Source organism: Mucilaginibacter sp. P4_D1, assembly GCF_056401935.1.
The window spans coordinates 1-55,895 of the sequence record NZ_JBFUIJ010000044.1 but is presented as its reverse complement, the minus strand read 5'-3'; the positions used below and the strand labels follow the sequence as shown (position 1 = coordinate 55,895).

63 protein-coding genes are annotated in these 55,895 nt (G+C 42.4%); 22 read left to right on the top strand and 41 right to left on the bottom strand.

Annotated features, from left to right (window positions below; genetic code table 11):
- Positions 1 to 113: transposase (locus AC1DV1_RS25825; RefSeq protein WP_477365692.1), on the top strand; the 113-nt coding region annotated here is incomplete at its 5' end.
- A 663-nt stretch (positions 114 to 776) separates the two neighbouring features.
- On the opposite strand, the gene rplS is transcribed toward AC1DV1_RS25825, so the two are convergent.
- Positions 777 to 1,124: a 50S ribosomal protein L19 gene (gene rplS / locus AC1DV1_RS25820; protein ID WP_090651474.1), complete on the bottom strand. Its 348-nt coding sequence runs from the start codon at positions 1,122 to 1,124 to the stop codon at positions 777 to 779.
- Between the two features lie 252 nt (positions 1,125 to 1,376).
- Here rplS and AC1DV1_RS25815 point away from each other — a divergent pair, with 252 nt between their 5' ends.
- Complete coding sequence (locus AC1DV1_RS25815) at positions 1,377 to 2,150, top strand: MerR family transcriptional regulator (protein WP_477365689.1); 774 nt, start codon at positions 1,377 to 1,379, stop codon at positions 2,148 to 2,150.
- A 20-nt stretch (positions 2,151 to 2,170) separates the two neighbouring features.
- Here AC1DV1_RS25815 and AC1DV1_RS25810 read toward each other — a convergent pair whose 3' ends face one another.
- The 9 genes from AC1DV1_RS25810 to AC1DV1_RS25770 form a co-directional block, all read right to left on the bottom strand.
- Entirely contained in the window at positions 2,171 to 2,416 is a 246-nt protein-coding gene (locus AC1DV1_RS25810) for a hypothetical protein (RefSeq protein WP_477365686.1), read from the bottom strand.
- A 4-nt stretch (positions 2,417 to 2,420) separates the two neighbouring features.
- Positions 2,421 to 2,912: a hypothetical protein gene (locus AC1DV1_RS25805; protein WP_477365683.1), complete on the bottom strand. Its 492-nt coding sequence runs from the start codon at positions 2,910 to 2,912 to the stop codon at positions 2,421 to 2,423.
- Between the two features lie 43 nt (positions 2,913 to 2,955).
- On the bottom strand, positions 2,956 to 3,441 hold the full coding sequence (locus AC1DV1_RS25800) for an RNA polymerase sigma factor (RefSeq protein WP_477365679.1): 486 nt from the start codon (positions 3,439 to 3,441) through the stop codon (positions 2,956 to 2,958).
- A gap of 340 nt (positions 3,442 to 3,781) precedes the next feature.
- The gene (locus tag AC1DV1_RS25795) at positions 3,782 to 4,825 is read right to left on the bottom strand and encodes an NAD(P)-dependent alcohol dehydrogenase (RefSeq protein WP_477365676.1); all 1,044 of its coding nucleotides are present in this window, start codon (positions 4,823 to 4,825) and stop codon (positions 3,782 to 3,784) included.
- A 506-nt stretch (positions 4,826 to 5,331) separates the two neighbouring features.
- The gene (locus AC1DV1_RS25790) at positions 5,332 to 5,952 is read right to left on the bottom strand and encodes an ABC transporter ATP-binding protein (RefSeq protein ID WP_477365674.1); all 621 of its coding nucleotides are present in this window, start codon (positions 5,950 to 5,952) and stop codon (positions 5,332 to 5,334) included.
- A 131-nt stretch (positions 5,953 to 6,083) separates the two neighbouring features.
- Entirely contained in the window at positions 6,084 to 6,869 is a 786-nt protein-coding gene (gene lpxA, locus AC1DV1_RS25785; RefSeq protein ID WP_090638506.1) for an acyl-ACP--UDP-N-acetylglucosamine O-acyltransferase, read from the bottom strand.
- Positions 6,866 to 8,272: a bifunctional UDP-3-O-[3-hydroxymyristoyl] N-acetylglucosamine deacetylase/3-hydroxyacyl-ACP dehydratase gene (locus AC1DV1_RS25780; protein WP_147054530.1), complete on the bottom strand. Its 1,407-nt coding sequence runs from the start codon at positions 8,270 to 8,272 to the stop codon at positions 6,866 to 6,868. The genes lpxA and AC1DV1_RS25780 overlap by 4 nt, the downstream gene beginning before the upstream one ends.
- A gap of 127 nt (positions 8,273 to 8,399) precedes the next feature.
- Positions 8,400 to 9,443, bottom strand: coding sequence for a UDP-3-O-(3-hydroxymyristoyl)glucosamine N-acyltransferase (gene lpxD / locus AC1DV1_RS25775; RefSeq protein ID WP_477365671.1), 1,044 nt, complete (start codon positions 9,441 to 9,443; stop codon positions 8,400 to 8,402).
- 166 nt (positions 9,444 to 9,609) lie between these two features.
- On the bottom strand, positions 9,610 to 10,845 hold the full coding sequence (locus tag AC1DV1_RS25770; RefSeq protein WP_477365668.1) for an HD domain-containing protein: 1,236 nt from the start codon (positions 10,843 to 10,845) through the stop codon (positions 9,610 to 9,612).
- 272 nt (positions 10,846 to 11,117) lie between these two features.
- Between AC1DV1_RS25770 and porX the strand changes: the two genes are divergently transcribed.
- Positions 11,118 to 12,671, top strand: coding sequence for a T9SS response regulator signal transducer PorX (gene porX / locus AC1DV1_RS25765; RefSeq protein WP_477365664.1), 1,554 nt, complete (start codon positions 11,118 to 11,120; stop codon positions 12,669 to 12,671).
- A gap of 147 nt (positions 12,672 to 12,818) precedes the next feature.
- Here porX and AC1DV1_RS25760 read toward each other — a convergent pair whose 3' ends face one another.
- The 8 genes from AC1DV1_RS25760 to AC1DV1_RS25725 all read right to left on the bottom strand — a co-directional run bounded on the left by AC1DV1_RS25760 (position 12,819) and on the right by AC1DV1_RS25725 (position 19,969).
- A complete protein-coding gene (locus AC1DV1_RS25760; protein WP_477365661.1) occupies positions 12,819 to 13,550 on the bottom strand; it encodes a DUF4197 domain-containing protein in 732 nt (243 codons plus the stop codon).
- 42 nt (positions 13,551 to 13,592) lie between these two features.
- Positions 13,593 to 14,603, bottom strand: coding sequence for an inorganic phosphate transporter (locus AC1DV1_RS25755; protein WP_477365657.1), 1,011 nt, complete (start codon positions 14,601 to 14,603; stop codon positions 13,593 to 13,595).
- Positions 14,604 to 14,623: 20 nt separating this feature from the next.
- Positions 14,624 to 15,274: a DUF47 domain-containing protein gene (locus AC1DV1_RS25750; RefSeq protein ID WP_439695592.1), complete on the bottom strand. Its 651-nt coding sequence runs from the start codon at positions 15,272 to 15,274 to the stop codon at positions 14,624 to 14,626.
- Between the two features lie 47 nt (positions 15,275 to 15,321).
- Positions 15,322 to 16,386: a sensor histidine kinase gene (locus tag AC1DV1_RS25745; RefSeq protein ID WP_090638707.1), complete on the bottom strand. Its 1,065-nt coding sequence runs from the start codon at positions 16,384 to 16,386 to the stop codon at positions 15,322 to 15,324.
- 9 nt (positions 16,387 to 16,395) lie between these two features.
- Entirely contained in the window at positions 16,396 to 17,094 is a 699-nt protein-coding gene (locus tag AC1DV1_RS25740) for a methyltransferase domain-containing protein (protein WP_477365653.1), read from the bottom strand.
- An 18-nt stretch (positions 17,095 to 17,112) separates the two neighbouring features.
- A complete protein-coding gene (locus AC1DV1_RS25735) occupies positions 17,113 to 18,237 on the bottom strand; it encodes an NAD(P)/FAD-dependent oxidoreductase (protein WP_477365649.1) in 1,125 nt (374 codons plus the stop codon).
- Between the two features lie 5 nt (positions 18,238 to 18,242).
- Complete coding sequence (locus AC1DV1_RS25730; protein WP_477365646.1) at positions 18,243 to 19,355, bottom strand: type III polyketide synthase; 1,113 nt, start codon at positions 19,353 to 19,355, stop codon at positions 18,243 to 18,245.
- An 83-nt stretch (positions 19,356 to 19,438) separates the two neighbouring features.
- Positions 19,439 to 19,969, bottom strand: a complete 531-nt coding sequence (locus tag AC1DV1_RS25725) for a YceI family protein (protein WP_477365643.1) — start codon at positions 19,967 to 19,969, stop codon at positions 19,439 to 19,441.
- Positions 19,970 to 20,112: 143 nt separating this feature from the next.
- Here AC1DV1_RS25725 and AC1DV1_RS25720 point away from each other — a divergent pair, with 143 nt between their 5' ends.
- Entirely contained in the window at positions 20,113 to 20,997 is an 885-nt protein-coding gene (locus AC1DV1_RS25720) for a UbiA family prenyltransferase (RefSeq protein ID WP_477365641.1), read from the top strand.
- Between the two features lie 11 nt (positions 20,998 to 21,008).
- Entirely contained in the window at positions 21,009 to 21,491 is a 483-nt protein-coding gene (locus AC1DV1_RS25715) for a hypothetical protein (RefSeq protein WP_477365638.1), read from the top strand.
- A 118-nt stretch (positions 21,492 to 21,609) separates the two neighbouring features.
- Here AC1DV1_RS25715 and AC1DV1_RS25710 read toward each other — a convergent pair whose 3' ends face one another.
- Positions 21,610 to 22,140 (bottom strand): hypothetical protein, encoded by a 531-nt coding sequence (locus tag AC1DV1_RS25710; RefSeq protein ID WP_477365635.1) that lies wholly within the window; start codon positions 22,138 to 22,140, stop codon positions 21,610 to 21,612.
- A 153-nt stretch (positions 22,141 to 22,293) separates the two neighbouring features.
- Here AC1DV1_RS25710 and AC1DV1_RS25705 point away from each other — a divergent pair, with 153 nt between their 5' ends.
- Entirely contained in the window at positions 22,294 to 23,352 is a 1,059-nt protein-coding gene (locus AC1DV1_RS25705) for a hypothetical protein (protein ID WP_477365632.1), read from the top strand.
- A 112-nt stretch (positions 23,353 to 23,464) separates the two neighbouring features.
- Here AC1DV1_RS25705 and AC1DV1_RS25700 read toward each other — a convergent pair whose 3' ends face one another.
- The 3 genes from AC1DV1_RS25700 to AC1DV1_RS25690 are packed head-to-tail and all read right to left on the bottom strand — an operon-like array spanning position 23,465 to position 25,748.
- Positions 23,465 to 24,775: a carbohydrate porin gene (locus AC1DV1_RS25700; RefSeq protein WP_477365629.1), complete on the bottom strand. Its 1,311-nt coding sequence runs from the start codon at positions 24,773 to 24,775 to the stop codon at positions 23,465 to 23,467.
- A 34-nt stretch (positions 24,776 to 24,809) separates the two neighbouring features.
- Positions 24,810 to 25,457 (bottom strand): HD domain-containing protein, encoded by a 648-nt coding sequence (locus AC1DV1_RS25695; RefSeq protein WP_477365626.1) that lies wholly within the window; start codon positions 25,455 to 25,457, stop codon positions 24,810 to 24,812.
- A 51-nt stretch (positions 25,458 to 25,508) separates the two neighbouring features.
- A complete protein-coding gene (locus AC1DV1_RS25690; RefSeq protein WP_477365623.1) occupies positions 25,509 to 25,748 on the bottom strand; it encodes a helix-turn-helix domain-containing protein in 240 nt (79 codons plus the stop codon).
- 467 nt (positions 25,749 to 26,215) lie between these two features.
- On the opposite strand from AC1DV1_RS25690, the gene AC1DV1_RS25685 reads away from it, so the two are divergent.
- Positions 26,216 to 26,812: a flavodoxin family protein gene (locus tag AC1DV1_RS25685; protein ID WP_477365620.1), complete on the top strand. Its 597-nt coding sequence runs from the start codon at positions 26,216 to 26,218 to the stop codon at positions 26,810 to 26,812.
- 33 nt (positions 26,813 to 26,845) lie between these two features.
- Here the strand turns inward: AC1DV1_RS25685 and AC1DV1_RS25680 are convergent, their stop codons facing one another.
- Both AC1DV1_RS25680 and AC1DV1_RS25675 read right to left on the bottom strand, forming a co-directional pair.
- On the bottom strand, positions 26,846 to 27,274 hold the full coding sequence (locus tag AC1DV1_RS25680; RefSeq protein WP_477365617.1) for a PepSY-like domain-containing protein: 429 nt from the start codon (positions 27,272 to 27,274) through the stop codon (positions 26,846 to 26,848).
- A 98-nt stretch (positions 27,275 to 27,372) separates the two neighbouring features.
- Complete coding sequence (locus tag AC1DV1_RS25675) at positions 27,373 to 28,473, bottom strand: DUF4407 domain-containing protein (RefSeq protein ID WP_477365614.1); 1,101 nt, start codon at positions 28,471 to 28,473, stop codon at positions 27,373 to 27,375.
- A gap of 209 nt (positions 28,474 to 28,682) precedes the next feature.
- On the opposite strand from AC1DV1_RS25675, the gene AC1DV1_RS25670 reads away from it, so the two are divergent.
- The 5 genes from AC1DV1_RS25670 (at position 28,683) to AC1DV1_RS25650 (ending at position 31,080) form a co-directional block, all read left to right on the top strand.
- Positions 28,683 to 28,997 (top strand): rhodanese-like domain-containing protein, encoded by a 315-nt coding sequence (locus AC1DV1_RS25670; RefSeq protein ID WP_477365611.1) that lies wholly within the window; start codon positions 28,683 to 28,685, stop codon positions 28,995 to 28,997.
- Between the two features lie 2 nt (positions 28,998 to 28,999).
- Positions 29,000 to 29,188, top strand: coding sequence for a DUF6358 family protein (locus AC1DV1_RS25665; RefSeq protein WP_477365608.1), 189 nt, complete (start codon positions 29,000 to 29,002; stop codon positions 29,186 to 29,188).
- Positions 29,189 to 29,197: 9 nt separating this feature from the next.
- Positions 29,198 to 30,103 carry a prohibitin family protein gene (locus AC1DV1_RS25660; protein WP_477365605.1) on the top strand — a complete coding sequence of 302 codons (906 nt, stop codon included), beginning with the start codon at positions 29,198 to 29,200 and terminating at the stop codon, positions 30,101 to 30,103.
- Between the two features lie 151 nt (positions 30,104 to 30,254).
- Positions 30,255 to 30,686: a DUF3805 domain-containing protein gene (locus tag AC1DV1_RS25655; protein WP_477365602.1), complete on the top strand. Its 432-nt coding sequence runs from the start codon at positions 30,255 to 30,257 to the stop codon at positions 30,684 to 30,686.
- 82 nt (positions 30,687 to 30,768) lie between these two features.
- Positions 30,769 to 31,080 (top strand): hypothetical protein, encoded by a 312-nt coding sequence (locus tag AC1DV1_RS25650; RefSeq protein ID WP_477365599.1) that lies wholly within the window; start codon positions 30,769 to 30,771, stop codon positions 31,078 to 31,080.
- Positions 31,081 to 31,198: 118 nt separating this feature from the next.
- Here the strand turns inward: AC1DV1_RS25650 and AC1DV1_RS25645 are convergent, their stop codons facing one another.
- From AC1DV1_RS25645 to rplM, 7 genes are all read right to left on the bottom strand, one after another.
- Positions 31,199 to 31,711: a lipocalin family protein gene (locus AC1DV1_RS25645; protein WP_477365596.1), complete on the bottom strand. Its 513-nt coding sequence runs from the start codon at positions 31,709 to 31,711 to the stop codon at positions 31,199 to 31,201.
- Between the two features lie 222 nt (positions 31,712 to 31,933).
- Positions 31,934 to 32,638 carry a UMP kinase gene (gene pyrH, locus AC1DV1_RS25640; RefSeq protein ID WP_477365593.1) on the bottom strand — a complete coding sequence of 235 codons (705 nt, stop codon included), beginning with the start codon at positions 32,636 to 32,638 and terminating at the stop codon, positions 31,934 to 31,936.
- A 126-nt stretch (positions 32,639 to 32,764) separates the two neighbouring features.
- The gene (gene nagA, locus AC1DV1_RS25635; protein ID WP_477365590.1) at positions 32,765 to 33,886 is read right to left on the bottom strand and encodes an N-acetylglucosamine-6-phosphate deacetylase; all 1,122 of its coding nucleotides are present in this window, start codon (positions 33,884 to 33,886) and stop codon (positions 32,765 to 32,767) included.
- 253 nt (positions 33,887 to 34,139) lie between these two features.
- Positions 34,140 to 34,991 (bottom strand): translation elongation factor Ts, encoded by an 852-nt coding sequence (gene tsf, locus AC1DV1_RS25630; protein WP_274211241.1) that lies wholly within the window; start codon positions 34,989 to 34,991, stop codon positions 34,140 to 34,142.
- 221 nt (positions 34,992 to 35,212) lie between these two features.
- The gene (rpsB, locus tag AC1DV1_RS25625) at positions 35,213 to 36,076 is read right to left on the bottom strand and encodes a 30S ribosomal protein S2 (RefSeq protein ID WP_477365587.1); all 864 of its coding nucleotides are present in this window, start codon (positions 36,074 to 36,076) and stop codon (positions 35,213 to 35,215) included.
- 18 nt (positions 36,077 to 36,094) lie between these two features.
- The gene (gene rpsI / locus AC1DV1_RS25620) at positions 36,095 to 36,481 is read right to left on the bottom strand and encodes a 30S ribosomal protein S9 (RefSeq protein ID WP_477365584.1); all 387 of its coding nucleotides are present in this window, start codon (positions 36,479 to 36,481) and stop codon (positions 36,095 to 36,097) included.
- Between the two features lie 26 nt (positions 36,482 to 36,507).
- Entirely contained in the window at positions 36,508 to 36,945 is a 438-nt protein-coding gene (gene rplM, locus AC1DV1_RS25615) for a 50S ribosomal protein L13 (protein WP_477365581.1), read from the bottom strand.
- A gap of 404 nt (positions 36,946 to 37,349) precedes the next feature.
- Here rplM and AC1DV1_RS25610 point away from each other — a divergent pair, with 404 nt between their 5' ends.
- Positions 37,350 to 37,778: an NUDIX hydrolase gene (locus AC1DV1_RS25610; RefSeq protein ID WP_477365578.1), complete on the top strand. Its 429-nt coding sequence runs from the start codon at positions 37,350 to 37,352 to the stop codon at positions 37,776 to 37,778.
- A 428-nt stretch (positions 37,779 to 38,206) separates the two neighbouring features.
- Positions 38,207 to 38,977 (top strand): sce7726 family protein, encoded by a 771-nt coding sequence (locus tag AC1DV1_RS25605; RefSeq protein WP_477365575.1) that lies wholly within the window; start codon positions 38,207 to 38,209, stop codon positions 38,975 to 38,977.
- On the opposite strand, the gene AC1DV1_RS25600 is transcribed toward AC1DV1_RS25605, so the two are convergent.
- The 7 genes from AC1DV1_RS25600 to AC1DV1_RS25570 form a co-directional block, all read right to left on the bottom strand.
- Positions 38,974 to 40,098 (bottom strand): beta family protein, encoded by a 1,125-nt coding sequence (locus tag AC1DV1_RS25600; protein ID WP_477365572.1) that lies wholly within the window; start codon positions 40,096 to 40,098, stop codon positions 38,974 to 38,976. The genes AC1DV1_RS25605 and AC1DV1_RS25600 overlap by 4 nt on opposite strands.
- Positions 40,099 to 40,110: 12 nt before the next feature.
- Positions 40,111 to 41,208: a helix-turn-helix domain-containing protein gene (locus tag AC1DV1_RS25595; RefSeq protein ID WP_477365569.1), complete on the bottom strand. Its 1,098-nt coding sequence runs from the start codon at positions 41,206 to 41,208 to the stop codon at positions 40,111 to 40,113.
- A 19-nt stretch (positions 41,209 to 41,227) separates the two neighbouring features.
- Positions 41,228 to 41,557 carry a type II toxin-antitoxin system RelE/ParE family toxin gene (locus tag AC1DV1_RS25590; RefSeq protein WP_477365566.1) on the bottom strand — a complete coding sequence of 110 codons (330 nt, stop codon included), beginning with the start codon at positions 41,555 to 41,557 and terminating at the stop codon, positions 41,228 to 41,230.
- Positions 41,558 to 41,986: 429 nt separating this feature from the next.
- On the bottom strand, positions 41,987 to 42,781 hold the full coding sequence (locus AC1DV1_RS25585) for a DUF1295 domain-containing protein (RefSeq protein WP_477365563.1): 795 nt from the start codon (positions 42,779 to 42,781) through the stop codon (positions 41,987 to 41,989).
- On the bottom strand, positions 42,774 to 43,109 hold the full coding sequence (locus AC1DV1_RS25580; RefSeq protein ID WP_477365560.1) for a DUF1475 family protein: 336 nt from the start codon (positions 43,107 to 43,109) through the stop codon (positions 42,774 to 42,776). The genes AC1DV1_RS25585 and AC1DV1_RS25580 overlap by 8 nt, the downstream gene beginning before the upstream one ends.
- 9 nt (positions 43,110 to 43,118) lie before the next feature.
- A complete protein-coding gene (locus tag AC1DV1_RS25575) occupies positions 43,119 to 43,667 on the bottom strand; it encodes a peroxiredoxin (RefSeq protein ID WP_477365557.1) in 549 nt (182 codons plus the stop codon).
- A 105-nt stretch (positions 43,668 to 43,772) separates the two neighbouring features.
- A complete protein-coding gene (locus tag AC1DV1_RS25570; RefSeq protein ID WP_477365554.1) occupies positions 43,773 to 44,657 on the bottom strand; it encodes a sugar phosphate isomerase/epimerase family protein in 885 nt (294 codons plus the stop codon).
- A 191-nt stretch (positions 44,658 to 44,848) separates the two neighbouring features.
- On the opposite strand from AC1DV1_RS25570, the gene AC1DV1_RS25565 reads away from it, so the two are divergent.
- The 3 genes from AC1DV1_RS25565 to cysM all read left to right on the top strand — a co-directional run bounded on the left by AC1DV1_RS25565 (position 44,849) and on the right by cysM (position 47,366).
- Complete coding sequence (locus AC1DV1_RS25565) at positions 44,849 to 45,496, top strand: hypothetical protein (RefSeq protein WP_477365551.1); 648 nt, start codon at positions 44,849 to 44,851, stop codon at positions 45,494 to 45,496.
- Positions 45,497 to 45,620: 124 nt separating this feature from the next.
- On the top strand, positions 45,621 to 46,451 hold the full coding sequence (epsC, locus tag AC1DV1_RS25560) for a serine O-acetyltransferase EpsC (RefSeq protein ID WP_477365548.1): 831 nt from the start codon (positions 45,621 to 45,623) through the stop codon (positions 46,449 to 46,451).
- A gap of 42 nt (positions 46,452 to 46,493) precedes the next feature.
- On the top strand, positions 46,494 to 47,366 hold the full coding sequence (cysM, locus tag AC1DV1_RS25555) for a cysteine synthase CysM (protein ID WP_477365545.1): 873 nt from the start codon (positions 46,494 to 46,496) through the stop codon (positions 47,364 to 47,366).
- A gap of 9 nt (positions 47,367 to 47,375) precedes the next feature.
- Here cysM and AC1DV1_RS25550 read toward each other — a convergent pair whose 3' ends face one another.
- On the bottom strand, positions 47,376 to 47,873 hold the full coding sequence (locus AC1DV1_RS25550) for a hypothetical protein (protein ID WP_477365542.1): 498 nt from the start codon (positions 47,871 to 47,873) through the stop codon (positions 47,376 to 47,378).
- A 24-nt stretch (positions 47,874 to 47,897) separates the two neighbouring features.
- A complete protein-coding gene (locus AC1DV1_RS25545) occupies positions 47,898 to 49,082 on the bottom strand; it encodes a THUMP domain-containing class I SAM-dependent RNA methyltransferase (protein ID WP_477365539.1) in 1,185 nt (394 codons plus the stop codon).
- An 83-nt stretch (positions 49,083 to 49,165) separates the two neighbouring features.
- Here AC1DV1_RS25545 and AC1DV1_RS25540 point away from each other — a divergent pair, with 83 nt between their 5' ends.
- The 5 genes from AC1DV1_RS25540 to AC1DV1_RS25520 all read left to right on the top strand — a co-directional run bounded on the left by AC1DV1_RS25540 (position 49,166) and on the right by AC1DV1_RS25520 (position 55,594).
- Entirely contained in the window at positions 49,166 to 49,531 is a 366-nt protein-coding gene (locus AC1DV1_RS25540; RefSeq protein WP_477365536.1) for a DUF3127 domain-containing protein, read from the top strand.
- Positions 49,532 to 49,718: 187 nt separating this feature from the next.
- A complete protein-coding gene (locus tag AC1DV1_RS25535; protein ID WP_477365533.1) occupies positions 49,719 to 51,539 on the top strand; it encodes a sensor histidine kinase in 1,821 nt (606 codons plus the stop codon).
- A gap of 88 nt (positions 51,540 to 51,627) precedes the next feature.
- Positions 51,628 to 52,320, top strand: coding sequence for a response regulator transcription factor (locus tag AC1DV1_RS25530; protein WP_477365530.1), 693 nt, complete (start codon positions 51,628 to 51,630; stop codon positions 52,318 to 52,320).
- Positions 52,321 to 52,616: 296 nt separating this feature from the next.
- The gene (locus AC1DV1_RS25525) at positions 52,617 to 53,258 is read left to right on the top strand and encodes a tetratricopeptide repeat protein (RefSeq protein WP_477365528.1); all 642 of its coding nucleotides are present in this window, start codon (positions 52,617 to 52,619) and stop codon (positions 53,256 to 53,258) included.
- Positions 53,259 to 53,443: 185 nt separating this feature from the next.
- Positions 53,444 to 55,594: a carboxy terminal-processing peptidase gene (locus AC1DV1_RS25520; protein ID WP_477365525.1), complete on the top strand. Its 2,151-nt coding sequence runs from the start codon at positions 53,444 to 53,446 to the stop codon at positions 55,592 to 55,594.
- A gap of 182 nt (positions 55,595 to 55,776) precedes the next feature.
- Here AC1DV1_RS25520 and AC1DV1_RS25515 read toward each other — a convergent pair.
- The coding region (locus tag AC1DV1_RS25515) for a transposase (protein ID WP_477360453.1) at positions 55,777 to 55,895 on the bottom strand (119 nt) is incomplete at its 5' end.

Genomic DNA, 55,895 nt, shown 5'->3' with positions numbered 1-55,895 from the left:
ATATCAAACAGAACCACGGGTTCCGACGCTTCATGCTCCGTGGGAAAGAAAAAGTAGCGATAGAATGGGGCTTACTTTCAATCGCACAAAACCTAAGAAAAAAAGCTGCCTAAAGGCCTTCTTTTCACTCGTTCTTAATCAATAATATTCGTTAGTTCGAAATCAACATCAAAAAACTACTTGAAATCGATTTATCCGCCGTAAAATAAAAAGACCGCATCATTTGATTTATGATACGGCCTCTTTTTTATGCGCTTTCGTATTTTCGAAACCTGCCGAAGAACGCTTGCAGAGGCATTTGCCCACTATGCTCGACAGGCTACCAATTACAAGTTGTATTTTCGAGGTGCACAGAGCCTGTCACCTTGAGCCTGTCGAAGGGGCGCGTGGAGAGGCCTTTGCCCGCGATGCTTCGACAGGCTCAGCATGACAACGCTCTTTAGTATGTCATTCTCCCTTCAGAGTTTCGCGAAATTTTACCACTACCTATAACATGTTTCTTTTCGAGGTAGGTGAGCCTTTCACCCCGACCCTGTCGAAGGGGCGCGCGGAAAGGCCTTTGCCCGCTATGGTTCGACAGGCCCTCCATGACAGCCCTTTTCACGATGTCATTCCCCTTCATGATTTAGCGAACTTTTACAGTTCGGCAGCACTGGAGTGCAAAGGTCAACCCTGCCAATCTCAATTTTTTCCATAAAAAAGGCCTTTCCCGACGAATCAGAAAAGGCCTTTTTTGAAAGCTTTGGTGTATGCCTCTTAAAAAAGAGGTAGGGTAATTAAACTCTTTTTGATTTGATACGAGCTGCCTTACCGGTAAGGGCACGCAGGTAGTATAATTTAGAGCGACGCACTTTACCAACGCTATTCACCTCTATTTTATCAATGTTTGGAGAGTTAATAGGGAAGATACGCTCAACACCTATACCGTTAGAAACTTTACGAACAGTGAATGTTTCCGAGTTACCTGCGCTGTTACGTTGTATAACAACACCCTGGTAAAGCTGGATACGTTCTTTGTTTCCTTCTCTGATTTTATAATGCACACTTACAGTATCACCGGCCTTGAAGGAAGGAAACTGTCTTTTTTCTATTGATTGCTCTTCAACAAATTTTACTAAATCCATGATTTTTAGCTCTTAAAGCGATTTTTAGCCCGTAAAAATCGGATTGCAATTATAGGGCTTTTTTTTGATAAATAAAAACCTATTTTAAAAATTTCCACAATTTGTAATTTGTTAACAATCTACCAGGGAATARTGATTGATTTGGTTGATTACGTGGGTGGTTGGATAACATATTGGAATTATTTTAAAATAGTTCTTGACTCTTACCCTGCGTGATACCATAGCTTTGTATTAACGCACAAATAAAGACCAATGAAGCAACCATATTCAGTAAAACAAATAGCCTGCATGGCTGGGGTAAGCATCCGGGCGCTGCATTTATACGACCAAATCGGCCTGCTTAAACCTGCTCTGCGCAGCAAGGCGGGATATCGTCAATATAGCGACGATGAATTATTACGCCTGCAGCAGATATTGTTTTACCGCGAGCTTGATTTTCCCCTAAAAGAAATTGCAACTATACTCAACGCACCCGGCTTTGATGTAACCATTGCGCTTGCAGAACACCGCATCGCTTTAGAACGCCGCAGGGACAGGCTTAACGTATTATTGAAAACTATCGACAAAACACTAATCAACTTAAAAAACAAAACAATGAGTAATGCAGAGGAACTTTATGAAGGTCTGCCCAAAGACCAGGCCGCCGCGTGGCGCCAGGAAGCCATAGATAAGTGGGGCGAAGACGTAGTACTACGGTCTGAGAAGGCCCTCACAGAGCAGCCTAAACTAAACCTGGAGCGCCTAAAGGCTGATCAAAAGGATATCGCCGCCCAATTGCAGCTACTGCGGCACGCCGACCCGCAAAATGATATGGTACAGGAGCAGATAGCCCGACATTATGCCAACATCCGCGCGTTTTGGGGCGTTACAGATCCTACCGATTTAAATGCCGAAACCTACAAAAGCCTTGCAGAGCTGTATGTTTCCGACGAAAGGTATACCACAACCAACGGCCAGCCCGATCCGGAATTTGCTGCTTTTATGCGCAAGGGCATGTTATATTTTGCCGATAATAAATTGAAGTAAAAAGGCGGGGGCATCCGGAATCATTCTTCCGGAGCCCCTGTTTCCGGCCTTTTCTCGGTAAAATAGGCTATCACCGTATAAAACAGACCGATGATGAGCAGGTTAAAAACAAAATTGATGAGCGTATCGCTTACCGAGTGCGAGCGTTTGTCGATATCTATAAATGTGTAAACAGCATAGGCAAATGCCATGGCGAATATAAGCCAGCCTGCAACAGCGGCGGGCAAATAAAAAATTCCTTTACGGGTAAACCAGTTTAATTTCATGTGCTTAACTTTTAATGGAGATACTTTCGGTCATTACATAACTTATAAAAACAAATACAATAGCCAGGCTAATCAGGATGAGCACTATGTTCCAAAGCTTCACTTTAATGGTAATGCTCACCTCTTTCACCTTACGCCTGTCGGGATCGATGGTTTTTACACCTACGTGCAGTATGGAAAGCACGTTGATAATAATGCAAACGGTGGGCAGTACAAATAATACTACCGGCCCCAGGAAATCAATAAAAGGAACTTTTGCCAATCCCGACATCAGGCTAAACATAGCGGCGAACCAGCCCATACGGGCATGGAAGAAATAAAACATAAACACACATAATAAAAAATAGCAGGGCACTGCTATAAGCCACACCCCAAGGGCGGCCGAACGGCTGGCATTCATGATGGCCATTTTTACCGTATTTTGATGCTGCGAAGGGTTTACATCCGGTACTTTTAAATTTTCCATTTGCTTTAAAAATTCGTCGTTATTTTTCATGTTACTTACCCTTATAATGCGTTATCTCATTTTGGTTGCACTGCTACAACATGTTTCTTAATTTCTCTAATCCGCGCGACAACAGCGACTTAATCGTTCCTTCGTTTTTACCCAATATCTCGCCAATTTCGGTATTGGTTTTTTGCTCAAAATAGCGCAGCGATATTACCTCCTGGTATTTTATATCCAGCTTCAACAGGTTCTGGCGTATCCGGTTATAATCGTCATAGGCTTTAAGCTCCTGCTCCATCATCTCCCGTTCGTCGGCAGCGTTTTCATGCAGCAGTTTCTCCATCTGAGGGTTTTCCATCAGCTGCTGTAACGATTGTGGTTTGTACTTACTGCTGCGGTAATATTGGTTAAGCTCGTTGGTTGCTATGCGGTAAAGCCATGACGATAGCCGGATGCCCCGCCATTGAAAGCCCCCGATTTTTAAAAAAGCTTTTAAAAAAGTCTCGGCGGCAATGTCTTTCGATAAATCATAGTCGCCGGTGCGGCGCATATATAGCCAAATACAGGTTTGTACCATTCATCAAACACCTGCCCAAAAGCAGCCGCGTCCGTTCGGCATTGTTCAATAAGCTGGGCTTCCTGGCTGGGGTTCATGATTACAACATACCTGTAATGCAAAAGGCATGGTTTGGTTGCAATCTAATTTAGGGAAAATAGTAATAGTGGCTGGCTGATTGGGTGGATGAATATGACTGTCATTAAGATGTTCCGAAAGGTGGATAAGGGCCAGACTCAAAAACTCGTCCTTATCCACCTTAAAAGTCCTCGTGCCCACTTCATTTCGCGGGCCATTTTGCATAGCAACGTGTATAAGCCTCCTCCTGCTTCATCCGACAGGAGAAGAGCTTATCCCGAACCTACAGCGTAGCTATATCAATCACGAAACGATACCTTACATCGCCCTTTTCCATGCGGGCATAAGCGGTATCAATATCTTTAATGTCTATCATTTCAATATCTGAAACAATTCCGTGTTCGGCGCAAAAATCAAGCATTTCCTGGGTTTCGGCTAAGCCGCCAATACCCGATCCGGCAAGGCTTTTACGGCCACCCAACAGGCTAAAGGCCTGCACACTGGCGGGCTCTGGTGGTACACCTACGCAAATATGTACTCCATTGGTGCGCAGCAACGATAGGTACATGTTAAAATCATGCGGTGCCGATACGGTATCCAAAATAAAATCAAAAGAGTTTTTGGCGGCTTCAATTTGTTTTGGGTCGCTGGTTACAACAAAGTGATGTGCTCCTAATGCCCTGGCATCGGCTTCTTTCGCTGGCGATGTACTCAAAACGGTAACTTCGGCACCAAAGGCAACACCAAATTTAACCCCCATATGGCCCAATCCGCCTAAACCTAAAACAGCCAGTTTATGGCCTTTACCAACTTTCCAATGCCTTAACGGCGAGTAAGTGGTTATACCGGCGCACAGCAAGGGCGCAGTTGCGGCAAGGTCAAGTTTGTCAGAAATATGCAGTACAAAATCTTCGTTAACCACAATGCTGTTTGAGTAACCGCCGTAAGTTGGTGTTTTATGGTCTTGCTCCAGGCCGTTATAGGTTTGCGAGCTCCCGTTTAGGCAGTATTGCTCCAAATCCTGTTTGCAGTTTTCGCACACACGGCATGAGTCAACCAGGCAGCCTGTTCCTGCTAAATCGCCAACTTTGAAGTTTTTTACATGATCGCCAACTTTTACAACCCGGCCAACAATTTCATGACCTGGCACCATCGGGAAAATACCCGGGAACCAATCATTTTTAATCTGGTGCAAATCGCTGTGGCAAACACCGCAAAATAAAATATCAAATTGCACATCATGAGGCCCAACCTCACGACGCTCAAAATCCCATGGGGCAAGATTGGTAGTTGGCGATTGCGCCGCGTATCCTTTAACTGGTATCATAAGTAGTTGTTATTTTTGATTACCTAAAGGTACGGGAATAGATTTGAGATGTTAGATAGGAGATTTGAGATTTATTAAAGTAGTTATAGCATTATGACAAAAATATGTTTAGGGCCATCTCCTTTCCCCCTGAAAAACCCATGCAATAAATTGACCGTCGAGTATCTATCAGGTAAAACCTGAAAAAAATGTTATGACGCGCAACGCATATAGTTAAACGAAAGTCCTAAACCACCGCCATTGCGGGTAACCATCAGCTTAGGCTGGAAAAAACAGAAATGACATTGCTGCAAATGGGGTTGTTGTAGAGACGCATAATTGCGTCTCCCGCAGGACATTCAGGATTTGCAAGGTGCGATTGCAAGGCCGATTTGCATGTGTGATTTGCATGCGGAAGACGCAATTATGCGTCTCTATATTAAAAAACAATATTGATAATCAATAATTTACAATGATGTCATTATAAGATACGAACCAATGACGCTACTTTTGGGTAGCGGGTTTATCTAACTCTTATAATCCGAGATACTTAGCCTATGCTTACAAAAGCCATACTCATGCTCCTGGTTGGAGCAAATGATGGTGAGCCGGCCGGTAGCAAAACGCTCGACAAGGCTTAAATACCAATCAACACCCTGGGTGTCGAGGTTTGATGTGGGCTCATCAAGCATCAGCATGGGCGTATCGGAGCAAAAGGCCAGGATAAGTTTGAGGCGCTGTTTCATGCCCGATGAAAAGTAACGAATAAGCTTATGTTCGCTTTTGGGCAGATTCAACAACTCAATCAGCTGCTTTTTATCAAGCCCCTGTTTGTAGTTTTTAAATTTGAAATGAAAATCGATCATTTCACCCAGCGTAAACTCCTCAATAACCTCCAAATACGGAGCGGCCAGGCTCAGGTAGTTAAACACCTGCGAAATCTCGATAGGTTTATCCTGGTAGGTATAATTTATTGTACCGATAGAGGGCGACAGGCTCCCGTTTAAAACCTGTAGTAAAGTAGATTTGCCTGACCCATTAGGACCAAGAATAGCGTATGATTCGCCGGGAGTGAACGTATGATCAACCCCCCTGAAAATCCAGTCGCGGTTAAAGCGGCGGCCGATGTTGTTGAGGGTGATGGTCATATGTGGTTGGTGTTGCGGGGTTCGAGTTGAGTGTTGTGAGCTTGGCGTTGCGGGGTTCGAGTTGCGGGGTTCGTGTTAATTGCTAACCCGCAACCTTTGCCTCACAACTCGAACCCCGCAACCCGAGCCAATTAAGAATTCCCAAACCCCTTCATGATCCCCCTTTGCGAGTTTTGCAGGAAGTTGATGATCTCGTCGCGTTCAACACTTGGGGTAAACTCGGCTTCGATAATATCAAGCGCCTTGCTTACATTATATTTTTTCAGGAACAGTATTCGGTAAATCTCCTGTATCTCGGCTATAGTCGCGGCTGAAAAGCCCCTGCGGCGTAGGCCTACCGAGTTGATACCCACGTATGATAACGGTTCGCGGCCGGCTTTGGTAAACGGCGGTACATCCTTACGTACCAATGAACCTCCCGAGATCATGCTATGCGCACCAATCTCAACAAACTGGTGCACAGCTGATGATCCGCCGATGAAAGCATAATCGTACACATTAATGTGCCCTGCCAATTGTACCGCATTGGCTATAATTACGTTATCGCCAATAACACAATCATGCGCTACGTGTACATAGGCCATCAGCAGGCAGTTGCTGCCTATAGTGGTGGTGTTTTTATCTAAAGCAGTACCGCGGTTAAGGGTTACGCATTCGCGGATGGTGGTATTATCGCCAATGGAAACCGTGCTTTGCTCACCTTTGTACTTTAAATCCTGTGGGGGAGCGGATACTACGGCACCTGGAAAAATACGACAGTTTTTACCTATGCGGGCTCCGTCCATAATTACGGAGTTGGAACCGATCCAGGTACCCTCGCCAATTTCAACGTCCTTGTGGATGGTAACAAAGGGTTCAATCACCACGTTATCGGCAATTTTTGCCTGTGGGTGTATATATGCTAAAGGCTGGATCATGCTTCGTTTCCTTTTACTTTTACAATTTGTGCCATTAACTCGGCCTCAACAACAACCCGGTTACCTACCATACCAACACCCTTCATGGTTGCAATACCACGGCGAATTGGCGCCAGCAGATCGCAAATGTAAATAATTGTATCGCCGGGCACTACTTTACTTTTAAAGCGCGCATTTTCGATCTTTAAAAACAAGGTCAGGTAATTTTCAGGATCGGGTACAGTGTTTAACACCAGTATACCGCCCGTTTGTACCATACCCTCAATTTGCAACACACCCGGAAATATTGGCGCGCCCGGGAAGTGGCCTTTAAAAAACTCCTCGTTTATGGTTACGTTTTTAGCACCCACCACGTGGCTTTTGGTTAGCTCCAATATCTTATCAATCATTAAAAAAGGTTGCCTGTGTGGCAGCAGGCCCATAATCTCAACGGTATCATACACCGGTTTAGCGTTGGCATCGTAAACTTTAACTTGTTTACGGCTTTTTTCCTTTTTAATCAGGGTTTTTATTTTTTTGGCAAAGGCCACGTTAGCAGCATGACCGGGGCGGGCAGCCATAATATGGCCTTTAAGCGGTACACCAACCAGTGCCAAATCGCCAATCATATCCAGCAGTTTGTGCCTTGCAGGCTCGTTTTGGTGGCGTAGTTCGGCGTTGTTTAAAATACCTTGCGGCGCTACGCTGATATCCTTGCGGTTAAACAGTTTGGCCAGGTGGGCAAGTTCTTCTTCGTCTACTTCTTTATCAACAACCACAATGGCGTTGTTTAAATCGCCGCCTTTTATCAGGTCGTGCTTTAACAGCATTTCCAGTTCGTGCAAAAAGCAAAAGGTGCGGCATGATGCAATTTCCTTTTTAAACTCGGTAATGCTCGAGATACTGGCATGCTGGCTACCCAACACCTGCGAGTTGTAATCAACCATACAGGTAAAACGGTAATCGTCTAAAGGCATGGCAACCATTTCTACCTTACGGTCGGGCTCCGAGTAATGGATATTGTAAGGTATATGGTAATATTCGCGGTCGGCATCCTGCTCGGTAAACCCTGTTTCGGTTATAATATCAACAAACTGGATAGAACTGCCATCCATAATCGGCGTTTCGGGGCCATCCATGTCTATCAGTACATTATCAATCTCCATACCTACCAAAGCAGCCAGTACATGCTCAACAGTATTAACAGTAGCCCCATTTTGCGAAATGGTGGTACCGCGCGATGTATCAGTTACATTATCAACATCGGCATCAATTATTGGCGAGCCTGGTATATCAATCCTCCTGAATTTATACCCATGGTTTTCGGGTGCCGGGTTAAAGGTCATGGTTACCCTTTGGCCGGTATGCAGGCCGGTACCCGAAACCGATACAGGTGATTTAATGGTTCTTTGTTTTACATTCATTTCTTTTAGTTCATTGGTTCACTGGTTCATTTGTTCATTGGTGAATAGTTTATTAGTTAAGTTCATTATTTGCCTGCGCAAAAGACCAATGAACCTTGAACTAATGAACCAATGAACGGTTACTGAACTAATGAACGTCCTTCTTTAATTCGGCGATTATTTTTTCTAATTCGTTTATTCTTTTCTCCAATTCGGGCAGGCGGTTTATTACTACGTTCGAGCGCATGTTTGCGCTGTAAAGGGTAGCCGGGCTGCCCGCCCATTTTTTTCCCTCGTCGGTTATGTTACGGCTAATGCCCGATTGTGCCTGTACCTGTGTACGGTTTGCAATACTGATATGCCCCACCAGCCCTACCTGTCCGCCTAATATCACATTTTCGCCTATTTTGGTACTACCCGAAACGCCGGTTTGTGCTGCAATTACAGTATTTGCACCTATCTCCACATTATGGGCTATCTGTATCAGGTTATCCAGTTTTACACCTTTGCGTATCACCGTCGATCCCATGGTCGCTCTGTCAATAGTGGTATTTGAGCCAACCTCAACGTTGTCTTCCAGGATAACATTACCTATCTGGGCTACTTTAGTGTAAGTGCCATCGGGATTGGGGGCAAACCCAAAACCATCGCTTCCAATAACGGCGCCAGAGTGTACTATAACATTATCACCTATCACACAATCAAAATAAACCGTAACGCCCGAAAACAAGGTAACGTTGTTACCAAGGGTCACATTATCTGATATATTAACATTGGGATAAATTTTGCAGTTATCGCCAATTTTTGCGTTAAGGCCGATGTAGGCAAATGCCCCTATATAAGGCTCGGCACCAATTTGGGCTGATGGATGTATAAAGCAAGGTTGCTCGATACCTTTTTTGTTAAGCTTAAAAGTGTTGTACTTCTCCAACAATACCGAAAACGCGCTGTAGGCATTCTCTACCCGGATAAGGGTGGCCGTTACCGGGCCGGTAAGCTGTAAATCGTTATTAACAATAACTACAGAGGCGTTGGTAGTATATAAATACTGCTCATATTTAGGGTTGGCCAAAAAAGAAAGGCTGCCGGCGGCGCCTTCTTCTATTTTAGCTAACTGGTTAACAGTAACCGAAGGGTCACCTTCCACCGTTCCGTTAAGCAGAAAACTTATATCCTGGGCAGTAAATTGCATCGACAAATTTAAATGTTATAATTAAAGCAGCAAATTAATTAGTATCAAGTATCAAGTAGTTAGTATCAAGATAGCTGCGAGGAACTCGGGTTGAGAATCAAGAGCCAAAAAACATGACTCGACAACAGAATTATTCTCCGAAAGCCAAAAATCTTGATACTTGATACTAACTACTTGATACTAAATTCTTGCTATAGCAAAGTATGTATTTTTTTACGGTTTTTGCTAATGCCTCCAAATTGGAGTTATCGCTGGCCGTTGTAATGTCATGTACATGGCCATCCTTCATTAATATACCTATGTTGCCATCGCCGGCGGTATAGGCATTGTTACGTATGGATGTGGTGAAAACAAAGTATCCGGCATCGTGCTCGCTTATACTGTATTTTTTCATCGCCATTTTAATAAGCGAGTTTACAAATTCCCTATCAGGGCGTTTGTTACTGATATCTACATGATACAACTTACGTTGAACCAGGTTTTGCGATAGCGTTGATAGTATAAAATCGGTATGCCCGGCCCAAACTTTTACGGCTGCCATAATATCGGTATCATCCAAACTGGCAAAAGTTTCCAGGTGATGGTCCTGGTTCATGAAAGTATCTCTGCTGATGCCGCCTTTTATAAAATGCTTTAACGCAGGTGTAGCAAAAAGGTCTTCGCCTTTCAGGGTAAGCTCGCGGCAGCGTTTAAATATCTTAACCAACAATTCTTCACCGGCAATTACGGTTTTATGCAGGTAAACCTGCCAGTACATGAGCCTGCGGGCAATCAAAAATTTCTCTATCGAGTAAATGCCTTTAGCGTCAACTACAATATGATCGTCTTTAACGTTCAGCATTTTGATGATCCGTTCGGAGCTGATCACCCCTTCGGATACGCCTGTAAAAAAGCTATCGCGGTTGAGGTAATCCAGCCTGTCCATATCCAACTGGCTTGATACCAGCTGATGCAGGAATTTGCGCGGAAAAGTATTGTTAAAAATACTTATGGCCATGGCTAAGCGGCCATCAAATTGCTCGTTGAGTTTGCTCATCAGCATAGATGAAATATCCTCGTGATCAATCCCCTCAATAATGGTGCGCTCCAACGCGTGCGAGAATGGCCCATGGCCAATATCGTGCAGCAATATAGCAATGGTAACTGCCTCTTCCTCTTCGTCGCTTATGTTGTGGCCTTTGTTACGCAGGGTTTCAATAGCGGTATCCATCAGGTACATGGCGCCAATGGCATGATGAAAACGGGTGTGCAGCGCTCCGGGATAAACCAGGTGCGTCATCCCTAATTGCTTAATGTACCTTAACCGTTGAAAGTAAGGGTGTTCAATCAGGTCAAATATCAGTTCGGTTGGAATGCTGATAAAACCGTAAACCGGATCGTTTATTATTTTCTTTTTGTTCAATGGATTAAGTAAAGTGCAAAAATGTAAAACAAAGGTAAAATAAGCCGGTGATGTTTGTTAAATTTTGTTAATACCTTTACTAATCAACAACAAAAGCGTCCCTTTGGGGTTTACTGTCTGAATCAGAATTGCCAGAATTTAAGAATTAACAGAATATAACTGATTAAAAACAGGATATTTGACTTAACTTAATCTTATTCGCCAAATTCAACAATTCTGAAAATTCTCAAATCCTGAAAATTCTGATTCAGAATATTTTTAATCCAGATACTATGCAAGATACCACCATTTTATGGGCTGATGACGAAATTGACCTGTTACGACCACATGTATTATTCTTAAGTGAAAAAGGTTATAAAATTACGACTGTCACTAACGGCAATGATGCCGTTGACGCTTTTAAAGGCGGCTACTTCGACCTTGTTTTTTTAGATGAGAATATGCCGGGCCTTACCGGGTTAGAAACACTGCAGCAAATAAAAAACATCAATAATGATGTACCTATTGTGCTGATAACCAAAAACGAAGAAGAATATTTGATGGAGGATGCCATCGGCTCAAAAATAGATGATTACCTGATAAAGCCGGTGCACCCAAAACAGATATTGCTTACCATTAAAAAACTAACGGAAAATAAGCGCCTGGTAACCGAAAAAACTACCATGGCCTACCAAATGGACTTCCGTACACTGGGGATGACGTTGAACGATAACCTGAGCCACCAGGAATGGGTTGACGTGTACAAAAAACTCATTTATTGGGAGTTGGAACTGGAGAAACTGGAAGATGCCGGCATGCACGAAATTTTGACCATGCAAAAGGCCGAAGCCAACATGCAGTTTTGCAAATTTATTGAACGCAACTATTTAAACTGGATAAAAAATCCCGATTCGGCGCCTACAAGTTCTCCGCAATTGTTTAAAAAGAAGGTGTTCCCTAAAATGGATGGCAAAGGGCCGCTGTTTTTTATATTGATAGATAACCTGCGGTACGATCAGTTTAAGATTATCAACCCTATCATCTCCGAATATTTCAGGATGGAGGAAGAAGATACTTACTACAGTATTTTACCTACAGCAACGCAATACGCCCGTAACTCCATTTTTAGCGGCCTTATGCCTTTGGATATGGAAAAACGTTACCCGCAAATGTGGCAAAATGACGAGGATGAAGGTGGTAAAAACCTTTACGAATCGGAATTTGTTGCCGATCATTTGAAACGTGTGTTACGCCGCGACTGCAAATACTCGTACCATAAAATTCTGAATATTGATGAAGGCCGTGCATTGAATGAGTCGGTTAGCAACCTGATGAACAACGAACTGAATGTGGTTGTTTACAACTTTGTGGATATGCTATCGCACGCCCGTACCGATATGCAGATGATCCGCGAACTGGCAAGTGATGATGCGGCTTACCGTTCATTAACACTCTCGTGGTTTGAGCACTCGCCCCTGTTTGACCTGTTGAAGTTTTTGGCCCAGAAACAGGTGCGTGTAATTATTACAACCGACCACGGCACCATCCGCGTAAAAAACCCAAGCAAAATTGTAGGTGATAGGAATACCAATACCAACTTACGTTACAAACAAGGCAAAAACCTGAACTATAACGCTAAGGAAGTATTCCACATCCGCAACCCGCACGATGCGATGTTGCCCAAGCTGCACTTAAGCTCAAGCTTTGTGTTTGCCAAAGAGGATAGCTATTTTGTATACCCTAATAACTATAATCATTTTGTTAATTTTTATAACGAAACCTTCCAGCACGGAGGAATTTCGTTTGAGGAAATGATTATACCGATAGTAACTTACGGGCCGAAGTAGGGAGCCCCCAATCCCCTCTAAATCTCCCCTGAAGGGGAGACTTAAAAACAAACGGCCTGCCAGGAAATCTGACAGGCCGTTTGTTTTTTAAAGTTTGCATATCCCCCATTTGCAAATCAAAAACTCCCCCTTCAGGGGGCTGGGGGGCTATTTCTTTTGCTTATCAGCAAAAGAGAATACCTTTTGCAGTAATGGTGTTGTACGCGCGCCCAGGTTTTGGCGAATGTTTAATTCCTCTTTTGCTATCTCTACAAATAAGCCGTCAATAGCTTTCTGGGTTACATAGTCGGTAATATCCGGGTTTATTTTTGATACAAAAGGAACTTTGTTGTAAGCCTGCGCAGCATCGGTATAATATTTTGTAGCGCCAACTTTGTTTAAGCTTGCCTGAATTACGGGTTTAAACTGGCCGGCCAATTGTAAAGTTGTAGTTTTTTTAAAGTATTGGGTTGCTGCATCCTGGCTGCCCAACAAAATGTTGGTAACATCCTGTAGGGTCATTTGCTTTATGGCGCCAATAAATATGGGTTTAGCCTTTACAGCGGCATCTTCGGCAGCATGGTTAAGGGAAGTTATCACGTTATCGCAAAGGCTGCCCAAACCTATGCTGCGCAATGTTCTTTCTGCTTTTTGTGCTTCGGGCGGGAAAAGTATTTTAACTTCGGCGTTCTTTAAAAAACCATCTATTGCCGATAGCTTATCCGAGCTTTTGCCGGTACCTATCTCAAGGGCCTGCTTAAGGCCGTTACCTATCTCAAACGTAGTAGGTGTTCCCTGCGTACTGGTTGTTGCGGCTTGTGCCACCTGGTTCAGTGTATCGCAGCTGCTTAAAGTTATAAAAGACAGCAGTGCTGTAAGGATTAATATCTGTTTTTTCATAGTGGCCTAAAATTAGCAAAAATAGAGCCAACTACCAGTAAATTATCCCAACACTTTTAACAGGGCAAATACGCCTGCTGCAATTAAAGCAGAAATTGGAATGGTGATAATCCAGGCCCAGATAAGGTTAATGGTTACACCCCAGCGTACAGCAGATACACGTTTAGTTAAACCAACCCCAATGATAGAGCCCGTGATGGTATGCGTGGTAGAAACCGGGATACCAAACCTTTCGGTAATGAACAGGGTAATGGCACCTGCTGTTTCGGCACTTACACCTTCCAACGGGGTTACCTTGGTTATTTTTGAGCCCATGGTTTTAACAATTTTCCAGCCACCGCTCATGGTACCTGCCGCTATAGCGGTATAACAAGCCAACGGAATCCAATCTGGCATAGGTGCGCCTGCATGAATTACTTTGCCCGCAATTAAGGTTACATATAATATACCCATTACCTTTTGGGCATCATTACCACCGTGTGCAAAGCTTAAAGCCGCTGCCGATACCAATTGCAGTCTTTTAAACCAACGCTCGGCAGTAGCAGGCTTTGCGCGTTTACAGATGTTTAGTATCAGTATAGTTACCACATAGGCTATAAGTAAACCTATAAAGGGCGCCAAAACAATATAAGCGATGATTTTAAGCACATACTGCATCTCGATGGCGTGTAGCGCATTGGCACCCATGTAAATAGCATTGGTCATACCCGCGCCGGCAAAGCCGCCAATTAGCGTATGCGATGAACTTGAAGGGATACCAAACCACCAGGTAATTAAATTCCAGGATATAGCGGCTACTAAACCGGCCAATATTACGTGCAGGGTAACATAATGTTCCAATACAATTTTTGATACCGTATTGGCCACCTTATGGTCTTTTATAAAAAAGTACGCGGCAAAGTTAAATACAGCGGCAAGCAATACAGCCTGAAAAGGCGTAAGTACTTTTGTTGATACGATGGTTGCAATAGAGTTGGCAGCATCATGAAAACCGTTGGTGTAATCAAAAACGAGTGCAAGTAAAACTATAACAACAAGTAGGGAGGTAACCATTTAGTGATGATTAGGTATGCTTAAGCGTTTTTAACTAAAATAGATTCCATTACATTGGCCGCATCTTCGCACATATCTGTTGCGGTTTCAAGGGCGGCAAGGATTTCTTTATATTTTATCAGGCGGATAGCATCTTTTTCGTAAAGGAACAAATCGGCCACGGCGCGGTCAAATACATAATCGGCCTGGTTTTCCACGCTGTTTATCCTGATGCACGAATCGGCAATGTTGCGCACGTTGCGCAGGTCTTTTAACTCGCGTACTGCTTTTTCCAGGTCGATGCTTGCCTGGAGGATCAGGTCAGATAGTTTGCGGATGTGCTCATTAAAATCATCTATCCGGTAAAGGCTCATGCGGTTGGCAGCGCCCTGGATGTAATCGGCAACATCATCAATAGCTGTAGCTAATGCGTGGATGTCTTCGCGGTCAAAAGGGGTAATAAAGTTTTTGCCCAGTTCCAGGTATATCTGGTGGGTAAATTCATCGCCTTTGTTTTCAAGCTTGTCAATTTGTTTAAACAGCTCTTCGCGGGTGGTGGAGTTATTGGAGTTAACAGCCTCTACCAAAATAGTAGCCATTGCTACTACATTGTTTGCTGCCTGCTCAAATAAAGGAAAAAATATTTTTTTGTCCTTAGGTACAAAGTATTGGAAAATGCTGTTTAATGACATGATGCTTAAAATTGGTGTAAAGGTACGGTTGCTATGTTAAATTAATGTTAACTTTTTAACACTGGTATATTGGGGAAAGGTAAAGTTTGTTTTGCTCTTTGCAAAGTAAAGCCAAAAGTTGATCCCAACCCCTCGGTACTGCGCACATTAATGGTTTGCTGGTGCGCCTCAATAATGTGTTTTACAATGGCCAGGCCCAATCCAGATCCCCCAATTTGGCGCGACCGGCTGGTATCTGTGCGGTAAAAGCGCTCGAACAGGCGCGGTAAAAACTTTTCTTCAATGCCAATGCCATCGTCGGTAACTTCAACCAAAACCTGATCGTCAAGTACAAAAAGGCTTAATGATGTGCTTCCTTCTTCTTTACCGTACTTAAATGAGTTATCAATCAGGTTAACCAATACCTGCCTTATTTTTTCCCTGTCGGCATATACAATGATGCCTTCATCATATTTCTGCTTAAAAATCAGCTTAATTTTGTATTGCTTGCCTTTTATCTCGAGCGATTCAAAAACCTCTTTAATCAGGTCGTTGATCTTGAACTTGCTGTAATTGATGGGTATCTCGCCCGATTCCAGCTTCGAGATCTCATCCAGGTCCTTAATAAGGTAGCTTAACCTATCCACATTTTTAGAGGCTTTTTCCAGGAACTGACGCGCCATCTCGCGGTCTTCCATGTCGTCATCCTGCAATGCTTCAATGTATCCCTGTATGGCAAAAAGCGGGGTTTTAAACTCATGCGAGATATTGGATAAAAAATCGCGGCGAAATTTTTCCTGTTTGCGCAGGTCGTCAATCTCTGATTTTTTTTGTTTTGCCCATTCTTTTACCTCCTGCTCCACATCGTCAATGGGGTTGGCGGTTACATGTTCGCCCAGGGCATCGCGCAAATCGCGGCCCAGTTTTAAATTGTGGATGAGTTTATAAATAAGTTTGATGCGCGAGTAAATATACTTTTCTATCAGGTAGTAAAATACAAAGTAGCTTACCGCTATGGTAATGGTGAAAGTAACCATCACATCATACCATTTATGCTGAAAATAAAAGTTAACCGCCGATAGGGTTATGGCAACCCCGGTTGCGGTAATTAAAACCAGTACACGCAAATTCATAGCGTAAAGCTACAATTTATAGATCACTAAAGCCCAGCGGAAAGGCCACTTCCAGGTTAATTTAAAGTTATCAATTTGTGCTTTTTTTAGCAGTGTTAATAATTCCCGTTTTTTAAAACCCCGCTTTACTGATAGTGGCCCATCGTAGCGTACCATTTTATTGCGGGTTAAAACGTGTGTAATGAAGATAACCGCATAATACAGCGCCCAATGGCGGTGCAAATCGGTAATAATTATTCCCTTTTGGGCCGATGCATACATATTTTTAATCATCGTGATCCAATGTTCGTCGTCAAAATGATGCGTAAACAAGTTGCTGATAATGATATCGTGGCTGCCTAAAAGATGGGTATCGTTTATTACATCGGCCTGCACATAGCTAATATTGGCAAACGTTTTGGACGCATTGTGCGCATAGTTTATAGCCGCAGGGGCAGCATCAATACCGGTAAGTTTTAGGGCCATTTGCTGTTGCGTTGCCCATTTGGCAATGGAAACCAGCGTATCGCCGCCGCCACAGCCCCAGTCGCATATAGAATATCCTTGCTTTACCGGGAAGTTTTTTAAAGCGGTTATTGCTTCCTTATGCCCGCCAAACCATGAATTTACCTTGCCCAGGCCTTCCAACACAGGGGCTATCTCGCTGTCGGGCAAGTTTAGGTCGTCCATGATTTCGGCATCAAAGGCGCGGTGTTTTAAATTGGGCATGGTATCAATACAATAACCTTATGAAAAAGGTTTTCCGTGAGTTTTACTAATCAGGTACCTGGATAATGGCGGCAAGCCGTTTAACAGGCGAAGTGTAAGGGCGGTTGTGTTGTTATTGCCAAACAGGCGCTGCAATTGCCGGCCTACCCATAACCGCTGCGCAAATTGCCGGTTCCAGGCATCGGTATAATCGGCCTCTAAAGCTATGCGGTTATTTTCATAAAATTTGCCGGTTTTGTAATGGCTGATAATTTTTTCTGACAGGATTTTGGCCGAGTGAATAGCCATGGTCATGCCGTTACCGCATAATGGCGCTATCATCCCGGCGGTATCGCCGCTCATTAAAATATGGTTATCAACCGGGGCTTTTTTTTCAAAAGAGATCTCGTTAATTACCTCGGGCTTATCCAGTAAAAACTCGGCATTGGCAAATATATCGTCGAGATATGGATTTTTGCGGATAACGTTTTCTTCTAACCCTTGCAGGCTGCCGTATTTGCGTAGGTCATCGCGGTGCGCCATGTAGCACATGCAATATCTGTCGCCATCGGTTTTACTCACGCCGCAATAACCATCTTTATAGTTATTAAGCTGGATAAGATCCTGCGGCAAATCCATTTTTATATGGAATTTTACGGCCAGGTAGGGGCTGCGTTTATAAAAGAAGGGCCGCTTCAATTTTTGATCGAGGTTTGACCGTTTGCCGAACGAGCCTATTACCAGCGGGGCTGTTAATACTTCGCCGGGCGTAACCACCTCAAACTGATTGCCGGTGTAGCGTACATCCTCCACCCTTGTACCCGTCATAAAATTTACGCCTTCTATTGTCGCTTTATGGTATAAAAAATTGTCGAGGGTATATCTGCTTAACCCGAAGCCGCCCAAATCAAGCTTTTGAGCAAATTTAACGCCCGAGGCAGCGGTAACCTCCAACCTGTTAATGCGGGCAACATTCAGTTGATCGAGGTTGATATCTAAAGTATTTAAAAACGGGATTACTTCGTTAGAGATGTATTCGCCACATACCCGGTGCATGGGGTATGTTTTTTTTTCGATGAGGGTAACCTTAAGCCCGGCGCGGGTTAATAGTATCGCGTTAAATAATCCCGCAAGGCCGCCGCCAACTATAATTACATCGTTCATAGGCTTTAGCAAGACATTTCCAATATCATACCCTCAACCGTTAGCCCGGGCCCAAAAGCAAAACTCATGATCTTTTGATCAATCAAACTTTCGGCCTTAAGCATTTTTTGTAGTACAAACAGGATGGTGGCTGATGACATATTACCATACTGCTGCAGCGTTTCATAGGCAAAAGCATTGCTTTCCTCGGGCAGTTCCAGCGCTTCCTCTACTGCCTCCAGTATTTTGCGGCCGCCGGGGTGTACTGCATAGGCGGTTATTTCATCTGCATTAAGTTTTGCCTTTTGCAAAAAGCGGCCGGTTAAAGCCTTAATGTTTTTTTTGATCTGTTTTGATACCCGCGAGGTTAACTTCATCTCGAACCCTGTATTGCCTACATACCAGCCCATATCATCACGGGCTTCTGTCACAAATTCCGAGTAAAAGTTTTTTAAGGTAAGGCTGGTGCCAGTCCCCATGCGTTGCGAAGTATTCTCTACAAGTACTGCAGCTGCCCCGTCTGAAAACAAAGAGTTGGCCACCCAGTTGTCTAGCGTATTATCTTTTTGAAAATGGAGGGTGCATAACTCCACGCTTACTACCAAAACCTTGGCTTCGGGGTTGGCACGGCAAATATAATCTGCCACTTTAAGGCCGTTTATGGCTCCATAGCAACCCATAAAATTGATACAGGTACGTTCGGTATCGCGGTTAAGCTCCAGTTTTTCTACCAGTTCAATATCAATGCCGGGCGCGTGCATGCCCGTGCAGCTGATAGTAACCAAATGGGTAATTTGTTTGATAACATCGGTCCCGAAACCGGCAAGGCAGTTTTTAACTGCATTTACAGCTATAGCTATCGCCTCGTCCTGGTAAAGTTTTAAGCGTTTGCGGGTATCCGGAAAGGGGGTAAAGCTTCCGGATGTGTCAAAAAAAGTATAGTTGGATGGATCGGTTTCGCCAAAATCCGGGATCACGGAGTAGCGATAATCGATACCGGAGTTATCGTAAATGCTTTTTAGGCGTGCGGCGTTAGTTGCATCCAACCCAAAAGCATTCACCATAAAATGGTAAATATCCTGCTGGGCTATCCGGTTATGGGGATTTGCTATCCCGATGGCACTGATGCAACTCTCCATTTATATTTAGCTTTATTTAAGTCTGAAGTTCTAAGTCGTAAGTCTCTTTCGACTTAGAGCTTTCGACTTAAGACTTAACGACTTTACTTGCTGATCTCGGTTTCTATCGAAACATTGGCCTCGTTGGATAAAATTACGTTTTTACCGCCAACGCCAAAATCTGTCCTTAAAACCTGGAAGCCGCCTTTAAACGTGGCACTGCTACCTGCTTCAACATACGTAAAAGGTATTTCTATCAGTTTTGTTTTGTCTCTGATAGTTACGTTAAAACTGCCGGTATAGTTGTTTCCGCTTTTATGTTTAAATGAAACTGACTTTAAAATGATCTTTGGATATTTAGCCGCATCAAAGTAGTCTTCGCTCTTCAGGTGGTTATCGCGGCTTTCATTATCGGTATTAACTGTGTTTGATGCCACAGAGGCCTCGATTGAACTTGTTGCGAGGCTGGCGGGCTTAAAATTAATATCAGCGTTAAAGCCCCCGAAAGAGCCTTCGACATTAAAGCCCAGATTTTTGATTTTGAAAGTAACCGCCGATTTGGTTACTTTATTTTGCGCAAACGTGTTTGCTGCTAAAAAAAATAAAATTGCAATGCTAAATAGTTTCCTGGTCATACTGCTGCTAAGGTGATTTTCAAACATAATAATTTATCTGTAACTAATTTTTACATTAGTAAGATTAAGCAACCTGCTGCAGGTTTAATACGTTTCAACAAATAGTATTGGTTGCTTTTACCTATGGATATAAATCTGCCCGCATGAAATTGAAACAATTAATCCCCACACCATCTGCCTGGGCCCACATGCGTTTTGTTTTCTCTGTTTTTTTGTTGCCTGTTTACCTGTTTGCTTTTAGCCAGGCTACATTTGTACAGCCGGGGCAGGCTGTGCTTATATTTTTTATCTGGCATTTTCTGGCGTTCCCGGCAAGTAACGGGTATAACAGTTATTTTGATAAGGACGAGGATAGTATTGGCCTGCTGGAAAAACCGCCCGAGGTTGATATCAGCCTGTATTATTTTTCTATCCTGCTGGAGGCGCTGGCCTTTGGCCTGGGTTTTTTAATTAGCTGGGAGTTTGCGGTGGCAGTGCTTATTTATGGCATCATGTCTAAATTGTATAGCCATCCGGCTACACGGTTAAAAAAGTACGCCATCATCAGTTTTTTAACGGTATTTATTTTCCAGGGATGCTTTATCTATTATGTCACCTATTCGGCATTAAGCGGGCTTAGTTTGTTCAGGCACTGGGATACCGGGTTTATTGTAGCCGGGGCAATTTGTTCATGTTTGATAGGCGCATCGTACCCGCTCACCCAGGTTTACCAGCACGATGAAGACAGCCGCCGTGGCGATAGGACAATAAGTTTATTATTGGGCTACAAGGGGTCTTTCATTTTTTCGGGCGCTATGTTTGCACTGGGGATAGCCTGCTCATTTTATTATTGGCATCTGGAGGGCAAAATGGCCAACTTTTACTTTTTCCTGGTATGCGCGCTCCCGATATTTTTATTTTTTAATTACTGGTTTTACAAAGTAGGAAAATCGACTGCTAATGCCGATTTTAAAAACGCCATGCGCATGAACTTTTTAAGTTCGGGTTGTATGCTGGTTTACTTTGGCACCCTGGCGCTGATAAGTTAAAAGATTGAAGTATGGATGGCATGCGAATTTATAAATACAATCCATACTTCATTTTACCTATCGTACTGTTTGTGCTTTTAATGAGCCAACCGGTGAATTCGGTTTTTAATAAGCTTTTGATTTATAAAGATTACCAGGGCGCGATAATATTGGTGCTGGTTGTCGATTATTTCCTGATGTTTTTTATCCGGCACATTTATGATGTGCTACGGGGCACCCCGGCTATTATAATTACCCGCGAATTTATTTTTATCGGGAAAAAGGGCTATACGATTGCCTGGCGTGACATTGAAAGTATAGATAAAGTACAGGGGCTAAAAATGTCGCTTAGAAAAACGTGGCGTAACTGGCCCCAAATAAAAAACCCCGTAGTCAGGATTTACTACGGGTATATAGCCAGCGGAATTTCGATACCCGGTATTTTAATTGCAGGCGATGCCGAACAAATGAGCATCACGATACGGGATTATTATTTTAAGTACAGGTATGATTAGCGTGTTGTCGGCTTCGTTGGCCAATAATGCCGGCGGTTCCAATTTTATTGGAGCCAAGCTATTCATAATGCACAGCCTTAGTTGTGAGCCCGTATTCGCTCCTTAGAGATTCTGAGATTTATTCTTTTTTTTCCATATAAATTTTATCATCCCCATCTTTTGAAAATCGATTATAGTAAAAGATTACATATAAGACATCAATTATCAACGAAAATAATACTAGCCAAAACAAAGACCAATCAGAACCACCAAACCACCAACCACCAAATTTTATCAGGTAGCATATGACATAGCCAATGCTAAATATTGCATATGGGATTTGAAATTTTAAGTCATTACAATTCCGCCGTTTATACGAAACAAAGATCAAAGGAATCACCCCAATTAGCAAACATGCAAAGCCGAAGTGTTGAAGTTTTACCATAACAAATGCCAAAAAGAAAAATAGTGCCGAAAGGAAATCACATAGAACATAAATCCAATCCCTGGCCACCTTACCCTTGCTTAAATCTTCTAAATCACCATACAAATGAAGGTAATCTACTGTATAAAAAAGAGTAATTAGAATTTTTATGACCATCGGTAATGTAAAATAAAGAGCTAAAGATTTTACTTGGTCGGCGCTTTGTGGAATTAATTCGTAAATCATAGACCCGACGAACCCGGGATATATCAATCCATAAATTAACTTTTCCCAATGTTCTTGGCTCCTACAAATATTCATGTCTGTTATTTATATTCATTTAGCCTGTAATGTCGCTATAAATAAATACTTATTTTTATCGGTATAAACTTAATAAATATGAGCGACAATAAACCAAAGATTGTAGTGCAGGATTTCCAAGCAGGATATTTAACCTTGCCTTTTGAAAAGGGGCAGTTTAAAGAATTTGTATCGTCACTATTAGGACAACCTCAAACGATTAACAAAATTATCTCCGGGCAATTTGAAATTCATTTAAAAGATTTACAAAACTTTAATGATTTGATAGATCAGAGAATTACTCAACAGAATAATGGGGCATTAATACAATTAAAAACACAAATATTCTTCTCAGATAATTCTTCTGTCTTATTAAGTTCTTTAAATGAGTTACTTACATACAATGAAGTAAAACCTATAATTTCTGAAAAAGTAACTATGACTTGGGGTTATTTAATACAATTTGCAGATAAAACCATTCCCGAAAAACAAGAAATAGAATTGACTATTTCAACTAAACACGATCGAGGTATAGCTGATCTAATAAGGGTGAATCTGATATTAACAGAATCGGTTTTAAAAGTGGATGAAATAGGCCATTTTGAAATAAACATCAGACATACCGCGCGGAGTTGGGGTAACGATATCGAAACCCTCTTAACCAACCAAATTAATTCTATATTATTAAAAGATGATAGTTTTAAGTTATTTATTGCAAACCACAGATTTTCAATTGTTACATCAATCGCTGCCATAATATCATTTGCAGGTATTTATAGTTTAAATTTACGCAATGAGGCTTATTTAAAGGAGGCCCAAAAAATCGTTGCCCCTTTTATTAAGAACAATAGCATCAATGATAAAGTCAATTACCTAATAAATTTTAGCACTACAGACCACACAGATTTCGCTTCTGCCCAATTTCTCTTTTGCTGCTTTTTAATAATACTAATCTCGATCATCTTTGGTGTCACGATTCTTGAAATGATAGATTTCAAAAATTATTCATTTATCGTACTGACTCGAGAATCAAAAAAGAACAGAGAAGATGTTTTATTAAAGCAAAGAAAACAAACATCAGCATTTATAATTTCATATCTCGGAAGTATAATAGCTAGTATAATCGCAGGTTTTATATATGCGTTTTTAACAAAATAGAAGTTTTCTTGCTATATATTTCTCAACTCTCCTTTTCGTAAGCAGCACGCTAGTGAAAAGTTTTTGAACTGYTGATATGAATTAAATAAATGTAGATAGAGGTCATCCTCCTCTAAAACTCCACATGCACCCTTAACGAAAACACATTCACCGGCCCGCGGTCTTTATTATACGCCGGGTTTACAATAAACTGGTAATCGGGCGAAAGCCAGAATTTTTTTTGATAGGCGTTAATCTTGTAATACAACTCGGCAATCAGCTCGTTGCTGTAATTTAACTTGCCATCGCCTATAATAAAGCCGTAACCACCTGCGGCCAGGTAATCGCGGTGCGGGGCAGATAGGCCGTTTGCCACAAATGCAAGGCCAAGTTCGTCGTCGCTGCGTTTCCAGGAGTTGCCTTTTAACACGCCTCCAACGCTTAATGAGCGGTCTATCTCGGTAAAATACCAGGTTTCGGTGTGTCCGTCGTTATAGCTCAGTTTGGCAAATACGCCAAAATCTTTGCTCAGGTACTGGTCGGCGCTGATGCCGAAACCGTATTTGTGTTTGCCATAAACTAAATTGGGATCAACCACGGGGTTAACAGCGCTTGCGGCAAGGGCATCGCGGTAGTTACCCATTTTGCCATTATTGCGGAATCCTAAAATGCGCACGGTCCCTTTATTACCATTGATGGTATATCGCCTTTCATACTCCATTGTTTGCGTGTTGGCCTTGCCAACTTTGGCATCCCAGATGGCTCCGTTGGCGGTAGTTGTCGACATGGTGAAGGCAAATCTCAGCGTCCAGTTGGGCATACCTAATTCGGTATGGATACCCATGGCATAGCCCCGGGTGTTGGCGGGGTAATCCCAGGCACCGTTATCCATCAACGACCAGTTCATGAACTGCGAGCGAGGGTCGTGGCTAAATTCGTTACCGTCGTAAAAGTCGGCCATGCCAAATTTACCTGCAGTTACCGAAAAATAGCGTTTGCTTTTTAAGCCGGCAAGCTGGTTATTATCGTCCTGCAGGGTATCTTTCTCTTTTCCCCATTCAAAATTTTGGGTAAAGTACAGGCGGGCGATATAAATTTTAGGCTCCGAGCCGCCAACACGAAAAGTTTCGCCATTGGGGAAACCCGCAACCCCCAGGGTTTTACTCAAGCCCGATCCGCCTGACAATTCGGGATTAAAAAAAGCCGACGCGCCTTTCCAAAGCCTGGCCCCGCCAAAAAGCGTGGTGGTGATTGAGCTTTGCGTTTCTGATTGGGTAAGCAAACTATTATCGCCGGTATAATTGGCCCCGAAGGATGGTTTATACTGGGTAATAACCGTTTGCTGGAAATGGAAGTTAAACCGTTGCTGTTTAAGCGTATCCTGTGCCTTTGCTGTAAGTATGGTACACAACAGCGGCGTTATAAAAAGTAAAGATTTTTTCATGTGTAAAAGTTGATGCTGAAACGATTATCGGGGCTTATGGTTTGCACTCCAGGTAAAATTGCTGTAAGTACGCTACCATAAACTGATGACGCTGTTGGGCCAGTTGGCGGCCGGTTGGGGTGTTCATCTTATCTTTCAGTAGTAATAGTTTTTCGTAAAAGTGGTTGATGGAAGGGGCAGGCGAATTTTTATACTCGTCTTTACTCATTTTTAAATTGGGCTCAATTTCGGGATTGTAAATTTCACGCCCTTTAAAACCTCCGTAGTTAAATGCCCGTGCTATGCCAATAGCGCCAATGGCGTCAAGGCGGTCGGCATCCTGTACAATAGCCAGCTCGGGCGAGTGGAAGGTTTGTTTATCAAAGCTTGATTTGAACGACATATGCCGGATAATTTGCTGCACATGTTCAATAACAGCCGCATCAACATCCTGGCTCAGCAAGTAGTTGCCGGCAGTGCGCGGTCCTATTTCCTCATCGCCGTTATGAAATTTACTATCGGCAATATCATGAAGCAATGCGGCAAGTTCAACAATAAGCGGATCGGCTTTTTCGGTTTGGGCTATCAGTTTGGCGTTGGTCCAAACACGGTGTATATGCCACCAGTCGTGGCCACCTTCGGCATTTTTTAGCGTTTCACGTACAAATTGTACGGTATTATCTATCAATTTTCCTGTTTCCATCCGGCTGCAAATATACATTACCCGGCGAAAAAGAAACTTATTTAATGCAAATTACGCGGCGGCTGTATTTTCTGTGGCTATCAGTTCGTGTACCTCAACCTCCAATATGGCAGCTATCTGGAAAAGCCTTTCCACTGTTATTTTGGTATAACCAAGTTCTATTTTACTATATGCATTTTGCGATATTTTTAGCTTTGCAGCCAGGTACTCCTGCGTATAGGATAACTGTTCCCTGGTTTTCCTGATGTTGGCCGCAATAGCCTTCACTTTATAATTCAGCGTATCTTTCATTACTACTAATAACGTGTTAACTAACTATTGTTTACGATATTAATAGATCTTTGGATTTTTTGTTTTTAATTTTTTTTTCTAACGGGCTCAAAAAGAGGGTGTAAAACCCGTTTTTTACAAAATGAAACAAGGTATTACCAATGTGTTTTTAACCAATAATTTAAAGTGAGTTTAACCTATGTGAAACAGGGTATGGTGTTTAAGGAGGCTCTATTTGAACATCATCTTTTAAATTCAGCTTAAAAATAGAAGTCCGACAGTTTTTCCTCAAAAAACACCACCAGGGCCGGTAGTATATATTAACTCATAGTTAGACTGTTTTTTCAGGATCTTTATTGGGGTGTTGTACCTAAAAAAATCTTTTTTAGACAACAACTCAACGCCATACCATTTAATGTTATAATTCCCGAAATCAGGTTTAGGCAATACCGGATTAAACATTACAGGCTTTTCATAGTTATCAATACATGAAAGCATTGGTATTAAACTGCACACTGAAACCATCGCCCTTGCCATCAAATACCGAAGCGTTGGCCAGGGAAGTTGTACATGCGCTGGAAAAACTTGGCGCCAAAACAAAAATCATCCGCGTGGCAGATTATGATGTAAAAACCGGCTCAAAATCAGACATGGGCGAAGGCGATGGCTGGCCGGCAATACTGAAAGAATTATTAGCCGCAGATATATTGATTATGGCTACCCCAACATGGATGGGCACGTTATCAAGTATAGCCATGCGGGTTATGGAGCGCATAAACGGCTTATACCCGGTTAAAGATGATGAGGGCAGGCCTGTTACTTACAATAAAGTAGCGGGCTTTGTAGTTACCGGCGAAGAAGACGGCGCCAGGCATGTAGTTACCGAAATAGCGGGCGGACTAATGGACGTTGGTTTTACCATAGCCCCACAATCATATACGTACTGGAACAATGGCCCCGGGCCAGGCAAGGCTTATCTCGATTCGGAATTCAGAAAAGATTGGTCGAAACAAACTGCCAAATTGGTTGCTGCAAATGTAATTGCAGTGGCTAAGGCATTAAAAAAAACACCCATTCCGGCGTAGGAACAGGCGTATATCTGGTCAGCAGATTATCAATCAGTCTTTTTTTACAAAGTTTCCTGTTTCGTCAAAAATCAGGTCGCCTCCCTTTATTTCAGCCTCATAAAAGGTTTTGCCGGCAGCATCGGTAACTTTTCCGGCCTCCTTTATCTTTGCACCTTTGTAATGTGATGCAACATACGGGGCAATGCTTTGAGGTAACGCGCTTATTTTTATGGCGTTTACAATTTCAACAAAAGTACCGGTTGGCGTAAACACAGCAGAGTTATCCTCTCCTGATTTGCCACCCCAGTTGGCCTCGTAATTGCCTTTTTCTTTTTCCCAGTTTACCTTGGTTGCAGCAGGGTATTTGCTGGTTAATGCCGATTTTACTGTGGCCGGAACATCTTTTAACTTAATGTCCTGTGCCATAACAACGCCCGAAGCAAGGCCGAGCGCCATTAAAAAAGATAGTTTCTTCTTCATGATAAATTTAATTTACACAAGGATAAACTACCAATCTGGAGAAATGCTGGCCGCTTTTTGTAGAAAATTTGGATAATGAAATGATGTTCAGCTAATCCCTAAAACTCATATTTCGACTCGGAGGAAATCACGCGTTTCCGGCGTTCCACATCGGTTTCCAGGCTATGGTCGTAAGTGTTATCGGTCACGGTAATATTCAGGTCTTTATCCCTGTCGGCCATGTACATATTGGCCTCGGCTGTTTTGGCAACGGCAACATCGTACGGCCCCTTGGGCGACATTAGTTTAACAAGTACCGGCAAACATTCAAATAAAATGAACAGATAGCCAATAAATGAGATAGCCATATACGTGTCGAGATCGCGGGTGCCATTTTCATTGTATGATAGCTGGCCCAGCGCCCAGTTTCGGTCAGAAAAACCGGCCACATTGGCCAGGCTATCCAGCTGATGATCGGTAAACAGCCGGGTACTGTTTAGCCCTTCATAATCTTTGCGATGTCCCAGGTATTCGTCAAGCTGACCCAGGTTGTCGGTAACCGTTTTCAGGCGCGCTTCTTTTTCTTCCAGCACGGCTTGTTTTTGCTTGGCGTAGGTGCCGTAGCCGGTGATGCCCGATGTTTGATTGGTTTTATCGCCAAAAACCTCCTGGTTAAGCAGGAAACGGCTCCGGTTAATATCTTTCTCGAGCGAATCTTTTTCCTTTTTCAGATCGCTGGTTTTACCCATCTCCATGGCATACTTTTGATTGTACGTTTTTTCGAGGGTATCAATTTTACGGTGCTGGCCTTTAAGGTATGACAGTTTTAATTTCTGACGGATCTCTTTGTCAAATATCTTCAGTTCCAGGGGGCGCGATATTACAATCCCAATCATTATCGCCAGTAATATCCGGGGTGATGCCTGGAGTATCTGCTGGTTGGTTGTCCCCTCTTTATTAATGCTCGATACAATGTACCTGTCCATATTAAAAATGGCCGTTCCCCATAATAAGCCAAAAAGTATTGCAAAGCCAACAGCAAAGGCATCGCCGTTAAAAACAAAGTACATGGCATAGCCTCCCGAGAGAGATGCAAACAATGCCGTGAAAAATATGGTAGCCCCAATGCCCACATACTTATTATGCTCGATGGGGTATTTTTTAAGTGTATCTATATGCGCTCCTGAACAAAACCAGAAAAAGCGGGTAACTTTTTTCATGTATATCGTTTTTTTAAATAGATGCCGGTTAATATTTTTGTCAAATTATCAACCCGACTATCCGCCATTTGCCCGGCAAACATGGTTAAAAAAGCATATTGTGCAGCAAATCATATAATAAACGCTCTTAGGCATTGATTGTTACAAAAATTGCGTGTAATTATTTGCATTGGAAAAAAAGCTACCTTTGGATTATAATTTTATTGATCATGAACGAGATAACCGTACAGGAATTAAAAGAGAAAAGGGAAAAAGGCGAAGATTTTCAGCTAATTGACGTTAGGGAAGATTTTGAATATGAAACATCAAACCTTGGTGGATTATCTATCCCCCTTGGCGGCATTTTAATTGAGAGCGAAAAAGTATCTAAAGATAAACCGGTAGTGGTAATGTGCCGCAGCGGCAAGCGCAGTGCAGCAGCTATTATGCAGCTGGAGCAAAGGGGTTTTACTAACCTGTATAACCTGCGTGGTGGCATTTTAGCCTGGGCCGCCGAGATCGACCCTGACTTAAGTGTATATTAATCATGGCTTTTAAATTAATACTTAACGTGCTGTATACCATTGGTTTGGTGTTATGCGCCTTTGTGGCTTACCGGTATTTTATGGCCAAAAGCTACCCGGTTATGGCTGCAGCTATTGCCGTGGGCCTGGTGGTAGTTTTCTTGAAAATAAGACTGTTAAAAGACGTAAAGAACTCGCAAAAAAAGGTGTAACTTCATTGCATGTTTATAGCAATATTAGGAGTTATCGTGCTCGTGGTGGGCATCGTACTCAAACGCTCGCCCGAACCGGCCAGCCACTTTAGTAGTACCATAAGTATAGTTGGCGGGGCATTGGTGGTTATTGGCTTGCTGCTATCCAGTTTCAAGGTTATTGAGCCGGGAAAGGTAGGTGTACAAGTGCTTTTTGGCAAAGTGCAGGACCATATATTAGAAAGCGGCCTGCATGTTGTTAACCCCGTTGTCGAGATCACAACCTTTGATGTGCGCTTACAAACCTACACCATGAGCGCCGTTCATGACGAAGGCTCAAAAGAGGGTGACGATGCAATCCGGGTACTGTCGTCTGATGGTCTTGAGGTGGCTATTGATCTTTCTGTTCAGTACAAGGTAAATGCCGATAAAGCGCCGTTTATTATGCAAAATATTGGCGAAGACTACTTGGAAAAAATAGTGCGCCCGGTTTCCAGAACGGCTATCCGCGATAACGCTGTTAATTATGCGGCTGTCGATCTTTATTCAACCAAGCGACAGGAGTTTCAGGACAGGATAAACAGGTTTATTACGGCCAACTTTGCTAAACGGGGCCTGGAATTGCAACAGATCCTGGTGCGTAATATCACCCTGCCAGCCTCTGTAAGGGCCAGCATCGAGTCAAAAATAAATGCAGAGCAGGATGCCCAAAAAATGCAATTTGTATTGCAAAAAGAAAAGCAGGAAGCCGAACGTAAGCGTGTAGAGGCCCAGGGTATTGCCGATTACCAAAAAATCCTTTCGACCGGTTTGTCGGATAAACAACTACAATATGAGGCTATTAAAGCCCAGATTGCTATAGCCACTTCGTCAAACGCCAAAGTGATCATCATGGGCGGCGGCAAGGGAAACCCGATAATGCTGAGTGATAAATAATACACACGAATTTTGCACACGAATTTTTTCTAATTGGATCGAATTTCACGAATTATAGACGGACTTCCGAAGTTTGAAAAACTTCGGAAGTCTTTTAGTTTAGCCTGTTTTTAATTGTAAACTTGAATCCTAAAATCACATTGAGAAGATTATGGATTACTGGAAATTTACATCCGCAGCCGGCTGGTTTTCAACGCTATTGCCCGACAATTGGTCGGAATATGACGATGACGAAGGCACGTATGCTTTCTTTAATACAGATAAATGGAGCGGCAATTTACGGATAACGCCAAATAAGTGGGAGAATAGCTCCGACCCCGATATAGCGAGAGCGATTATCGCGGGTGAGTTGAAAAGTAACCCGAAAGCCGTAGCTACGAAAATAGGAAACTGGGATGCTGCCTTTTATAGTCAAAAAGGCAGTGATGAAACGCTCAACTACTTCTGGACGACCGGAACCCAAAACTTTATATTTATATGCTCCTTTTCGGTTAATATAGCGTTTCTTGGAACAGATGCCCACGACAAAGAACTGTGCATTGTAGAGAAGATACTTTGCAACATTGAAATAAATTGGGACTGAAAACATTATACCTGTTTACATTTCGCAAAAAACAAAAAGCTTTTCCGGCTTATCGCTTTTTTTAAAGAAAACACCCTGAACAATGATAAATCCAATAGATAAACTTGAAACTAAATGGCAGCCAATTGTTATGTTTTATGGATTTGCCATCTTACTGATCATCGTTGGTGCACTCATTTCGCCCACCAATTTAGCCGGGGCGGGGCTCGACTTACTCTTCATCCTGATTGCCGTCATCGGTAACATCGTTCTGCTTTTCCGATCGGTATTTAAACTAATAAAACAAGGCAAAATCTTCCGGATGGCTGTAACAATTCACGCCGTAGTATTTACGCTGTGGTTCGGGACTATAATGTTTACTATTATCTACGCTGCAATAACATCATCAAAATAAAAAGCCACCCCATCCGGGCGGCTTTTATCATTCTCAGGAAGGTAATATAAATATCGTTATGTTTAGCCGAATCGATAATTCGTGAAATTCGATCCAATTAGAAAAAATTCGTGTGCACTTATTCGTTTGCCCGATGATGCTGCGATACCAGCTTATCTACCGGGTAACCCATCGCTTTACATTTGGCCACAATTTTGTCGAATTCACCCTGCGGCATGGTTGGCTTGCGGTTCATGATAAACAGGAATTTAAAATCGGGGTGGCCAACAACGGCGTAGGAGTAATCGTCGGCAATATCAATAACCCAGTAATCAACCTTAATTGGCCATATAAACTGGGCTTTCATTTGGGCCGCATTATCATCTTTATCCGGGAAAAGCTTTGATTTATAGGTTTTCACCTCGTTATCATCTCCCTTTTTAGCTATTGTTACTACATTATAATAGCCGTCTTTGTTCAAGGTATAATTGGTCGTGGTTTCTTTGGTATCCTTATCAAACATAGTTGGTATTGATGACAATGAATACCATTTGCCCGAAAACTTGTTCAGATCGACCTTAACTACCGGTTTATTAACCGGACCAGCCATACTGGTAATAAATAATAGGAGTGCCGTGCAAATTGCTTTCATAAACTAAAAAAATAACGCCCCGTTTATTCCAATTTACGGAATAACGGAGCGTTAAGATTTTATTAGTGTATAGCGGCAGGTTGTGAGCCCGCTTTGCTTAAAATATCCGTCATTGCGAGGCACGAAGCAATCCCCTACATGCCAAGTCCCACATAGTTCGGGATTGCTTCGTGCCTCGCAATGACATAAAAAACGAGCTCATTTGTAAAGTAAGGAGGGCTCTTATTTTACCAATGTGCCAATGGCTTCGCCGCTGGCTATTTTCATGAAGTTGCCTTCTTTGTTCATATCAAATACAATGATAGGTAGCTTGTTTTCCTGGCAAAGGGTAATGGCGGTCATATCCATTACGTTTAAGCCTTTATCATACACTTCCTGGAAGCTGATCTCATCGTAACGGGTAGCTGTTGGGTCTTTCTCCGGGTCGGCGGTGTAAATGCCGTCAACGCGGGTGCCTTTTAATACCACATCGGCTTTAATTTCAATGGCACGTAATGATGCAGCAGTGTCGGTAGTAAAGTATGGGTTACCGGTACCGGCGCCAAAAATCACTATTTTACCAACCTCTAAATGGTGCATAGCGCGGCGGCGAATGTATGGTTCGCAAATTTGCTCCATTTTAATAGCCGACTGCAGGCGGGTTTCAACACCAATACTTTCTAAGGCATTTTGCAGTGCCATACAGTTAATAACGGTGGCCAGCATGCCCATATAATCGGCCTGGGCGCGTTCCATGCCCGATTTTTCGGCGCTCAAACCCCTGAAAATATTACCGCCGCCAACTACTATCGCAATTTCCATTCCTGTGTCGTAAACACTTTTAATATCCTGGGCGTATTGCAAAACCTGTGCATTATCAATGCCATATTGCCGGGTACCCATAAGCGATTCGCCCGAAAGCTTCAGTAAAATTCTTTTGTACTTCATTTGGTGTGATTTGTTATTAACAGAAATAAAGGGAACTTGCTTTTGTAGATATCATGAATTGATAAAGCGTTGTTCATATGAGGTGTCGTTCCGCAAAAGTAGCGAATAAAAATTAGTGTTAAAATTTTATGTTGTCTTTGTTAATAAATGACCGTTAAGGTAAGTTGCTTCTACCTCAAAATCAGCATTAAAAACAACCATATCGGCAATAAAGTTTTTCTCAATTTTGCCTTTTTTACCGTGTTTTGCCAATTCGGCCGGGTATAATGAAGCCATGTTAACGGCTTCGGCTAAATCAATACCCACTTGCTTTACGCAGTTTTCAACGGCTTTTAACATCGTAAGCGACGAACCGGAGAGGGTTCCGTCGGGCATTACATATTTATTGCCTACTAATTGATGCTGGTACGCACCTTCGGTTGTTGAGGTAACGGCATCGGTAATTAAAAACAGTTTATCGCCCAGCTCGCGTTTGGCCAGGCGTATCATAGCCCAATCTACATGGTTACCATCGGCTACAATGCTGGTATACGGCCGTTCTTCAAAAATAGCGGGGATATAGCCCGGTTCGCGATGGTGCATTTGCGGCATGGCGTTAAACAGGTGGGTTACCGCGGGGATGGGTTTGTTTAAAAACGCTTTTCCCTCGGCATAAGTAGCATTGCTGTGGCCCGATGATATGATAACGCCCGCGTTGTGCAGGAAATCAATCACTTCCTGGTCCTGCAGTTCGGGTGCTATGGTAATCATTTTTATTTCGCCTTCGGCGCGTTCTACCCAGCCTTTTACCTCGGCAAGGGTAGCTTTCTTGATATACTTTTCGGGATGAGCGCCTTTTTTTGCCGCGTTCAGATAAGGCCCCTCCAGGTGTAATCCCCAAAAAGCGCCCTTCGCTTGTTTGCGATAGGCTTTAGCTGCATCAATTCCCGCTTCAACAATCTCATTTGTATTGGTGCCTATAGTAGCAAAAACGCCGGTGGTGCCCTGGTTAAGCAAATCGCTTTCCAGGCGTTCCAAAGCAGCTACCGTTGGCGTGCCCGCGAATAATAAGCCGCCGCTGCCATAAATCTGCAAATCGATAAAGCCGGGGGCAAGGTATGAGCCTTTTAAATCATGCTTACCGGCATCAGCGGGAATGGCTGTATCATCAATAACATCGATAATGATGTGGCCTGAGATTAAAACGGCTTTGCCCTGGGTAATTTGCCCATTGCTGATGAGTTGGAGATTGTGGAGTGCTGTTATCATGATACCTGAAGTTTTACCTACATGTCATTGCGATGAACTACGGAGACGACTCACCCCGACATCGCTTCGCTCGTCCCTCTCTCCGGCTGCGCCGCATAGAGGGGCGGAAAAGTTTTTTTTCTTCCTCAACCCTCTTTGCGCGACGCGGAGAGAGGGTGGTCGGGCGTAGCCTCGACCGGGTGAGTCGTCGCCGAAATCCGAAACAATATTGCAAAAAAAATCCCCCTCGTTTAAAACGAGGGGGATAATATAATTAAGCTCCTAAAGCTACCCGCTTAAATGCGGTTACTGTGAGGCCTTTTTCAACGGTGGCCAGGAACTGGGCAACGTTTTTAGATGAATCTTTTACAAACTCCTGGTTTAACAGGGTTGAGTCTTTGTAGAACTTGTTCAGTTTACCTAAGCTGATTTTTTCAACCATTTCTTCTGGTTTACCTTCAGCGCGGATCACGTCTTTAGCAATTTCCAGTTCACGCTCAATAACAGTGGCATCAACGCCATCTTTATCAACCGCAATTGGGTTCATAGCTGCAATTTGCATAGCAACATCTTTACCAGCTTCATCAGCACCTTCAGGGTTTGAGTTTAAAGCTACCAATACACCTAAACGGAAGTTGCCGTGTACATAAGCGATAACTTTTTCGCCTGTGATGATCTCTAATTTAGAAACACCAATTTTTTCGCCGATTTTACCGGTTTTGTCAATAACAGCTTCACCAATAGTAGTAGTGGTGTTTTCTGTATCGATAGAAAGCGCGTAAAGTTCTTCGATGCTTTTTGGCTGGTTTTCAACTGCTTTGTTAGCAATTTCGTTAGCGAAAGCGATGAACTCAGCATTTTTAGCCACGAAATCAGTTTCGCAGTTAAGCTCGATGATAACACCGGTTTTGCCATCGGCGCTGGTGCGCGATATAACAACACCTTCATTTGATTCCCTGTCCTGACGGCTTGCTGCAACTTTAGCACCTTTTTTTCTTAAAAAATCGATAGCTGCTTCAAAATCACCGTTAGTTTCGGTTAATGCTTTTTTGCAATCCATCATACCGGCACCAGTTTGCTGGCGCAGTTTATTTACGTCGGCTGCAGATATTTGTACTGTAGACATCTTTTTTTGTTTTAAGTGGTATGTTATGAGTTATAGGCCACCGGCAAATTTAATATGCCCCTGTAACCTGTAACTGTATTTAGTATTAAAAAATACAGGTTGTAAAGTATCGGTATATATACCTTAATTCTACAACCTATATGGAAAAAGTCGTAAGTATTAAGCCTAAAGCCTAAGAGTAATTCCAGACTTAGTACTTAGTACTTACGACTAAAATATAATTACTCTTCTGTTTCGGCAGGTGCTTCAGTGTCAGCTTCTGCTACCACGTCTGCAACTTCGGCTGTTTTCCTGGTTCTTTTACCGCCTTCGTTTTCGCTGCGGTCTTTTACTTCAGGAGCATCAGCTTTTGATTTAGCTGCAACTGCTTCTTTTTCTGCTTCGTCTTCTTTATCGCGTTTGCGTTCTTCCAAACCTTCTTCAATCGCTTTGATGATAATGCTGGTAATCAATGAAATTGATTTGGTAGCATCGTCATTCGCCGGGATAGGGAAATCGATGTTTGAAGGATCAGAGTTGGTATCAACCATAGCAAATGTAGGGATGTTCAACTTCAAAGCCTCAGAAACAGCGATGTGCTCTTTCTTAACGTCGATCAAAAATAATGCTGCAGGTAAACGGTTCAAATCAGCAATACCACCTAAAAGGGTTTCTAATTTGATACGCTCACGTTGTATCATCAGTCTTTCTTTTTTAGAAAGGTTGCTATAAGTACCATCTTTAGTCAATTTATCGATGTTTGACATCTTTTTGATCGACTTACGTACGGTTGCAAAGTTGGTTAACATACCACCCAACCAACGCTCGGTGATGTATGGCATGTTTACACTTTTTGCATAATCAGCAACGATATCTTTCGCTTGTTTCTTTGTAGCTACGAATAATACCTTACGGCCTGATTTTACTATTTGTTTGATAGCTGCAGCAGCTTCTTCAACCTTAGTTAAGGTTTTATTTAAATCGATAATGTGGATACCGTTACGCTCCATGAAAATGTACTGTGACATTTTCGGATCCCATTTGCGGGTAAGGTGACCAAAGTGTACACCTGCATCCAGTAAATCCTGATATGTTGTTCTTGCCATTGTGTTGTCCTCCTGTGATTAACGTTTACTGAATTGGAATCTCTTACGTGCTTTCTTACGACCTGGTTTCTTACGCTCAACCATACGGTCATCGCGAGTCATAATACCTTTAGCGCGTAATGCTGGTTTCTTTTCAGGATCCAGTTCAACAATGGCTTTAGCGATAGCTAAACGAACGGCTTCTGCCTGTCCTTTTACGCCACCACCTGCAACATTTACTTTAACATCAAATTTTCCGGTGCTACCAGAAACCTCAGTGCTCTGAGTTACGATGTACTGTAATGGCAATGTTGGGAAGTACTCTTTGTAATCTTTACCGTTAACGATGATCGCACCACTTCCTTCTGTAAGGTAGATGCGGGCAACGGCTGTTTTTCTTCTGCCTGAAGTGTTAGTTGTTGGCATTTTTTTTCTCCTTTGAAATTAAAAAGTTAAATGGTTGTTGGATTTTGGGCCTCATGTGGATGCTCGCCACCTGCATATACATACAGGTTACCAAATAATGCTTTACCCAAACGACTTTTAGGTAACATACCACGAACGGCTTTTTCAATTACGCGTTCCGGATGTTTTGCCATTAACTCCTTAGGAGAAATGAAACGCTGACCACCTGGATAACCAGTGTAAGAAACATACTGCTTTGCGCTGAATTTGTTTCCGGTCAACTTTACCTTGTCTGCATTGATAACTATTACATTATCACCGCAGTCTACGTTCGGGGTGAAATCTGGCTTGGTTTTACCACGGATGATCATTGCGATCTTAGTGGACAAGCGCCCCAAAATCTCGCCTTGTGCGTCAACAACAACCCATTGTTTGTTAACGGTTTTTTTGTTGGCTGAGACAGTTTTGTAACTTAACGTATTCACTTGCTTTAAATTAAATTGTTTAAACGTTTATTATACCCCGCATTTTCGGGACTGCAAAGATACAGCTTATTATGTTATTAACAAATAGTTTTGCACTAATTTTTAGGCCGTTATTCACCCTGCTGTTCAGGCAATTAAAACCAAAGGCTTTTGTTAACAAGTTAGCTGCGACTGCAAATGTTTATCGGTATTTGTCGCTCAAAGACGTTAAGACGCAAAAGTGATCAGATCACCGCTGCCGCCCCGATGGTTAATCGGGGCGGCAGCGATAAGACCTTGCGGTAGCCGGAGCTACAAGTTATCCGAGCTGGGGCAGCACTCGAATCATTTCACAATTTGCCATTTATTTTATAATTTTCTGAAAACATAGTAAGAAAACCCCGATGTTCCCCCCTATGGAAATTATGAACGAAAAAAATGGCGATCAACAGCCAATTACAGAAATCGATAAACTTGCTTTAATTTACATTAAAGATAAAAAGGTATTAAGTTCAAGATCGGCAGGCAAAAATACCTGGTATCTTCCCGGAGGAAAAAGAGAGAAGGGGGAAAATGACATGGAGGCGCTTGCCAGAGAGATCAGAGAAGAACTTAATGTTGAACTTATACTTTCAACTATTAAGTACATGGGAGTATTCAAAAGTCAGGCTCATGGTCACACAGCGGGAGTTATTGTAAAAATGACCTGTTATATTGGAGAATATTCAGGGACATTACAGCCGACAAATGAGATCGAGGAGATCGATTTTTTGACATTTAATGACAAAGATAAAAGTTCGCCTGTGGACAAGTTGATCCTTCAATATCTGTTTAATTCAAACTTAATCGACTAACATTGTGTCAATCGTGAAATGCCCCCCCCCCCCCGCTGCCGCAAGTGTCCTCACTTGTGGCCCGCGTGCTAAGTATGCGCCGCGCCTTTAGGACAATTTACTATGTTTCTCGTCAAACTCAATTCTTTCGCTTTGCAAATTCTGAGTCCTTTTTAAAATACAAAATTCGGGATGAAACAAAGATTCGGGATTTGTATAGTTATTACTTGGCATGGCGTTTACCTATCAGCGGGTCACAAGCCTGGAGGCGGCAGCAACGAACACTTGCGGTAGCAGGGGGGGGCAAAAAGTACTCGCGGGGGCTGATACTTCAATAAATAATTTGTACCTTAAAATCAATTCTTGAAATAGATATTTTATGATGTCACAATTATAATATATTTTCCAATGCCATCGTTTTTTACCTTATTTTCGCCGCCATTTCAGATATGAATCTTACCGATTATAGTAACGTTGATTTAAAGTTAGTTAGAGAATTAGTCAAGAACTATAATACGCTAGACTATGTCCCAAAGTTAAGGGAGATGCTCAATCCGATCTATCCTGAAAGTAAATTGAAAAAGTTTTGCAAACTGGATCTGCATAAAAAAATCAATGACCTGGTAATTGATGGCTATGAAGGCGAACAGGTTCTTAAATATCGCCTTTTTCAAGCGTTTCAACACGCTGACCTTGTTGCTGCATATGAGATCAAAGTGAAAAATAGCCGCGTCGATTTTTTAACGATAAATGGGTTTACAACCAGCTACGAGATCAAATCCAGCCTTGACAACCTCGATAAACTTGCTAAGCAATCTAATGATTATTTGACGGCTTTCGAGTTCAATAACATCGTTATCCACGAACGACATTATAACCGCTGCATTGACATCATTCCCAAGAGTTTCGGGGTAATTACCGTGGATAAAATTGGGCATTCGGTTGTTAGAAAACCCATTTTTAACCGGTCGCTACATGCTGATACCCAATTAGCATTATTGTCAAAAAAAGAGTTAAAAACGCATTATGGATTAACCGATGTGAACGTTATTAAAGATGAACTCAGTACCGCTCAGATCAATGATCGATTTAAGGTTGTATTAAAGGAAAGGTATCGTTCAAGATGGAATTTTATCGTCGAACATTCTAACGATATTTTGCCGATCGACATCCAGTTCTTTTTTAACATGAACATAAATCCTGTCAATATATATTCCTAAAGCACAAAATAACCATCGGAAATTTTGGCTTTCATGCAGTGAAGGTAATGTTCCATGGCAATTCTCTTGAACTTTGCCTGGCTTTTCCAAGGTTCAGTTTCAGCCCACATATCTTCTATCATACGCCAGCCAATATTTTCTCGGCAAAGGTAACTTAGTCGAGATCTTCGCATACGCTCGGTTGGTGCCGAAGTTAATACGTCACGTATGATGATCGCCCTGAAGTCATCAAGTTCCGGCTCTGCTCGTTTTAGGCCTTTGAAGCCATAAAAAGAATTTTCTACCGCATCATAGTAGATGAATCCCGGACTTATGCCGCCGCCACTTTCAACCACGTCCCGCTTTACGCCGGCTTGGTCAGCAAAACTATTGGCTCCAAAACTTTCAAACTTGTTCATTAGAGAATTGTCGATACGGTCAATCTTTTCGCCATGGTCCAACCCCGTGTTCGTTATCATGTGATCTATCGGACTATTCATTAATACCACATGACAAGCATCGAAAATTTTAAGATGGTCTATCATGAACTGGACAGCATCTATATCATCAAAGTTCGCAAGGCAACGTTCTTCCAGATCGACGAATAAAAAATCACGCGATTGAGCGAGGGCACTAATCTGGATCATGTCATTGGAAAAGGTTAATGCCGATGTCCGGAATGCCAGGGTCTGAAAAGCGGGCCTTAGGTCAGCTTCCTGTAGCTTGATAGAGTTGGGCTCACCGGTCCGTTGGGAATATGTACTGATCACGGGGATCACTTTTTCACTAATGCTATTTAGGCTAATTAAATGTGATGTCCGTATATCCCGTTTCCCAACTACGCCACGCAAGAATTCTACCACCTCTTTTTTCATTTTGTTGGACACCTTTAAATGCACCGGAAGATCAACAAAGATCTTATCGCTTTTGATCTGCCTAAGCGTGGGTAAGTAGATCTCATTAAAGCGTTTTGCAGGCTTAGGTTTTGTTTTTGATCCAGGTTTAGGCGCTCGTGGCTGTTGTTCGAAGTGCTTAAATATTTCGACGTATGGATACATATCTGTTCCAAAATCGAAACTGGTCAATACTTTTTTTTCTTGTTGACGTAACCTGAAAACCGGGATATAGGTTGGTGCATTCATGACTTTAATTTACTAGTATTCTATAAAATAATCTAAGTTAATTCTGACCTTCAGGTTGGCTCCAAAATGATGTGGTACTTTATTTAAGTTTTGAAGGCGGCCAATAACGATTGCGGGATGTGTCGCATAGTTCCGAGCTATCCGTCGAACTGTTCCTTCGGTGATATCGCCGGTGATCTCTTCAAGAAATGTATCAGGAAGTAACCAATCGCGCGCGAAGTCGTTCGCCTCGGCCTCTTTATTTTTATCATTTTCAACCCCATCAAAATCTTCAATAAAGACATCTTTTTTCCCATGCAGTAAAATGTGGCCTGCCTCGTGATAAAATGTGAACCAAAAATGATCGTTGGTCCTATATCTGTCAGTGATCTGTATCAATGGGGTGCCGCCTACCCATCTAGTGGCACCGCTGATGGGTGCCTTTGGCAGGCTATTAGAATAAATAACCGCGACACCTGCCTTTTCACATAGTGACTTCAATGTTGTAGGAAAGTCTTCAGGCTGAGTTTCAACCAAGGGCTTGATGCTGATCAAAGCGGCCTTGAATTCTTCTTTATTAAATTCCGGAAGCTGCTGTTGTCTTAATTTCAATTCGCCGATCCGCAACCAGGCTGCCATACTGCTTAATAAGGTCGTATAAGCGGTGCTTTTTCTGAAGCTGGTCTGTGCATAACTATCGATATAAATATTCTGCCATTGCACAGGAGATGCTACGCCATAAAATTGCAGACATTCCTCCACCATTTCAGTACTTGCTTTTTGTGTCTTTAAGTAACCAAATTTCTGAAGCTCCTTTATGGGTTGTTCTTTCAACCAGTCCATACATTGTTCCAAAAATTCTTCTTGCTCGATCCGTGCAAGTTTCTCTCGATAATGCATTTCTCTGTTCAACCAGAATTGCATATCAATACCAAGTACCTTTTCCAATAGCATGGCGGTATTGATGGTGATCGGTGCTTTCCCTGAGATTAGATCGTTCACTTTAGCTGGGGTCTTGCCGAGTCTTTCTGCTAACTCTGCCTGGCTCATTCTTAGATATTCAATCGTTTCCAATATCGTATCGCCAGGTTTTGTTAATAATTCTCTTTCTATATTAGTCTTGCTGCTCATGTGTGTTTCCTTTGGGAGATTAATGATAATCTGTCGTGTCTAAGATCTTAACGTCCGTCACTTCTATGGTCTCAATTTCACCGTTATCCTTTTTCGGGACCGGGTCATGACTGATCTCAAATAGCATTCTGTAATTTGCTGAAATATCCAATGCCCACTCGCCGTTTTTATTACCTGATAATGCATGGCAATTTGCGGCAGGTATCTGCATTAAGACTTTCAGATTCGGAGATGCCTTGATTTCGTCCAATCTAGCCTGAACCTTCTTAGCCATGGTTCCATAGGCCTTCTTAATCTCCGATGCCGAGCTCAGCTTTTTCTTGACCTTATTTGAATACGTTACCTTCATCTAATTTTTTTATTACCGAAATTCGGTAATGTTTTTAGCAAAGGTACTTAACATTTTATAAACGACAAACAATAAGGTGTTTATTTTCAGTAATTTATTTAGCCTGTGGCCGGTGTTTTCACCGCACCACTTCCAGTTGGCCTTACTGAAGTCCGGTATTACATAGATTTGCAACTGAAGCATATGCAAAAAACAAGCTCTGGCTGGTGCGGTGACAACATAGATCAGAAGCTAAAATTGAGAATCAGTTTAAAAATACAAAATCCCGGATGAAACAAACATTCGGGATTTGCATATTATTACTTAGCATGGCGTTTACCTATCAGCGGGCGCACAAGGCTGGCGGCTCGGCAACGCAAGCAAATCACTTTGCGTCTTAGCGCCTTTGCGCGCGAAATTTTCATCTTGATTGCCCCCGTCACTATAACCCTACTTCTTTTTAAACCAGGGCACAAACACACTGGTACTGGCCTGGTATTCTTTAAAAGCCGGGCCTTTGGAGCGCAGAGATTGTTCTTCGGTGGCGGGGATGCCGGTAACTTTTAATAGCAGGTACAAAATTACAGCCGGGCTAATGATAGCCAAAAATCCCCAGGGCGATCCTAACGCGAAAACGAAATAGGAAACCCACATAAGCCACTCAAAAAAATAATTGGGGTGGCGCGAGTAGTTCCAAAGGCCTATTTGGCAAATCTTCCCTTTATTGGCCGGATCACTTTTAAAGGTGGCCAGCTGCCTGTCGGCAATGGTTTCGCCGGTTACACTGATAAACCAAAGGATAAAACCGGCGTACTCCAGCGGGGATAATACAGTTTTGGTGTTAAGGCAAGAGATAAAAAAGGGAATGGCCAAAAGCACATTTGATATGGTCTGGAACTGGAAGAAAAAGAAAAACTTCTTTTCGGCATTGGGTGCCCACTCTTTACGTAATTGTTGGTAACGGCCTTCTTCATCATTTAAATGCCTGGTGATACGGGTAGCCAGGTGTGTGCCTAATCGCACGCCGGCTATTATTACCATGGCACATATCAATACCTTGCGGTCGTGATAACCGGGGGCTAAAAAAAACAGGATAATGGCAATAACCGGGAAGTTGTACGACCAAAAAATATCAACCACGCCCGCGTTTTTAATTTGATGTGCCCAAAGCCATACCAGCACCATAATGCCGCAACAGGCCAACAGGCAATAAATTACCAAACACAAAAGCGAACTGTTATCCATTTTTCTTCCCGAATAATTCTTTTACCCCCTCGCCCGGTTTAAGCCGGAAAAGCTGGATGAGCACAAAAGCACAGCTGGCAATACTGCCCAGCGCAAATAATAAGATGAGCCAGGTAATTTTAACAATGATATACTTCTCTTTATAGCATACCCAAACAAATATAACCAAAACATTGGCGTAAAAATCCCATAGCGTAGCCCGCATCCAGGGGATGGAACCCAGGTAATCCCAATTGGTAAACAGGTTGCTGTTCAGGCTGGTTGTTATCACCACATAACACATCCACACCAAAACAATGCTAAACAGAATTTTTAAGGCATTGATCATGGCCTTTGCTTATTTGGTTTTTGCGGCCTTGATGAATGCAAGCGCATCGTCCGAGTGTTCTTTACCCTGCATCATGGCTTCGTGGGTGTAAACTATTTTGCCCTTCAAATCCACGATAAAAGTTTCGCGGCCGGTCATAAAAAACTTTTTGTGGATGCCAAATTGGTTATAAACCTTGTTGTCGGGGTCGCTTAGTAAAGTAAACGGCAGTTTGTAATGGTCGGCAAAGCCTTTATGGCTGGCAACCGTGCCGCCGTTTATGCCTATCACCATAGCGCCGGCCTTGGTAAACTGGTCAAAACTATCCCTAAAGGCGCAGGCTTCTTTGGTGCAAACCATACTTTCATCTTTTGGATAAAAATAAATAACCAAAACCTTTTTGCCCACGTAGTCGGCGGTTTTAAATTCCTTGCCATTTTGGTCGAGCAGCGAAAATGAGGGCATGGCGTCGCCGGTTAGTAATTCTTTACCGGTTTGGGCTTGTGCCGCGCAGGTAAACAGGAAGGAAGCCCCTAATATAATAAGCAAATATTTTAGCATAGTGGTGTTCATTTCCATAACCTACGAAATTTTTGAGTACAAGCGATTTAATTATCGTAAAATAAAAAGGCCATCACTTTGTTTTATAGTGACGGCCTGTATTTTATGCTTGTAACAAAGATTTTATACCAAATTCTTTTTGATATAGCTGATGCTTTTGGCGATACTATCAAACGGATCGCCGGGGCATATATCCTGTTCAACAAAGAAATATTTTACGCCTGCCTTTTTTGATTGGGCCAGGATCTTTTTAAAATCGATAACACCATTACCTACCTCGGTAAATTTCTTTTCGGGAGTGCTGTCCATATCCTTCATGTGTAACAATGGGAAACGGCCCGGGTATTTATTAAAAAAGGCAATCGGGTCTTGTCCGGCTTTGGTCATCCAGTACAAATCCATTTCCATTTTTACATTGTCGGCATCAGTGGTTGTTAACAGAATCTCGTACGGGTATTGTCCGTTATCCTGTATAAATTCAAAATCGTGGTTATGGTAACATAACTGGATGCCCGAATTTTTACATGTTTGACCGGCAACATCAAGTAAGCCCGCTACTTTTTTATAATGCTCCACGTCGCCCCGTTCTGATTGTGATAAGTAAGCGCAAACCATGTATTTGGCACCAACGGCGGCGGCATCATCAACGGCCCTTTTCCAGTCGTTAAGGATGGTTCCTATTTGCGATGCGCCATTAACCTGCTCCTCGCCAAGGCGATAATGCGCGCTTGGCATTGCAAGGCCTTCCTGCGCCAATAAGCTGGCAAAACCCTTGGCATTCATGCCATAAAACAATTCGGTGCCTGTGTAAGTTGCACCTTCAACGGTGTTGTACCCTAACTTAGCTACTTTAGCTAATGCGGCGGCAGGGTCTTTCGCCATGGCATCGCGAATGGTATATAACTGCAGGCCTATTTGTTTTTTGTCGTAAGCAAATAAGTTTGGTGCTGCTAAAAGTCCGGCAGTAAGCACAGCCGAAGTTTTAATAAATGAACGTCTGGTAGTCATAATTATATTTTATAATTAGTGAAGAATTGGTGGTGTTTATGATTGGTGATGTAAATATACTGTATAAACAATACTAAAAGCAAAGACTTGATTTTATTTGAATAGTTTAATTAAACTAAGCAATTAAAAAGCAGTCATATTGTTACAAACGGCCTTACACCTTTTGCTTTTACACCTATCACAATACAAATATGAAACTCCCTGCAGGTTTGGTTTTAGTGTTTTTGTTTTGCTGCGCATTAAAAACGCATGCGCAATCAAGTGGTTTGCTGATCAGGATTGGCACTATGCAGCCAATGGCAGATCTGCTCGACAGCAATGTAAGCAAAGGTTCGTTCCGGGTTAATATCGGCTACGGGAAAGTTTTTGCCGGCGGCCATTCCGGGTTTGATATTACCGGTTTCGCCGATGTAATGAGTTATAATTTTTATTTTGATGATGATTACAAGCGCTTTGAAGGCACAACCCTGTATACCGGTATCGCTGTAACGCCCCACTATTGTATCAATCCCGAAAGCGATGTACAAATAGCCGTTGCCCTCTCCATAAAAGGAGGCTATAATGTTGGATATGGCGATGTATACCGCTACAGCGAACCCCGTGATGATTATACTGAAAAACTGGAGGGCAAATCAACAAACGCAGGCTATACCTTTGCTTATTCGCCCATGATAACCTTTTCCATTCCAACCGAACATGCCAGCGTTGGGCTGGAGCTGGGTTATGATAGTTCAAATTACGGCGCGGGCATCAACCGGTTACGATCAAAATATTATGCCCCAATAAAATATAATTCGGGGTACCTGTTTATAGGGGTATTTTTCCGGCTGTACCATTAACTTTTTTGAATACAAAAGTCACTATCCCCATCAATTAAGTAGCCATTTTACATATAAACAACATTCTTTTCCCTAAACTTGCAGTACAAAACGATTGTTGCTCCTCAACAGCGTATTATAAAACATGAGTGAAGAATTTTACGGGCAAATTTTTACCAAGCAGCAAAAGCTTGACTACGTGCCGTCTAACAAGGAAATTACCCGGTGGGCGCTGCGCGTTATTCATTTGCTATATCCGGAGCAAACAGCAAAAATCTTTTCAACTGTTGACGAACTAAAGTCGGAATTTGCGCTGCTGGAGGCTGAACTTTACAAAATTATGGAGGCCACCAGCGCCTGTGCCGATTGCGACAACAAAAAACGTGCTGCCGGCTTTTTTGAATCCCTGCCGCAGCTTTACCAGGTTTTAAATACCGATATACAGGCTATATTTAACGGCGATCCGGCTGCCCGCAGCGAGTTCGAGGTTATCCGCACCTACCCGGGCTTCTTTGCAATTTCGCTTTACCGGCTGGCACACAGCTTATATACCCGCGATATTCCATTGATCCCCAGGATACTGACCGAATATGGCCACTCAAAAACAGGTATCGACATTCACCCGGCAGCCGTTATAGGTGATTATTTTTACATTGACCATGGCACCGGCATTGTCATCGGCGAAAGCTGCACCATCGGCGCGCATGTTAAATTATACCAGGGCGTTACACTTGGTGCACTAAGTGTTGATAAAAGTATGGCATTTACCAAACGCCACCCAACGGTACAAGATAATGTGGTTATATACTCTGGCGCTACCATACTTGGTGGCGAAACGGTGATAGGCAGCAACAGCGTTGTTGGAGGAAATGTATGGCTAACCAAAAGCCTGCCACCCAATTCAAGGGTGTACCACACGCCAAGCATCCGTATTCTGAAAAAACTAACCCGGCGCATTTTTGGCGAGCAAAAATAATAATGATACCATCTGTTTTACATCTACCAAAACAAAACAACAATGGCTACACTCATTGATTTAATAGGCAACACGCCTATGGTTGAAATAAAAAAGCTGAACCCCAATCCCAACGTGCAGATATTTGCCAAGCTGGAAGGCAACAACCCCGGCGGCAGTGTTAAAGACCGCGCATCACTTAACATGATCCGCAGCGCGATCGAGCGTGGCGATATTAAACCCGGCACCAAATTAATTGAGGCTACCAGCGGCAATACAGGTATAGCGTTGGCTATGATTGCCCGCTTGTTTGATTTGGAGATTGAATTGGTAATGCCATCAAACTCCACCCGCGAACGCACGCTTACCATGGAGGCTTTTGGGGCCAAAGTAACTTTGTTAGAAGGCATTGAGCTTTGCCGTGATTACGCCGAAGAACGGGCCGCAACCGGCGAATTTTACCTGGTAAACCAGTTTGCAAACCCGGATAATTTTGGCGCACATATTAAAAGCACCGGCCCCGAGATTTGGCGCGATACGGAAGGCAAAATAACCCATTTTGTGAGCGCGATGGGCACCACAGGCACTATTATGGGCTGTTCTATGTACCTTAAACAGCAAAATGACGATATCCAGATAGTAGGCTGCCAGCCTACAGAGGGCTCATCTATCCCCGGCATCCGCAGGTGGCCCGCGGCTTATCTGCCTAAAATATTTGATGCATCAAGGGTTGATAGGGTAATGGATATTTCGGAAGAAGAAGCTACCCAAAGGGCACGCGAACTGGCCAAAGTTGAGGGCGTATTTGCCGGCATGAGCAGTGGCGGCGCCTTATCTGCAGCTATAAAATTAGCCTCCGAATTAAAAGAAGGCCTAATCGTATTTATTTGCTGCGATCGTGGCGACAGGTATCTGAGCAGCGAGTTGTTTGGATAGTATTTTAGCTTATTGCCCCAGCTCGTAACTGATAACCACCGTTGGCAATAACGTAGCGTTATCAAGCGGAATTTGATTATCTGTAATTATTGGCTTGCGTTGGGCATAAAAATCAAACATGTGCTTCTCTAAACTCTTACCCGGTAAGGCCGGCGGAATGAAGCCTACAGAGAAGGGCAATACAAAATCATGAGTCTTTTCATGATCGGGGATAATCCATTTATGGGTTGATTTTTTTAAAGCTTCAATAATAGGCACTGTTAAAACATAGTCGTCAGCATAATAAATCACTATTCTTGTTATCGTGCCCTTTGTATCGGCAGTAAATTTAAAAACGGCTGTTCCGGCGGCCCTTTTTTTAATTATCTCGGGCGATACCACAACGCTGTCTTTAAAAAAGGAACTCATCACAGGTGCGCCACCCTGGAAAGGGAATGCAAGTTGTGTTTGCGCCATTGCGCAAAAGGATGATAAAACTACTACGGCTAATAATATGATCTTTTTCATTAATGATATTCTTGTGTTAACTGGTTACCTGGGCTGCGGGCGTTCACTCGGGTCGCGCTTGCTGCCATCATATAACTCATACTCAAATAAACGGCAATCCAGCTTGCCATTATAAAACTCAATTCTGCGCGATGGGCGTAAGCCTATCTTTTTCGCAAGGTCGGGATTTCCTGTAAAAACATATCCCCTGTAACCAAGGCATTTCTTTTTCAAAAAGTCGCCCATCCTTTTATAAGTAATCTCCAGTTTGCTGTGCACACCTAAGCGTTCTCCATATTCCGGGTTAAACATTACTACTCCGGGTTCTTCGGGTACTTCGGTATCTTCAAAATCACAAACAGCAAAATCAATTAAATGTTCTACTCCCGCAGTTTTAGCATTTTTTTGAGCAATATCTATGGCGTCTTCCGATATATCAGTAGCAATAATTTTAAAGCCTGTTTCTTTCTTAGCCTTGTCTTTCAACTTACGGCGCTCTACAAAAAACACATTTTCATCGTACCCCATAATATGCATAAAACCATAGTTCATCCTGAATAAACCGGGATGCTTATCGGTAGCCAACAGAGCCGCCTCAATAGCCAAAGTGCCAGATCCGCACATCGGGTTAATAAAAGTGCTCTTCCTGTCCCAGTTGGTAGCCATAATGGTTGATGTGGCCAAAGCTTCAAGCATGGGGGCCTTGCCGGGTATTTTGCGGTAGCTATGTTTGGCCAGTGTTTCGCCCGATGTATCCATAAATACATCGGCCTCATCGTCCTGCCAATACAAATGCACCAGGGTTTTATTTGCTTCGGCGCCAGAGTTAGGGCGAATGCCTTTAACCTCCTTAATCCTGTCAACAATAGCATCTTTCACCTTTACGTTGGCAAACAAAGGCGTAAGTATATGCTCGTTATTAACGTTTGATGTAACCGAAAAGTACCCGCTGAAATCGATCAGTTTTTCCCATTCAATGGTCACTAACTCGTCGTATAGTTCTTTAGGGTCGGCGGCTTTAAAACTCTTTATTAAATAAAGCACCTGGCTTGCGCAACGCAGGTTTAAGTTAAGCGCTATGGTATCTGTAACTGTGCCCTTAAGCTCCACCCCGGTTTGAAAAACACGGACCGGTGTATAGCCCAAAGCCTCTACCTCCTGTTGAAGATAGCCTGACAATCTTTTATTGCAGGTAATTATTATTTTACTTTCGTTGTGGAAAACTTGCATGATATTTTGCGAAATTAAGCATTAAAAACGCCCTATTTTAATTTCTTATCTATTAACTTTACATTTTAAATTATTTGAAGATTATGGAAGTTAAAGGTAAAGTACATGAAGTGTCGCCAACACAACAGGTAACCGACTCACTAAAGAAGCGCGAATTGATATTAGAATATATTGAAAACCCTCAATATCCTGAATATCTGAAGTTCGAAGCTATACAAGATCGCTGTGCTTTGATTGACAATGTAAAGATAGGCGATGACGTTGAAGTTTTCTTTAACCTGCGTGGCCGCCCATGGACTGATAAAACAGGCAAAAAAAGCTATTTCAACTCGTTACAGTTATGGAAAATTAACGTTCTTGCAGGTGCAGGCGCAGCATCTTCGCCAGAGTATGCAGCACCGGCCGCAGACATCAGCTCATCAAGCGACGACGATGATTTGCCATTTTAATTGGTTTGTCATTTGCATAAAATATAAGAAAAGGCCTCAATTGGGGCCTTTTTTTATTGCCTCTCCTTCACCTGCCAGCTACCGGCAATAGGTTATATCTCAAAGCGTTATTATTAATTTACAATTGTTAAATTTTGTTAAATAGCCCCTTTGTTGGCTTATTTAAAATATTTTTGTTTGTTAACAAATGAAGAAACGCAGTATTGGTTTGATTATTGGTTTAATGGGACTTGCACTTTTGGGTGTAATGGCCATGCAATTGTATTTTTTAAGGCAATCGTACCAAATGCAATCCGAACTTTTTGACCGCTCTGTTAATGAGGCTCTTAACAACGTGGTATCAAAAGTAACCAAGCAGGACGCCAACAACTTTTTAAATTCAAAAGCCCAGGTTAAAGCAGTAGAAATAGATGACGCGGGAATAAAAGTTGTAAAAAGTGCTGAAAATAAGCTGTTTACTGCTAAGCCAGGCAAGCGGCAAACCCTGCGGCAAAAAAAAATAGCCCTGCTGCGCGATAGCCTTGAGCGCATGATTAAACATCAAAAACTTGATGATGAGTTAAGCGATTTACTACAGCAGGAAGGCACAGTGGATATTAAAGTTACCATGGCACAGTTTACCGATGATGCGGGCATAGTGCATGCCAGCTACAAACAGCAGGTAATTGGCACGCACATTACCCACACCGCAAAAATACCTCACAAACTGCGCAAATATGATACGTTGCGTTACGAATACCCTGACCCGCAATTTGGCAAGCAATTGATTTTGATACCACGCATTAATCCTCTGTGGCAGCGCGAACAAGTGCGCAAGCAAAAGGAGAGACAGGTTGCCCAGATCAAAAGAATGCTGGAGACCGATTCGATCCAAAACGTAAGCGTAAACACAAACCCCGGCAAGGCAAATGTGATAGCTAACCTGGCCGAAGAATACAGCAGATCGGGACAACCACTTACTAAGCGTTTAAACCTGCTTTGGATAGATACGCTTTTACGTTTTGAACTACATAACAAGGGAATATCTTTGCCCTTTAGCTACGAAGTAAGTACAGCCAATAGTGATTCACTCATATTTTCCAACGCCAGTGACCTGGACGGTAACAAGCCAGTGTTTATACCAGCCAATACCTATCAAACCGCTATTTTTAGCCGCGATGTTATTAATGATCCGGGAAAGATCAAGCTATCGTTTCCGCAAAAAAACTCACTTATCTTAAGTAAAATGACCGCTACTATGGGTACTACCGGCGGTTTGCTTATCGTTTTGATATTTTGTTTTGGATATACCATTTTCTCAATCCTGAAGCAGAAAAAAGTATCAGAGATGAAAATAGATTTCATCAATAATATGACCCACGAGTTTAAAACCCCGGTATCAACCATCATGATTGCCAGTGAGGCTTTAAAGGATAGGGAAATTACAAACGATCAAAATAGGGTATTACGCCTGGCCAATATAATTTTTGAGGAAAACGAACGTTTAGGTAGCCATATAGAGCGCGTATTAAATATAGCCCGCATCGAAAAAAATGATTTTAAGCTTGATAAAAAACCGCTTGATGTAAACGATATGATTGCGGTTGTATTGGATAGTATGGCGCTTAAGCTGCATAAATGCAACGCTAAAACCACACTTGAACTGGAAGCCGAAAACGCGGTAATAATTGCCGACGAGCTTCATTTTTCAAACGTGTTGTATAACCTTATCGATAACGCAATAAAGTATAGCCATGAAAACCCCGAAATAACCATCAGCACTTTTAATAAAAACGGGCAGGTTGTAATTAAGGTGGCCGATAGAGGGATAGGCATGAGCCGCGATCAGCAAACAAAAATATTTGAACAGTTTTACCGTATCCCTACAGGTAACCTGCACGATGTTAAAGGTTTTGGACTGGGCTTAAGCTATGTAAATACCATCGTAAAACGATTGAACGGCAGTATCAGCGTAAAATCTGAAAGAGAAAAAGGATCGGAATTTGAATTGAAATTCGCGGTTGCTTAGATGAGCTCGGACTTTCCGACTTCCGGACTAAAAAATAAAAAAACTTTCGGACTTATCGGACTTTTCCGACTTCCGGACTAAACACAACATGAAGAAAATACTACTGGTTGAGGATGATGCCAATTTAGGTTTACTGCTACAGGACTACCTGCAGTTGAAAGGGAAATTTGATGTTATCTTGTGCAAAGATGGCGAAGAAGGGCTGCGTACATTTACCAAACATGTATTTGATTTGCTGATACTGGATGTAATGATGCCCAAAAAAGATGGCTTTACCCTTGGAAAAGATATCAGGAAAATAAACCCCAACGTACCCATTATTTTTGCCACCGCCAAAGGCATGATTGAGGATAAAACCCAGGCCTTTAACCTAGGCGGTGATGATTATATTACCAAGCCATTCCGTATAGAAGAACTACTGTTGCGAATAAATGCCTTGCTGAAACGCAGCAGCGGTACCGAAAAAACTGAAGAGGAAAAGCAAACCAGCTTTAAAATTGGCCGCTATACTTTTGATTATACCTCGCAAATCATCACCATAGGCGAAACACTTCAAAAGCTATCTACCAAAGAGGCCGAACTTTTACGCCTGCTATGCATGCGTAAAAACGAAGTACTTACCCGCGAAGAAGCACTCCTGAATATTTGGCATGACGATAATTATTTTAACGGCCGTAGTATGGATGTGTTTTTAAGCAAAATCCGGAAGTATTTAAAAGATGACCCCAATGTAGAGATCATTAATGTACATGGCCGGGGCTACAAATTGCTAATCAATTAGCAGGAGTTTCGGATGCGTTTACCGGGAGGGTTGTAAAACCTTACTAAGAGCCAGTTCTTGACCGGGGAGGGTTTTGGGATAAATTTTTAAACCAAAAAGAAATTTTATTCTGCCTTATTGTCAATACATTAGCAGGAGTAGGGTTAAGCGAGCATAACATTATCTCCCCACGCTCCGTTAAATCCACTTACAAAATGAATAAGGCTGGCATTTCCCCCTTTTAGGGTATTGATTAACTGGCTTTTATAATTATATTTGTTTACTGATTAATTTATTAAACTCAGACAAAAGGCTCAATGAGATATCTTTTACTAATTATCTTATGCTCCGCAAGTATATCCGCATCGGCACAATGGTGGGTAAAACCGGCTAAAAGCATAGGTAACGTATTTAAAAAACACGAGCGCTTTCCGCTGATTGCTGATGTAAAAGACCACTCCATTGGCCGGCTACCTGCGGCGCAGTTAGCTAAACATAAAATTACCACTGTTAACCTTGATCTCGCCTCCTATTCGCTTTACCTACAGGAGATGGCGGTAATGAAAACCGCCCAGCATAATATGAGGTTCAGGGTGTACAATGCGGCAAGCTATAATTTTAGCGATCTGGCGCAAATGTACCTTAAGCAAAACCGCTTATCCGAAGCTAAATGGTATTGGCTGCAAAGCCTCCTGATATCGCGCCAGCAAAACGACGATAAGCATACCATTACCAGCTTAATGGGGCTGGCAACCTGCAAAGCGGGCTACGGCGATTTTACCCAGGCTATGCAGGATTTGAACGAAGCCCGCGATATGGCCAATAGCCACGGCTTTACGGCCGATGTTGCCAGTATTAATAAGCAGATGCGCTACCTGCAAGACAATAAAGATAACCCGAAAGCCGAGATCCGTTATGCGGAAACCGCCGAGCAGGAGCCTAAAAAGGTAATTAAATAAATTTTTTATGTAACAATAGCGTAAAATGCCATTGCTTGTATACTACAAGTAAAACATTATCGTATAATTGTTATTGTTATTAAGAGACAGCATTTTGACTGTCTCTTTTTTTTACATTAGCAATAATTTATTAGGCACAAGTATTGATGTTTTACACCACTCCCGATTTAACTACAGTAAAAAATATGTTTAAGAAAGTATATTTATTAGTATTACTGGCCGCTGCACTTGCATGTAAGGCATCGCCATCAAAACCAATTAAAGTTGCAGCCTCGGATTTGCAGCCAGATGAGCAACAGGTTATCGTGTGCAAAAAGATTGCCGAACTGATTACCAATTACAATTATAAAAAGGTTGAGTTGAATGATTCTATATCGACAATTATATACAACCGGTACATCAAATCATTAGACGAAAACCACAGCTATTTTTTAGCGTCAGATGTTAAAGACTTTGAAAAATACAAAACAGTGCTTGATGATGATATTAAAGCAGGTAACCTTAATGATGCTTTTTATATTTTCAATGTGTTTCAAAAAAGGTACATTGAGCATGTTAATTACTCGTTGGCCCGGTTAAATAAAAGCTTTGATTTTGATAAAAAAGAATCATTTGTTTACGATCGTGATAAACTGCCATGGCCTGCTAATCAAGCCGAAATGGATGATATGTGGGGACAGCGCGTTAAATACGACCTGCTGAACCTGAAAATAGCCAGCCCGGATATGGCTAAAAATAAAGAAACACTTAAAAAACGTTACGAAAACTTATTGTCGCAAGCCAATAAGCTATCTAACCAGGATGTTTTTCAATATTTTATGGATGCCTTTACCGAGGCTATCGATCCGCACACCAATTACTTTAACCCATCGAACGCGGCTAATTTCAATATCGAAATGTCTCGTCAGTTAGAAGGTATAGGTGCTTCCCTGTTAGTTGAAAATGAATACGTAACTATCAAATCGGTGGTACCGGGTGGCCCTGCTGATAAAAGTAAGCAAATATCTATCGACGATCGCATTGTTGGTGTTGCGCAAGGCAAAGAAGGCGAGTTCCAGAACGTAGTTGGCTGGAGGGTTGAAAATGCTATCGCCCTTATTCGCGGCACAAAAGGCACAACGGTAAGGCTTGAGATTTTACCGGCTGGAGCTGGTGCGGGCAGCAAACCAAAAACTGTAGAAATGGTGCGCGAAAAAATTATTTTAAAGGATCAATCGGCCAAAAAGGAGATTCGTACCTATAACAGTAATGGCAAAGCAGTTAAAATAGGGGTGATATCTATCCCTGCATTTTACATCGATTATAACGATTACAAAGCGGGCAACCCCAACTATAAAAGTACCACTCACGACGTTAAATTATTGCTGGATAGCCTGAAACAGGAAAATGTTGATGGTGTAGTGATTGACTTACGCGAAAACGGTGGGGGCTCATTAATGGAAGCTATCGAACTTACTGGCTTATTCATCAAATCGGGCCCGGTAGTACAAGTTCGGGATACTAAAGACCAGGTAGATGTAGAGAAAGATGAAGATCTATCGGTTACTTATTCAGGCCCGCTGGGTGTACTTGTTGATCGTTTTAGCGCTTCAGCATCTGAAATTTTCTCTGGTGCTATACAGGATTATGGCCGCGGGCTAATTCTTGGCACTCAAACCTATGGTAAAGGTTCGGTACAAAACGCAATCGACCTTGATCGGATTTTGGGCTCGCCAATCCGCGACAAGATTAATCAGTTAGCCAATACAGTTACCCCCGGTGCAAAAAAAGGCACCATGAAGGTTTCCACAGGCAGCCAGAGCACTTACGGCCAGTTAAATTTAACTATAGCTAAGTTTTATCGTATCAGTGGCAATTCAACCCAACATAAAGGAGTTATGCCGGATATCCAGTTCCCATCATTAATTCCTTTGGATAAATATGGCGAGGATACCGAGCCATCGGCGATGCCTTTTGATGTGATTGAGAAAAGCGATTTTACAAAAGCCGGCGATTTTACCGCGGTATTGCCTCAGCTTAAAAAAATGCACGACCAACGCATGGCTACCAGCGACAGCTACAAATATATGCTGGAAGATATTGCCGACTTTAAAAAACACGATACTGAAGGTAGCGTAACCTTAAACGAGGCTGATTTGAAGAAACAACGCGATGCCGACGAGCAAAAAGCGCTTGAACGCAACAACCTGCGCCGTGTGGCATTAGGCCTTCCCGCACTTAAAAAAGGCGACAAACGACCTAAAAATGAAGATCTTGACTTTGTAAAACGCGAGGTAGGCCAGATCATGACTGATTACATCAGCTTAGGATCGAAGTTTACGAGTGTGAAACCTTAGTTGGATAGGCAGATGTGCAAATTTCAGATGTGCAGATGACGAAAAAGAAAATGAGGCCGTATCATAAATCAAATGATGCGGTCTTTTTATTTTACGGCGGATAAATCGATTTCAAGTAGTTTTTTGATGTTGATTTCGAACTAACGAATATTATTGATTAAGAACGAGTGAAAAGAAGGCCTTTAGGCAGCTTTTTTTCTTAGGTTTTGTGCGATTGAAAGTAAGCCCCATTCTATCGCTACTTTTTCTTTCCCACGGAGCATGAAGCGTCGGAACCCGTGGTTCTGTTTGATATTTCCCC

Coding starts and splice junctions, on each gene's coding strand:
- rplS (WP_090651474.1), bottom strand. CDS start 1,124: ATGGATTTAGTAAAATTTGTTGAAGAGCAATCAATAGAAAAAAGACAG.
- AC1DV1_RS25815 (WP_477365689.1), top strand. CDS start 1,377: ATGAAGCAACCATATTCAGTAAAACAAATAGCCTGCATGGCTGGGGTA.
- AC1DV1_RS25810 (WP_477365686.1), bottom strand. CDS start 2,416: ATGAAATTAAACTGGTTTACCCGTAAAGGAATTTTTTATTTGCCCGCC.
- AC1DV1_RS25805 (WP_477365683.1), bottom strand. CDS start 2,912: ATGAAAAATAACGACGAATTTTTAAAGCAAATGGAAAATTTAAAAGTA.
- AC1DV1_RS25800 (WP_477365679.1), bottom strand. CDS start 3,441: ATGGTACAAACCTGTATTTGGCTATATATGCGCCGCACCGGCGACTAT.
- AC1DV1_RS25795 (WP_477365676.1), bottom strand. CDS start 4,825: ATGATACCAGTTAAAGGATACGCGGCGCAATCGCCAACTACCAATCTT.
- AC1DV1_RS25790 (WP_477365674.1), bottom strand. CDS start 5,952: ATGACCATCACCCTCAACAACATCGGCCGCCGCTTTAACCGCGACTGG.
- lpxA (WP_090638506.1), bottom strand. CDS start 6,869: ATGATCCAGCCTTTAGCATATATACACCCACAGGCAAAAATTGCCGAT.
- AC1DV1_RS25780 (WP_147054530.1), bottom strand. CDS start 8,272: ATGAATGTAAAACAAAGAACCATTAAATCACCTGTATCGGTTTCGGGT.
- lpxD (WP_477365671.1), bottom strand. CDS start 9,443: ATGCAATTTACTGCCCAGGATATAAGTTTTCTGCTTAACGGAACGGTG.
- porX (WP_477365664.1), top strand. CDS start 11,118: ATGCAAGATACCACCATTTTATGGGCTGATGACGAAATTGACCTGTTA.
- AC1DV1_RS25760 (WP_477365661.1), bottom strand. CDS start 13,550: ATGAAAAAACAGATATTAATCCTTACAGCACTGCTGTCTTTTATAACT.
- AC1DV1_RS25755 (WP_477365657.1), bottom strand. CDS start 14,603: ATGGTTACCTCCCTACTTGTTGTTATAGTTTTACTTGCACTCGTTTTT.
- AC1DV1_RS25750 (WP_439695592.1), bottom strand. CDS start 15,274: ATGTCATTAAACAGCATTTTCCAATACTTTGTACCTAAGGACAAAAAA.
- AC1DV1_RS25745 (WP_090638707.1), bottom strand. CDS start 16,386: ATGAATTTGCGTGTACTGGTTTTAATTACCGCAACCGGGGTTGCCATA.
- AC1DV1_RS25740 (WP_477365653.1), bottom strand. CDS start 17,094: ATGCCCAATTTAAAACACCGCGCCTTTGATGCCGAAATCATGGACGAC.
- AC1DV1_RS25735 (WP_477365649.1), bottom strand. CDS start 18,237: ATGAACGATGTAATTATAGTTGGCGGCGGCCTTGCGGGATTATTTAAC.
- AC1DV1_RS25730 (WP_477365646.1), bottom strand. CDS start 19,355: ATGGAGAGTTGCATCAGTGCCATCGGGATAGCAAATCCCCATAACCGG.
- AC1DV1_RS25725 (WP_477365643.1), bottom strand. CDS start 19,969: ATGACCAGGAAACTATTTAGCATTGCAATTTTATTTTTTTTAGCAGCA.
- AC1DV1_RS25720 (WP_477365641.1), top strand. CDS start 20,113: ATGAAATTGAAACAATTAATCCCCACACCATCTGCCTGGGCCCACATG.
- AC1DV1_RS25715 (WP_477365638.1), top strand. CDS start 21,009: ATGGATGGCATGCGAATTTATAAATACAATCCATACTTCATTTTACCT.
- AC1DV1_RS25710 (WP_477365635.1), bottom strand. CDS start 22,140: ATGATTTACGAATTAATTCCACAAAGCGCCGACCAAGTAAAATCTTTA.
- AC1DV1_RS25705 (WP_477365632.1), top strand. CDS start 22,294: ATGAGCGACAATAAACCAAAGATTGTAGTGCAGGATTTCCAAGCAGGA.
- AC1DV1_RS25700 (WP_477365629.1), bottom strand. CDS start 24,775: ATGAAAAAATCTTTACTTTTTATAACGCCGCTGTTGTGTACCATACTT.
- AC1DV1_RS25695 (WP_477365626.1), bottom strand. CDS start 25,457: ATGGAAACAGGAAAATTGATAGATAATACCGTACAATTTGTACGTGAA.
- AC1DV1_RS25690 (WP_477365623.1), bottom strand. CDS start 25,748: ATGAAAGATACGCTGAATTATAAAGTGAAGGCTATTGCGGCCAACATC.
- AC1DV1_RS25685 (WP_477365620.1), top strand. CDS start 26,216: ATGAAAGCATTGGTATTAAACTGCACACTGAAACCATCGCCCTTGCCA.
- AC1DV1_RS25680 (WP_477365617.1), bottom strand. CDS start 27,274: ATGAAGAAGAAACTATCTTTTTTAATGGCGCTCGGCCTTGCTTCGGGC.
- AC1DV1_RS25675 (WP_477365614.1), bottom strand. CDS start 28,473: ATGAAAAAAGTTACCCGCTTTTTCTGGTTTTGTTCAGGAGCGCATATA.
- AC1DV1_RS25670 (WP_477365611.1), top strand. CDS start 28,683: ATGAACGAGATAACCGTACAGGAATTAAAAGAGAAAAGGGAAAAAGGC.
- AC1DV1_RS25665 (WP_477365608.1), top strand. CDS start 29,000: ATGGCTTTTAAATTAATACTTAACGTGCTGTATACCATTGGTTTGGTG.
- AC1DV1_RS25660 (WP_477365605.1), top strand. CDS start 29,198: ATGTTTATAGCAATATTAGGAGTTATCGTGCTCGTGGTGGGCATCGTA.
- AC1DV1_RS25655 (WP_477365602.1), top strand. CDS start 30,255: ATGGATTACTGGAAATTTACATCCGCAGCCGGCTGGTTTTCAACGCTA.
- AC1DV1_RS25650 (WP_477365599.1), top strand. CDS start 30,769: ATGATAAATCCAATAGATAAACTTGAAACTAAATGGCAGCCAATTGTT.
- AC1DV1_RS25645 (WP_477365596.1), bottom strand. CDS start 31,711: ATGAAAGCAATTTGCACGGCACTCCTATTATTTATTACCAGTATGGCT.
- pyrH (WP_477365593.1), bottom strand. CDS start 32,638: ATGAAGTACAAAAGAATTTTACTGAAGCTTTCGGGCGAATCGCTTATG.
- nagA (WP_477365590.1), bottom strand. CDS start 33,886: ATGATAACAGCACTCCACAATCTCCAACTCATCAGCAATGGGCAAATT.
- tsf (WP_274211241.1), bottom strand. CDS start 34,991: ATGTCTACAGTACAAATATCTGCAGCCGACGTAAATAAACTGCGCCAG.
- rpsB (WP_477365587.1), bottom strand. CDS start 36,076: ATGGCAAGAACAACATATCAGGATTTACTGGATGCAGGTGTACACTTT.
- rpsI (WP_477365584.1), bottom strand. CDS start 36,481: ATGCCAACAACTAACACTTCAGGCAGAAGAAAAACAGCCGTTGCCCGC.
- AC1DV1_RS25610 (WP_477365578.1), top strand. CDS start 37,350: ATGAACGAAAAAAATGGCGATCAACAGCCAATTACAGAAATCGATAAA.
- AC1DV1_RS25605 (WP_477365575.1), top strand. CDS start 38,207: ATGAATCTTACCGATTATAGTAACGTTGATTTAAAGTTAGTTAGAGAA.
- AC1DV1_RS25600 (WP_477365572.1), bottom strand. CDS start 40,098: ATGAATGCACCAACCTATATCCCGGTTTTCAGGTTACGTCAACAAGAA.
- AC1DV1_RS25595 (WP_477365569.1), bottom strand. CDS start 41,208: ATGAGCAGCAAGACTAATATAGAAAGAGAATTATTAACAAAACCTGGC.
- AC1DV1_RS25590 (WP_477365566.1), bottom strand. CDS start 41,557: ATGAAGGTAACGTATTCAAATAAGGTCAAGAAAAAGCTGAGCTCGGCA.
- AC1DV1_RS25585 (WP_477365563.1), bottom strand. CDS start 42,781: ATGGATAACAGTTCGCTTTTGTGTTTGGTAATTTATTGCCTGTTGGCC.
- AC1DV1_RS25580 (WP_477365560.1), bottom strand. CDS start 43,109: ATGATCAATGCCTTAAAAATTCTGTTTAGCATTGTTTTGGTGTGGATG.
- AC1DV1_RS25575 (WP_477365557.1), bottom strand. CDS start 43,667: ATGGAAATGAACACCACTATGCTAAAATATTTGCTTATTATATTAGGG.
- AC1DV1_RS25570 (WP_477365554.1), bottom strand. CDS start 44,657: ATGACTACCAGACGTTCATTTATTAAAACTTCGGCTGTGCTTACTGCC.
- AC1DV1_RS25565 (WP_477365551.1), top strand. CDS start 44,849: ATGAAACTCCCTGCAGGTTTGGTTTTAGTGTTTTTGTTTTGCTGCGCA.
- epsC (WP_477365548.1), top strand. CDS start 45,621: ATGAGTGAAGAATTTTACGGGCAAATTTTTACCAAGCAGCAAAAGCTT.
- cysM (WP_477365545.1), top strand. CDS start 46,494: ATGGCTACACTCATTGATTTAATAGGCAACACGCCTATGGTTGAAATA.
- AC1DV1_RS25550 (WP_477365542.1), bottom strand. CDS start 47,873: ATGAAAAAGATCATATTATTAGCCGTAGTAGTTTTATCATCCTTTTGC.
- AC1DV1_RS25545 (WP_477365539.1), bottom strand. CDS start 49,082: ATGCAAGTTTTCCACAACGAAAGTAAAATAATAATTACCTGCAATAAA.
- AC1DV1_RS25540 (WP_477365536.1), top strand. CDS start 49,166: ATGGAAGTTAAAGGTAAAGTACATGAAGTGTCGCCAACACAACAGGTA.
- AC1DV1_RS25535 (WP_477365533.1), top strand. CDS start 49,719: ATGAAGAAACGCAGTATTGGTTTGATTATTGGTTTAATGGGACTTGCA.
- AC1DV1_RS25530 (WP_477365530.1), top strand. CDS start 51,628: ATGAAGAAAATACTACTGGTTGAGGATGATGCCAATTTAGGTTTACTG.
- AC1DV1_RS25525 (WP_477365528.1), top strand. CDS start 52,617: ATGAGATATCTTTTACTAATTATCTTATGCTCCGCAAGTATATCCGCA.
- AC1DV1_RS25520 (WP_477365525.1), top strand. CDS start 53,444: ATGTTTAAGAAAGTATATTTATTAGTATTACTGGCCGCTGCACTTGCA.